Source organism: Streptomyces sp. 378 (assembly GCF_030124145.1).
In the GTDB taxonomy this organism is placed as follows: domain Bacteria; phylum Actinomycetota; class Actinomycetes; order Streptomycetales; family Streptomycetaceae; genus Streptomyces.
The window spans coordinates 1-56652 of record NZ_JASKMS010000027.1; the positions used below are offsets into that span (position 1 = coordinate 1).

A 56652-nucleotide genomic window follows, 5' to 3' on the forward strand; every position below is an offset into this window, starting at 1 on the left:
CCTTACAGCGCCGATGGTACTGCAGGGGGGACCCTGTGGGAGAGTAGGACGCCGCCGAACAATTCTTGTGAAACCCCCGCATCTTCGGATGCGGGGGTTTTCTGCGTTTAGGCTCCATTCATGCGCTATGACCTCGTGATCTTCGACAATGACGGTGTGCTCGTCGACAGCGAGCCCATCTCCAACCGGTTGCTCGCGGCGTACCTCACCGAGCTGGGGCACCCCACCTCGTACGAGGAGTCCATTCGGGACTACATGGGGTCGGCCATGCACCGGATCCATGAGCTGGTGCTTGAGCGGACCGGGCAGCGGCTGCCGGAGAGCTTCGACGACGTCTTCCACGCGCGGGTGTTCGCGGCGTTCGAGCGGGAACTGGTGGCCGTGGCCGGGGCCTCCGATGTCCTGGAGAAGCTGACCGCGGACGGGGTGCCGTACTGTGTCGCCTCCTCCGGAAGCCATGAGCGGATCCGGGTGGGGCATCGGGCGACGGGGCTCGACCGGTGGTTCGACGAGGGCCGGATCTTCAGCTCGCAGGATGTGGGGCGAGGCAAGCCGGCCCCCGACCTGTTCCTGTACGCCGCCGAGCGGATGGGCGTGGCGCCCGGGCGGTGTGTCGTCGTGGAGGACAGTCCGCTGGGGGTGCGGGCGGCCATCGCGGCCGGCATGAACGTGCACGGGTTCACCGCCATGACACCGGCGGAGAAGCTCACCGGGGCCACGCACCTCTTCTCCGACATGGCGGAGTTGACCGACCTGCTCGTCTGAACTCTGTCAAGCGGAGGTCCGGACGATCGTTTCTGCCGACGCGGATCGCGGGGCGGCCGATGATGACCTGCGGCCCGCAAGCGGTTCCTGGTCGAGGACGCGACCGAAGAGGCCCTGGAGGTCGCGCCTGCCCTGGCCGCTTGAGCCCAACGACGGCGTAAGTGAGGGAAATTCATCTTTGGCTGGATCTACCCACGGGTAGGCCGGGGCCCTACGCTCGCCGCCATGACTGATGTGCTGCGGCGCGGCAGGGCCTCGCTGGCGTTCAGCTTCTTGGTGCAGGGAGTCGCCTTCGCTCTGCTCGTGACGAGGATCCCGGCCATCCAGGACCGGTACGGGGTCTCCGACGCGCTGCTGCCCGCGTTTCTGGCCGCGGTGCCGATCCTCGCCGGCATCGGGAGCGTGACCACCGAGCGGCTGGTGAAGCGGGTGCGGCCGAGCCTGCTGCTGCGGTGGTCCCAGCCGGTGGTGCTGCTGGCGCTGCTCGGCGTCGGGGCCGGAGAGCGGATGGTGGAGCTCGGGGTGGCGCTGGCGGCGTTCGGGCTCGCCGTCGGGGTGCTGGACGCGTCGATGAACATGCTCGGCGTGAGCCTGCAGCGGTCGTACGGGCGCAGCATCATGCTCAGCTTCCACGCGGCGTACAGCCTGGGCGGGATCGTCGGGGCGTCGCTGGCGTGGGTGGGGGCGCACTGGCAGCTGGCGTTGTGGGTGTCGTATCTGCCGGTCGTGCTGGTGCTGCTGCCGGCCGTGCTGGTGGGGAGCCGGTGGTATGTCGACGACCGGGACGCGGCGCCCGCGGGGGAGGAGAAGGCCGGGGAGGGGCAGGTGGTCGTCTTCAAGTGGCTGTTGCCGTTGTGTCTGGTGATGACGGTCGCGTACATCGGGGACTCGACGGTCTCCAACTGGAGTGCGAAGTACCTCCAGGACGTGCTGGGCAGCTCCGAGCAGATGGCGACCGTGCCGTACAACGTGTACATGGTCACCACGCTGCTGGGGCGGGCGATCGGGGACCTCGGGGTGCGGCGGTTCGGGGCCGTGGCGGTGGTGCGGGGCGGGGCGCTGGTGGCGGCGGGCGGGTTCGCCGTGGTGGCCGTGGCGCCGGGGGCGTGGTTCGGGATGCTGGGGTTCACGCTGCTGGGCCTGGGATTGTGCGTGCTGGTGCCGCAGACGTTCGCGGCGGCGGGCAGGCTGTTCCCCGGGGCTTCGGATGCGGCTGTCGCGCGACTGAATGTCTTCAACTATGTGGGGTTTTTGATCGGTTCGCCGTTGGTCGGGGTGCTCGGGGATCTGTGGAGCTATCGGGGGGCCATGCTCGTGCCGATGGTGTTGGTGCTGGTGACGCTGGTGTACGCCCGGTCGTTCGCGGCTCAACCGGACCGATACGGTGGCGGGCATGAGCGGCCGCGCACAGCTGATGTGGGACGAGGCAGTAACGGGCTATGACTTCGGTCCGGGTCATCCGATGGACCCGGTCCGGCTCGCCCTGACCCGGGGACTGGTCGGCGCCTTCGGGCTGGACCGTGAGGTGGAGGTCGTCGCCGCGAAGGCGGCCGGGGAGTCGACGCTGCGGCTCGTCCACCGGGAGGACTACATCAGGGCCGTGAAGGCGGCCTCGGCGGACCCGGGGGCCGCGGACCAGTCGTACGGGCTGGGGACGATGGACGACCCGGCCTTCGCCGGGATGCACGAGGTGTCGGCGCTGATCGCCGGGCAGTCGGTGGGGGCGGCGGAGGCCGTGTGGCGGGGTGAGGCGCTGCACGCGGTGAACTTCGCGGGCGGGCTGCACCACGCCATGCCGGGCGGGGCCTCCGGGTTCTGCATCTACAACGACGCCTCGCTGGCCATCGCGCGGCTGCTGGAGCTCGGGGCCGAGCGGGTCGCGTACATCGACGTCGACGTGCATCACGGGGACGGGGTGCAGGCGGCGTTCTGGGAGGACCCGCGGGTGCTGACGATCTCCCTGCACGAACATCCCCGGACGCTGTTTCCGCAGACCGGGTGGCCGGAGGAGACCGGGGCGGACCGCGCGGAGGGTTCGGCGGTGAACGTGGCGCTGCCGGCCGGGACCGGGGACGCGGGGTGGCTGCGGGCGTTCCACGCGGTCGTGCCGGAGCTGATCGCGGACTTCCGGCCGCAGGTGCTGGTGACGCAGCACGGGGCCGACACGCACTTCGAGGACCCGCTGGCGCACCTGGCGGTGTCGCTGGACGCGCAGCGGGCGGTGCAGGTGGCCTGTCACGACCTGGCGCACGAGTACGCCGACGGGCGGTGGGTGGCCCTGGGCGGGGGTGGCTACGCCGTGGTGGACGTCGTGCCGCGGTCGTGGACGCATCTGGTCGCGATCGCGGCCGGCCGGGCCGTGGAGCCCGAGGCGATGATCCCCGAGGGCTGGCGGCAGGAAGTGTTCGCCAGGACGCGGCAGTTGGCCCCGGGCCGGATGACGGACGGGCGCTGGCCCGTCTCCTGGAGCGGCTGGGACGAGGGCTACGACCCGGCGGACCGGTTGGACCAGGCGGTGCTGGCGGCCCGGCGGGCGGTGTTCCCGCTGCGGGGACTGCTGGCCTGAGGTAGCGGGTCCCGCCGTAGGCCGACCGTGCGGTGTTCGCCGGTTCCCGGGACAGGCGCAGCGCCGATCACGCACGCTCTTCCTGTGCTGACCACCGAAGCCCTGCGCGCACATCTGGTGGGCGCACGGCTCGCCGGAACCGTGGCGACCTCTCGCGAGGCCGGCCTGCGCAGTTACCGGCTCTTCGCCGCCCGGGACCCTCGTGTGCTGCTCGGTATCGATCCCGAGAGGTCGTGGGGGGAGCGGGAGTTGATCGAGCTGATGGCGGACCGGTGCGGTGTTTCGGCCAATCCCCGACAGGTTTCCGGCCAGGACGTGATCGATCCGGAGCGTACCCTGGCGGCGCTGGACGCCTTCGCGGAACGCCTCGCCGAGGCCGCCCGGCGCCGTGCCCCCGTGCTCCTCGGCACCGGGCACCCGCATGCCCTGCTCGGTTTCTACGTCGCTCTGGCAGACGCGCTGTCGGCGGCGGGATGTACCGTCCTCACTCTCGCGCAGGGTCGTCGTGTCGACATAACGACCCGGTTCGGCCTACGCACGTACAACCTCGACTACGTACGAGGAGTCGCGCTGGTGCGGACCTCGGGAACGGAACGCCCCGGTTGTGAGCCCGGCGCACATACGCACTCACCTCTCCCGGTTCGTACCGTACTGGCCGCTTGTGCGGAGGCCGGCGGCCCTCTTCCCGAGCTGGTGATCGGGGACCACGGGTGGGTCTGCGGAGCAGGTCAGCTGGGGTTCGAGGCCATCGGGCCGGCCGATACGAACGACCCGGCGCTGTTCGTGGGAGAGGCCGAGGGGTCCGTGTCCGTCGTCGTTCCGCTTGATGACGGCGTGCGGTCTGATTACTACCTGCCGCTTACCCGCTACGTACTCAATCGGGCGTGTCTGTCACAGTAGGCCGCCGATGGGTGCACCTCTTCCCCACTCGCATCACTGGCCCCTACATTGGGGAGTGAGCACGCAGCGACGAAGAGTCACCGGAAGGGGAAGCCGGTGGCCGTCGAGTGCGGAAGGTTCAGGTGTGTCATGGCTGCAGCTGGCGAGAGGCCTCTGAACGAGGTTCAGTTCCTTACCGTGGCGGAAGTCGCCTCGGTGATGCGAGTGTCGAAGATGACCGTGTACCGACTGGTGCACAGCGGTCATCTGCCCGCGATCCGTGTGGGGCGGTCCTTCCGCGTCCCGGAGCAAGCGGTTCACGAGTACCTCCGCGAGAGCTACGTGGGGGTGGAAACCGCCTGACGGCAGGGCCGGGGGGATCCCTCACAGGGCACATCGGGATCCCCCCGGCCTCCTCGATTACGACCTCAGCGCTCGGACGGGTAGGCTGACCCCTCGTAGGTCGTATGGGCCCATGGCGCCCAAACACCGAGTGATGAGAAGTGAGCGAGGGTAGTCGTGGGCTCTGTTATCAAGAAGCGGCGCAAGCGGATGGCGAAGAAGAAGCACCGCAAGCTGCTCAAGCGCACGCGCGTTCAGCGTCGTAACAAGAAGTAGGTTCGCGACGCGGACGCCGCGAGAGCGTTGCTGTGGCCCCCCACCACCGGTGGGGGGCCACACGCATATGCCCTCCCACCTCCGGTCGACTCCGGTCACTTCACGCATCAGGCGGTCATCACAGCGCAACGACGAACCGCTAAGTTGGCCCCACGGGGGAACCCGGCGGAACAAGAGGTTCTGGAAGGAAGGCGCTGATCTTGGGCAAGGTCGTGCTCGTGACCGGAGTGGCGCGCCAGCTGGGGGGCCGGTTCGTCCGGCGGATCCAGCGGGACCCCGAGGTGGACCGGGTCGTCGCCGTGGACGCGGTGTCGCCCGAGCACCATCTGGGCGGTGCGGACTTCATCCAGGCCGACATCCGGCAGCCCACCATCGCGCGCGTGCTCGCCGAGACGGGCGCCGACACGATCGTCCACCTGGACGTGACGGGCACGCCGCTGGGCAGCGGCAACCGGGCGTCCCTGAAGGAGAACAACGTCATCGGCACCATGCAGCTGCTCGGTGCCTGCCAGAAGTCCCCGGCCGTGCAGCGGCTGGTCGTCAAGTCCAGCACCAACGTCTACGGCTCCGCTCCCCGCGACCCGGCCGTCTTCACCGAGACGACCCCGCCCAAGTCCCTGCCCAGCGGCGGCTTCGCCAAGGACACCGTCGAGGTCGAGGGCTATGTCCGCGGCTTCGCGCGCCGCAGGCCCGATGTGGCCGTGTGCGTGCTGCGGTTCGCCAACATCCTGGGTCCGACCGCGGACACACCGCTCGCCTCGTACTTCGCGCTGCCGGTCCTGCCGACCGTGTTCGGCTACGACCCGCGGCTGCAGTTCGTGCACGAGGACGACGTGATCGAGGTGCTGCGGATCGGCTCGCACGAGCCCCGCCGGGGCACGCTCAACAGCGGCACCTTCAACATCGCCGGCGACGGCGTGCTCCTGCTCTCCCAGTGCTCCCGGCGCCTGGGGCGCCCCACCGTGCCCCTGCTGCTCCCGGCCGTCACCTGGGCGGGCTCGCTGGTGCGTACGCTGGGTATGACGGACTTCTCGCCCGAGCAGATCCGGCTGCTCACCCACGGCCGGGTCGTGGCGACGGGCCAGATGCGCGAGACGCTGGGATTCCAGCCCAAGTACACGACCGCGGAGACGTTCGCGGACTTCGCCCGCAGCCAGGGCCCCGGCCTTCTTCCGCCGGAGGCCCTCGCGGGGGCCGTGGACCGGATCGCCGGCCTGCCACTCGCGGGCGGCGGACACTCCCCGACGCAGAGCGCCAACTGAGGAGCGCATCAACGATGGCGGACGCCAAGGTCATTCCGTTCGACGACGACCGGTCCCGAGGGGGTGCCGCGCAGCGCCCCCAGCGGCGCCGGAGCGCCGGGAACCGCCGCCCGGGCACGGAGTCCGTGCCGGTCCGTGAGGTGCAGCCTCTGCACACCAGGGCGGTTCCGCAGGATGATGTTCCTGTGACTTCTGAGGAACAGCCGCCGGAGCCTGCCCGGGACGGCGACGGCGGGCTGGAACGGCGGATCGCGGGCGGCCTGGCCTTCCTGCGCCGCCGCCTCACCGGGGACTACGAGGTCGACGACTTCGGCTACGACCAGGAGCTCACCGACCAGGTCCTGATGTCCCTGCTGCGCCCGCTGTACGAGCAGTACTTCCGGGTCGAGGTGAAGGGCGTCGAGAACATCCCGTCCGAGGGCGGCGCGCTGATCGTCGCCAACCATTCCGGCACGCTGCCGATGGACGGGCTGATGATGCAGGTCGCCGTGCACGACAACCATCCGGCGGGTCGGCATCTGCGGCTGCTCGCCGCGGACCTGGTGTTCATGCTGCCGGTGGTCAACGAGCTGGCCCGCAAGCTCGGTCACACCCTGGCGTGCGCCGAGGACGCGGCACGGCTGCTGGAGCAGGGCGAAGTGGTCGGGGTGATGCCGGAGGGGTTCAAGGGCCTCGGCAAGCCCTTCGCGGACCGCTACAAGCTGCAGCGCTTCGGGCGCGGCGGTTTCGTCTCGACGGCTCTGCGCGCGGGGACGCCGATCGTGCCCTGCTCGATCGTCGGGGCGGAGGAGATCTACCCGATGATCGGCAACGCCAAGACGGTCGCGCGGCTGCTGGGCTTCCCGTACTTCCCGCTCACGCCCACGTTCCCGTGGCTCGGCCCGCTCGGGGCGATTCCGCTGCCGACCAAGTGGACGATCCAGTTCGGCGAGCCGATTCCCACGGACGGCTATCCGCCGGAGGCGGCCGAGGACCCGATGCTGATGTTCAACCTGACCGACCAGGTCAGGGAGCAGATCCAGCACACGCTGTACAAGCTGCTGGTGCAGCGGCGGTCGGTGTTCTTCTGACGCCGGGGTTCGTGGCAGCGCGCCGGTTGTTCGTGGCCGTCCGACGGAGTCGGGCGCGGCTGTCCGAGGCCTGCGAAGCGGTGCGAGGGCGGCGGACAGCAGGGGCCGAGCTGCTGGTGCGGCGGCGGCCGGTGTTCTTCTGACTCTTCCGCGTACGACGTCGGGGGCGCCCCTCGGGCAAGGGGCGCCCCCGGCTCTCGCTGTGCGGCCGTCTAGTCCGCGTCCTCGCCGTCGATGCCCAGACCGGGCAGCAGTCCGGGCAGGAGCGGCGGGAGCGTCACGTCCGGCTCGGGGACCGGCGTGGTGCCCTCCGCGGACGGGGAGGTGCTCGCCTCGCTGTCCTTGTCCTTCGGCGGGTCGAGCAGGCCGCCGGTGTTGCCGCCGAGCAGGCCGTCGCTGTCGCTGCCGGAGCCGGCCGAGCGGCTGGGGCTGCCACTGCCGGTGCGGCCCTCGTCGCTGTGCTTGCCGCCGCTGTCGCTGGGGCGGGTCGAGCGGTCGCTGCCGGAGGAGCCGCTGGGGGCCGCCTCGGACGCGCCCTGCCGCTGGCCGTCGCCGCCGCTCGTGGCCGGGGGCTCGGGCAGGAGGGAACGCAGCGGGGCGACGTCTTCCTCTATGGCTTCGAACACCGAGGAGACCTGCGCGCTGACGTCCCCGAGCTGGACGGGAAGTCGCTCGCGCAGTTCCCCCCAGGCCTCGCGGTGGGAGCGGGAGAACGCGGACAGGGCCTGGATGGGGCCGAGTGAGTCCGGGTCGTGTTCGTACGCCTCGCTCAGCAGCCGGTGGCCCTCCGACGCGTCGTGCCGCATGCCGGACAGGGCGCGGCGGATCTCGCCGAGGGACTCGTGGTCCAGGGGGCCGCTGCGGCCGCGCTCCATCAGGCGCCGGGCTTCGCTGAGGCGGGTGGAGGCGTGGTCGAGGTAGACCCGGCCGCGCTCGTCCGCTCCGTCGGCAAAGCCGAGCTTGACGTCCTCGATGCCGCGCTTGAGGCCGTAGAGCGAATCACCGGGCAGGGCGTCCGAGCTGGCGGCGGAGACTCCGCCGAAGGCGCTCGCGGCCACGCCGACACTGAGTCCGCCCGCGGTGAGGCCCTTGGCGAGCCGGGAACGCGGCCGGAACTTCTTCAGCGAACTCGCGCGGTGAGCGCCACGGGTCCGGGAGCGCTGCTCGGGGACCGCGCGGTCCGTCGCCCCGCCGCCCACGGTGCCCTCCTGCAGCATGGCCTCGAACGCGGCCACCAGCTGGGCCCGCTGGACGACCTTGACCTCCGGGTCGAGCTCCGGCTTGGGCAACGCGGCGAGACCCGAGGCCAGCGCCAGATGGCGGGCCTGTTCGCTCGATGCCGCGACTGCCGGGGCCGGTGCCGATCCTTCGGGCTGCTCGGCCGCCGTGCCCTGCTCGGACTGCTCCTCCAGGGCCTGGGCGAAGGCGTTCGCCCGCCGGTGCGCCGATACGTTCGCGATCACTGGCGGCACCTCCTCTCGTCATCACGGTCGACTCCCCAGGGGGTCCTGAGGGTTGCACACCCTGACCACGACCACACGATCGAGTGATCGGAGTCGGCCAGGGGGTGACCACAGGGAGCCTGCATCCCGCACAACGAGCGGCGTGGCACTTGGGTTACGGACCACGGCTGATCGGATGCCGAAGTCAACGGACTTTCACGAAGCGTGAGTTGGGTGTCGCCGTCTGTGCGGGGCGGTCAGCGGGCGTCTTCCGGGAGGAGCCGGGCGAGGGTGCGGACGGCCCGGTACTGGAGGGTCTTGATGGCGCCCTCGTTCTTGCCCATCACCCGGGCGGTCTCGGCCACGGAGAGGCCCTGGAGGAAGCGGAGCGTCACGCACTCCTGCTGCTGGGGGTTGAGCCGCCGTACGGCGTCGAGCAGGGCGGCGTTGGAGAGGGACTCCAGGACGGAGTCCTCGGGGGAGCGCTCGACCTCGTTGGCGTCGAGCATCTCGCCGGTGGTGACCTCGAGGCGGAAGCGGCTGGACTTGAAGTGGTCCGCGACGAGGTTGCGGGCGATGGTGACGAGCCAGGCGCCGAAGTCACGGCCCTGCCAGGTGAAGGTGCCGATGCGGCGCAGGGCACGCAGAAAGGTCTCGCTGGTGAGGTCCTCGGCGGTCGCCTTTCCTCCGACCCGGTAGTAGATGTACCGGTAGACGGTGTCGCTGTACTGGTCGTAGAGACGGCCGAAGGCGTCGGACTCGCCCGCCTGGGCACGCTCCACGAGATCCATCATCCGGGCGCTGTCGCTGTCAGCGGCAGGCCGGCGTGCGGTGGCCGCGCCGGACGGGCGCCCTCGTCTGCCGACCGCGGCGCTGCCGTCGGCCAGTGCGTAGCAAGGGCCTACGGGCGCGGCGGTGGCGAATGCGGGGACGGCGTACGCGGTGGGGACGAAGCCGCGCAACAGGTCTTGGACCGTTGCACGCAGCGTAGCCAGGCCCGAGGCGTCAACCCCGACGTGTGGGTACACGGGACTCCCAGAGGCAGAGCTTCCATCACGAGCAGTGCGGGACCTTTCACCCGTCGTAGCGACGGAGGGGTACCGGATTGCGTCTGAGGAGAATAACGCTTCGTGTAGGCACTGCTACACCGAGTTGCTCAAATCATCGATTACGTCGCTTCCGTAACCGATTGACGCCGAATCAAGTGCCGGAGTGTGAACGCTTGTTGATTGAAACGGTTCGGATTGCTGCTGAGTCCGGGGCGTGTTGTGGCCGTGTGCAGCCAAGAGGACTGGACACGAGGTTGTGGGGGTACGCCAGTTGGATTTACGGGGTTTGTCATCCCGCACACGATGGTGTCCCGGATTGATCGGATGGTCAGCGGCGGCGGCGGTGCAGGGCGATGGCGGCCGCCGTGCCGCCGGCGACCGCGCCGACGCCCGCCGCGGCCGGGATGCCGACCTTGGCCGCCTTGCGGCCCGTGCGGTAGTCGCGCAGGCGCCACTCCAGCCGGCGGGCGTGCTTGCGCAGCTTGCTGTCCGGGTTGATGGCGTACGGGTGGCCGACCAGCGACAGCATCGGGATGTCGTTGTGCGAGTCGCTGTAGGCGGCGCAGCGGCCGAGGTCCAGGCCCTCGGCGGCGGCCAGGGCGCGGACCGCCTCGGCCTTCGCGGGGCCGTGCAGCGGTTCGCCGACGAGCTTGCCGGTGTAGACGCCGTCGACGGACTCGGCGACCGTGCCGAGGGCGCCGGTCAGGCCGAGGCGGCGGGCGATGACCGTGGCGATCTCGACGGGGGCGGCCGTCACCAGCCACACCTTCTGGCCTGCGTCCAGGTGGGCCTGGGCGAGGGCGCGGGTGCCGGGCCAGATGCGCTCGGCCATGTACTCGTCGTAGATCTCCTCGCCGATCGACTGCAGTTCGGCGACGCGATGGCCCTTGACGATGGACAGGGCCGAGTCGCGGGCCTCCTGCATGTGCTCGGGATCCTCGACCCCGGCGAGGCGGAACCACGCCTGCTGCCAGGCGAACTTCGCGAGGTCGCGCGTCTCGAAGAACTTCCGCTTGTGCAGGCCGCGGCCGAAGTGGAAGAGGGCGGCGCCCTGCATGACGGTGTTGTCCAGGTCGAAGAAGGCGGCGGCCCGGTCGTCGCCGTGGACCGGGAACTGCGGTTCCTCGGTCGAGCCGGCGACCTCTTGTGAGGACTTGCGTGCTGCCTCCGCCGAGGCCTCGCCTGCCAAAACGCTCCGCGCCGTGGCGGAGCGCCTACGGGGAGTGAGCCATCCGAGAGCGGCCATGGCGTGAGCATAGCCATTCTGTTCGGTGGTTCCGGAGCCGAGAGGTTGGGACCGTGTGAACTCTCGGCAAGCGTGTCGTCGAAGATGCCCCGTGCGGCGGATGCGGGTTGGCGCGCCTCCTGGCGCTTTCGCGAGGGTTCCGCTTGGCCGCGGGCGCGGGACAATGGCCGACATGAGTCCCCTCTTCCGTCGCAGGCCCCCTCGGGACCGGCTCGTCACCCTGATCCGCAAGCCCGGCTGTCATCTGTGTGATGACGCACAGGTCGTTGTGGAGAAGGTGTGCGGTGATCTCGGAGTCCCCTGGGAGCAGAAGGACATCACCGAGGATCGGGAACTGCACGACCAGTACTGGGAGCAGATCCCGGTCGTGCTGGTGGACGGCCGCCAGCACACGTTCTGGCGCGTGAACGAGGAGCGCCTGCGCAAGGCGCTGACCGACTGATCCCACCCCGTGAGCGACTGACCGATCAGTCCAAAGAGGCCGCCGGGTCGCTTAGGATCGATGGTGACTTGGTCTCGGGGGCGGGATTCGCTGAGGAGAGTGTGCGGTTTTGCCCCCGAAAGACAAGGAACGGTGGTGCGTATGCGCCGGTTCCCTGCGCGTGCGCCGGGGGCGCGTGACCCCGGTCACGTTGGCCGGGCAAATCGGACACCATCTTTGTGCACGCGTTCACAAAGACATAGCCTGCATTCGACGGGGCGGTCATGTAGGGACGTATGACCGCCTACAGCCCCGCTCTACCCGCAGGAGCACCGTGGCAACTGGCCGAACTCACCGACCGGCGACCCGCAGCCGAGGGATTCCCGAGGCCACCGTCGCCCGGCTTCCGCTGTACCTCCGCGCTCTGACCGCGTTGTCGGAGCGCTCGGTTCCCACGGTCTCCTCCGAGGAGCTCGCGGCCGCCGCGGGGGTCAACTCCGCGAAGCTGCGCAAGGACTTCTCCTACCTCGGGTCGTACGGGACCAGGGGTGTCGGCTACGACGTCGAGTATCTCGTGTACCAGATCTCCCGCGAACTGGGGCTCACCCAGGACTGGCCGGTCGTGATCGTCGGTATCGGTAACCTCGGCGCCGCCCTCGCCAACTACGGCGGTTTCGCCTCCCGCGGGTTTCGGGTCGCCGCGCTGATCGACGCCGATCCGGCCATGGCCGGCAAGCCCGTCGCCGGGATCCCGGTGCAGCACTCCGACGACCTGGAGAAGATCATCCAGGACAACGGCGTGTCGATCGGTGTCATCGCCACTCCCGCCGGTGCCGCCCAGGCGGTCTGCGACCGGCTCGTGGCCGCCGGTGTCACCTCCATCCTGAACTTCGCGCCGACCGTGCTGTCCGTGCCGGACGGCGTCGACGTGCGCAAGGTCGACCTCTCCATCGAACTGCAGATCCTCGCCTTCCACGAGCAGCGCAAGGCCGGCGAGGAGGCCGCGAACGCCGACGGCGCCCTGCCGCCCGCCGCCGCCCGCAGTGACTCCGCCGACCAGGGGCCCGAGGGGGACATGCCCGCCGTGATGCCGGCATGAGTCTCCTCGTCGTCGGACTGAGCCACCGCAGCGCCCCGGTCAGCGTGCTGGAGCGGGCCGCGCTGCCCGCGGACGCGCAGGTCAAGCTGCTCCAGGACACGGTCGCCGCCGAACCGGCCTCCGAGGCCGCGGTGCTCGCCACCTGCAACCGCATCGAGCTCTACGCCGACGTGGACAAGTTCCACGCCGGTGTCGCCGAGCTGTCCACGCTGCTCGCCCAGCACAGCGGGGTCGGCCTGGAGGAGCTCACCCCCTATCTCTACGTGCACTACGAGGACCGGGCCGTCCACCACCTGTTCTCGGTGGCCTGCGGCCTGGAGTCGATGGTCGTCGGCGAGGGGCAGATCCTCGGCCAGATCAAGGACTCCCTGGCCCGGGCGCAGGACCTGCACTCCGCCGGCCGCCTCCTGAACGACCTGTTCCAGCAGGCGCTCAGGGTCGGCAAGCGCGCCCACACCGAGACCGGCATCGACCGCGCCGGCCAGTCCCTGGTCACCTTCGGCCTGGAGCAGCTGGCCCGGGGCGGCGACGTACAGCAGTGGGCCCGGGGCAAGAGGGCCCTGGTCATCGGGGCCGGGTCGATGTCCTCCCTGGCCGCGGCCACGCTCGCGCGGGCCGGTGTCGCCGAGATCGTCGTCGCCAACCGCACCGTGGACCGCGCCGAGCGTCTCGCCCAGATCCTCATGGAGGGCGACGACACGGACGTGGCGGCCCGCGCGATACCGATGGAGTCGGTACCGGCCGAGCTGACACGTGCCGACGTCGCCGTCTCGTGCACCGGCGCGACGGGCCTGGTCCTGACGGCCGAGTCGGTCACGGACGCGGTCGAGGGGCGTACGCCCGCGCCGCGGGCCGTGCCCGGCAAGGACGGACCGGGGGCGCCGGGCGGCGAGTCCGGCTCCGCGGCCGGGCCCGGCGCGCAGCGGGGCGGTGCTCCGGGCACCGGCCTCGGCGGCGAGGACGGCTGTCCGCTGGAGCTGTCCTCGGTGCAGGGCACCGCCGGATTCTCCGTGCTGGGCGAGGCCGCCGTGGCCGGAATGGCCGCCGCCGACCTGGAGCAGCACGCGGCCTGGGTGGACAACGGCACGGTGGGCGGCGACCGGCGTGCGGGCGGCCCGGCCCGGCCGGGAACGGCCGGCACGCTCGACCCGGCCGCGGACACCGACGCCATCGCCGCGCTCGCCGCGACCGTGGCCACCGTCGGGCGCATCCCCGAGCGGCGCCGGCCCGAGCCGGTCGAGGAGCCGCAACGGCCCGAGCCCGTGCTCTTCCTGCTGGACCTGGCGATGCCGCGCGACATCGACGCGGCCGTGCACCGGCTGGGCGGGGTGCGGCTGGTGGACATCGAATCGCTGGCGGAGGCCTCCGCGGGCGCTCCGATGGCTGCCGATGTGGACCAGGTCCGGCGTATCGTCTCCGACGAGGTCGCGGCGTTCGGGGCAGCACTGCGGGCCGCGCACATCACACCGACCGTGGTCGCCCTGCGCACCATGGCCGCCGATGTCGTGGCCGGCGAGATCGCCCGGCTGGACGGGCGGCTTCCCGGTCTCGACGACAAACACCGAGCGGAGATCACTCAGACCGTGCGGCGCGTGGTCGACAAACTGCTCCACGCGCCGACCGTGCGGGTCAAGCAACTCGCGGCCGAACCCGGCGGCGCCGGGTACGCGGACGCGCTGCGGACCCTGTTCGACCTCGACCCCGAGACGGTTGCCGCCGTCTCCCGGGCCGAGGACAGCACCACCGAGAAAGACCGAGGGCCGGCATGAACGACAAGACGCTGAGGCTCGGTACCCGGCGCAGCAGGCTCGCCATGGCCCAGTCCGGGCAGGTGGCCGAGGCCGTGAGCCGGGTGACCGGGCGGCCCGTCGAGCTCGTCGAGATCACCACGTACGGCGATGTCTCGCGTGAGGCGCTCGCCCAGATCGGCGGCACCGGCGTGTTCGTCACCGCCCTGCGCGACGCGCTGCTCAAGGGCGAGGTCGACTTCGCGGTGCACTCGCTGAAGGACCTGCCGACCACACAACCCGACGACCTGGTCGTGGCCGCCGTGCCCGTCCGGGAGGACCCGCGGGACGTGATCGTCGCCCGGGACGCGCTGAAGTTCACCGACCTGCCCTCCGGGGCGCGCATCGGTACGGGCTCGCCGCGCCGCATGGCGCAGCTCAACGCGTACGCCCGCAGCCACGGGCTGGACATAGCGACGGTTCCGATCCGCGGCAACGTCGACACCCGCATCGGGTTCGTGCGCAGCGGAGAGCTCGACGCCGTCGTGCTGGCCGCCGCCGGGCTGAACCGGATCGGCCGCGGTGACGAGGTGACCGACTTCCTGTCGGTCGACACGGTTTTGCCCGCCCCCGGCCAGGGGGCCCTGGCGATCGAGTGCACCGCGGCCAACGCGGACCTCGTCGCCGCGCTCGCCGAACTCGACGACCCGTTCACGCGGATCGCCGTGACGGCCGAGCGATCACTGCTCGCCGCCCTGGAGGCCGGTTGCAGCGCCCCTGTGGGTGCGTTGGCCGACCTTTTGGCCGACGGGCAGATTGTCAAGGAAATGCGCCTGCGCGCCGTCGTCGGCACCACCGACGGCACGCGCATGGTGCAGCTGTCCACCACCGGTCCCGTGCCCGAGACGCACGACGGGGCAATGGCGCTCGGTCGCGAACTCGCGGCCGAGATGCTCGCCCAGGGCGCGGCCGGTCTGATGGGGGAGCGAGCACAGTGAGCCCCACCGCCCTTTCCGCCGGTCCCGACCACGGGCACGTCACCTTCCTGGGTGCCGGACCCGGAGATCCGGGACTGCTGACCTTGCGCGCCGTCGAGGCGCTGGCGCACGCGGACGTCCTCGTCGCCGAGCACGAGGTGCTCGACGTCGTACGTCAGCACGCCAGGCAGGGCGTCTCCGAAGTGCACACGGACACGGATCCTTCCCAGGATCCGGCTCCGGGCACAGGAGCGCCCCAGCTGACGGTAGTTGACGGCACGTCAACCACCGCGCCCGTCCCCGCGGTGCGGGATGCCGCACATCTTGTCATGGAGGCCGCGCGGGGCGGCAGGCGGGTCGTGCGTGCGGTGTCCGGTGACCCGGGCCTCGACACGTACGCCGCCGAGGAGATGCTGGCGTGCGTCGCCGCCGGGGTGCCCTTCGAGGTCGTCCCCGGTATCGCGAGCGCCGTCGGTGTGCCCGCCTACGCCGGTGTGCCGCTACGGGACGCGCAGGGCGCGGACGTGCGGTTCGTGGACGCGCGCACGGCGTCCGACCGGTGCTGGACGGAGGTCGGGGCGTCGGACGGCACGGTCGTCGTGTCCACGACGCTGGACTCCGTCGCCGCGGCGGCCGGCGAGTTGGTCTCCGCCGGACGCAAGCCGGACACCCCGATGACGGTCACCGTCGGCGGTACGACCACCCGGCAGCGCACCTGGACCGCCACGCTCGGTACGATCGCGCAGACGCTGAAGCAGGCCAAGGTGCTGCCCTCGCCCGACGGCGGCCGGCCGGTGATAGCCGTGGTCGGTGAGCGTTCCGCCGCCGCCCAGCGCGACCAGCTCGCGTGGTTCGAGTCCAAGCCGCTGTTCGGCTGGAAGGTGCTCGTGCCGCGGACGAAGGAGCAGGCGGCGTCGCTCTCCGACCAGCTGCGGTCGTACGGGGCCGTGCCGCACGAGGTGCCGACGATCGCCGTCGAGCCGCCGCGCACGCCCCAGCAGATGGAGCGCGCGGTCAAGGGACTCGTCACGGGCCGCTACGAGTGGATCGCCTTCACCTCGGTGAACGCGGTCAAGGCGGTGCGGGAGAAGTTCGAGGAGTACGGGCTCGACGCGCGTGCCTTCGCGGGCATCAAGGTCGCGGCCGTCGGCGAGCAGACGGCGAAGGCGCTGATCGCGTTCGGTGTGAAGCCGGACCTGGTGCCGAGCGGTGAGCAGTCGGCCGCCGGTCTGCTGGAGGACTGGCCGCCCTACGACCCGGTCTTCGACCCGATCGACAGAGTGTTCCTGCCGCGTGCCGACATCGCCACCGAGACGCTGGTGGCCGGGCTGATCGAGCTCGGCTGGGAGGTCGACGACGTCACGGCCTACCGGACCGTGCGGGCCTCGCCGCCGCCGGCGGAGACGCGTGAGGCGATCAAGGGCGGCGGGTTCGACGCCGTTCTCTTCACCTCGTCGTCGACCGTGCGGAACCTGGTCGGCATCGCCGGCAAGCCGCACAACGTCACCGTGATCGCCTGTATCGGCCCGGCCACGGCGAAGACCGCCGAGGAGCACGGGCTGCGGGTGGACGTGATGGCTCCCGAGCCGTCCGTCCACAAGCTGGCCGAAGCCCTGGCCGACTTCGGCGCGAAGCGGAGAGCTGCCGCTGTGGAGGCGGGGGATCCCGTGACGCGGCCGAGTGAGCGGCGGCCGGGGGCCCGGCGGCGGCGTTCGACGACGTAGTCCCGTCCGGTTCTGTCGCTGCGGCTACGCGGGAGTCACCGCGTGGCCGTAGCGCAGCAGGTCGGCGGGGTCGTAGGTGGCCTTGTCGTGGCGCAGGCGTGCGTAGACCTCGGGGGTCCAGGCGCGGGCGCGGTCCTGTTCGTCGCCCGGGGTGCCGTGGATGTTGACCATGGTGCGGCCCGTGCCGTACGGGGCCATGGCGGTGTAGAGGCGGCGCGTCGCCTGTTCGACGGCCTCGGCCACGGGCGGTGCGGGCATGATCCCGACCGACTCCATGAAGTAGCCGGCGTCCCGGGCGCAGACGGCGTCCTCGACGGCCGACGGGCGGGCCAGGGCGCCGCCCATGTGCCGCAGTGAGGCGACCAGCAGCGGGTGTTCCGCGCCGGCCGCCGGGCCGACCTGTTCCAGGAAGGTGCTCAGAGCGCCCGGGGGCAGGTCGCGCAGGAGCAGGCAGCACTCGCGTGCCGGGAGCGGGTCCTGGGGCTCCATGTGGATGCGGTCCAGGGCCGCGTGGTCCATCTCCTCGACCATGTCGACGGCCACGGGGGCGGCTGCGCGCAGCGGCGCGATCAGTGCCTCGCCCTCGGCCGGGTCGCCCGGCCAGGCGATCGCGACCCGGGCCCAGAAGCCGCCGCGCAGCGGCTCGGGGATCTGGGGAATGGGCGGCAGGCGCAATACCGAGAACATGCTGCACATCTCGTCGGGGACGGTGCGGGTCCAGTCCGTCCAGGCCCGCAGCAGGGTCTCGGTGTGTTCGGCGTGGCAGTGGATGCCGCCGCCGTACAGGCGGGGGAGCGGGAGCAGTTCGGTGATCAGTGAGGTCACCACGCCCACGTTGCCCTTGCCGCCGCGCAGTGCCCAGAACAGTTCCGGTTCGTGCCGGGGATCCGCCTCGCGCAGGCGCCCGTCCGCGGTGACGACCTGGAAGGAACGGACCAGTTCGGCGGCGAAGCCGTAGGCGCGGCCGAGGACCGGGAGTCCGCCGCCGAGGGTGTAGCCGATGACGCCCGCGTCGGTGGAGGTGCCGCACAGACCGGCCAGGCCGTGGGGTGCGGCCGCGGCCATGACATGACTCCACTTCGCGCCCGCGGCGACGGTGGCGGTGCGGGTGGTGGGGTCGACGTGGACGTCCGTCATGCGGGACGTGTTGATCAGCAGACCGTGCTCGATCGGGAAGTTCGCGCCGTGGCCGGTGGCCTGGACGGCGACGGGGGTGTGGGTTGCGGCGGCCCAGCGCATCGCGGTGACGATGTCGTCGGGGCCGGTCGCCCCGATGGCCACGTCGGGGGTGTGCAGGGAGGCCAGGTTGAAGCCGGTGACTTCGTCGGCGTAGCCGCGTTCGCCGGGGCGGACGACGGGGCCGTTGATCTCCGAGAGGGCGAAGAGGTCGGGCATGTGGTGGGGGGCGGTCATCGCGTCCTCCGTGGGGCGGGTACGGAGGGACGGCGGCGGCGACGCGGTGGGCCGTCGGGGTCCTTGTGTTCTCAGCATGGACCTGGGGAGTGGTGGGCGCATCGCGGGACGGTGGGTCTGCCCGGCGGGGCGCGAGCACGCCGACATCGCGTCGGCATCCGGGCTTTTCGGGCGGGCGTAGCGTAGAGGCCATGACGACGTACGGATCATTTCCCGGTACTCGGCCGCGGCGGTTGCGGATCAACCCCGTGATGCGTCGGATGGTCGCCGAGACCCGGCTGCACCCCGCTGACCTCATCCTTCCGGCCTTCGTGCGGGAGGGCGTCAGCGAGCCCGTGCCGATCGCCGCGATGCCGGGGGTCGTGCAGCACACCCGGGACAGTCTGAAGAAGGCCGCCGCGGAGGCGGTCGCGGCGGGGATCTCCGGGATCATGCTGTTCGGCGTGCCGGAGGAGTCGAAGAAGGACGCGCTCGGGACACCTGGCACCGACCCGGACGGAATTCTCCAGGTCGCCCTCCGGGACGTGCGGGCCGAGGTCGGCGATGATCTGCTCGTCATGTCCGATCTGTGTCTCGACGAGACCACCGATCACGGGCACTGCGGGGTGCTGGACGCCGAGGGGCGGGTCGACAACGACGCGACCCTGGAGCGGTATGCCGAGATGGCCCAGGTGCAGGCCGACGCCGGCGCCCATGTCGTCGGGCCCAGCGGGATGATGGACGGGCAGATCGGGGTCGTCCGCGACGCCCTCGACCAGATCGGGCGGGAGGACGTCGCCATCCTCGCCTACACGGCGAAGTACGCCTCCGCCTTCTACGGGCCCTTCCGGGAGGCCGTCGGCTCGTCGCTCAAGGGGGACCGGAAGACCTATCAGCAGGATCCCGCGAACGCCCGGGAGTCGCTGCGTGAGCTCGCCCTCGATCTCGAGGAGGGCGCCGACATGGTGATGGTCAAGCCGGCCGGGCCCTACCTGGACATCCTCGCCCGGGTCGCGGACGCCGTGGACGTGCCGGTGGCCGCCTATCAGATCTCCGGCGAGTACTCGATGGTCGAGGCCGCCGCCGAGAAGGGCTGGATCGACCGGGACCGGGCGATCCTGGAGACGCTGACCGGCATCCGCCGGGCCGGTGCGCGCAGCATCCTGACCTACTGGGCCACCGAAGTGGCCCAGAAGCTCAAGGATCAGTAGGTCGGCGCGTCGTCCATGTCGTGCGGCCAGTAGGTGACCGTCAGGGTGCTGTCGTAGGAGACGCCCTTGGCGGGCAGGGCGGGGAGCGCCGAGGGGCCGCCGTCGCTGTGGGGCGTGCGGCCCTGAAAGCCGACCGTGAGCTTGTGGCCCGTGGTGCCCCACTCGCCGCTGCCGTCGGCCGCCGACAGTGAGACGCCCGCGTAGCCGGACTCGCCGGGGGCCAGGGTCGTGACGGCCTGCGGCTTGGAGTCCTTGATCGGCTGCGGGACCCACTGCATCTCGTCGACCAGAGGATCGTCGTCGCTCGCGGGTCGGTCTGCACGGGCACCATCAAATCACTTGAACCGTTAGGTTGTTGACCGCCGTAGTGGTTGCTTATTGAACCACCCACTCTTCAGGGAGACGTCCATGTCCGGTGACGCCCTCAGCCAGGATCCCGCCGAGCTGCAGAGGAGGATCGACAGCAGCAAGGCGCACCCGGCCCGGGTCTACGACGTCTTCCTCGGCGGCAAGGACCACTACCCCGCCGACCGGGACGCGGCCGCCGCCGCGCTGGCCGCCAACCCGCGCGGGTACCTCGACGTGCGCCACAACCGCGACTTCCTGCGGCGTGCGGTGACCACGCTCGTGGAGCGGGACGGCATCCGGCAGTTCCTCGACATCGGGACCGGCCTGCCCACCGCCGAGAACGTGCACCAGATCGCGCAGCGCATCACGCCCGAGTCGCGGGTCGTGTACGTCGACAACGACCCCGTGGTGCTCGCGCACGCACGCGCCCTGCTGAACAGTGGCCCCGAGGGGCGTACGGACTACATCGACGCCGATCTGCGGGACCCGGCCCGCATCCTCGAACAGGCCGCCAAGACCATCGACTTCGACCGGCCGGTCGCGCTGTGCCTGGTGGCGATCCTGCACTTCGTCGCGGACGAGGAGGCATACCCGCTGGTGCGCGGACTGCTCGACGAACTGCCCGTCGGCAGCCGGCTGGTGCTGAGCCACCTCACCGAGGACCTCAACCCCGAGAACATCCGCGCGGTCCAACGGACCTACACCGAACGCGGGTTCACCTTCGTACTGCGGTCCCGGGCCGACGTCGAGCGGTTCTTCACGGAGAACGGTCTGGAGATCGCCGACCCGGGCGTCGTCCCCGCGCACCGCTGGCGGCCCGATCACGCCGCCCCCGTCCCCGAGCAGCCGGAGGAGTCCTTCCTCGCCGGGCTCGACGAGATCGAGAAGGTGCGCTACCGCGACATCAACGACGTCACGGACGCGGACATCAACGTCTACGCGGCCATCGGCGCCAAGGGATGAACCGTGGGGCCCCGGGCCCCCGTCCGTGCACAGCCGGCGTCCGGATCCCGGAAACCTGCTTGTAGGTGGCACGTACTTCTTTAGGCTGCGGGGCACCAGGCGTCACCGCAGCCGAAGGAGCCCTGCCATGACCGTCGCCGAACCCCTGCCCACCCATGCTCCCGTGCCGCCCCTGGCCGCGCGGGCGCGGGCCGTCGGCGGCTCTCCCGTACGGGACATCCTGGCCGTCACCGCCCGCCCCGAGGTGATCAACTTCGCGGGCGGGCTCCCGGCGCCGGAACTGTTCGACGCGAAGGGTGTCGCCGCCGCGTTCGAGGCGGTGCTCGCCGAGGCGCCCGCGCGGGCGTTGCAGTACTCCACGACCGAGGGCGAACCCGCGCTGCGGGACGCGCTCGCCGCCCGCACCACCGCGCGCGGCCTGCCGACCGGCCCCGACGACCTGCTCGTCACCACCGGCTCCCAGCAGGCCCTCTCCCTCCTGGCCACCGCCCTCCTCGAACCCGGGGACACCGTCCTCGTCGAGAACCCCTGCTACCTCGCGGCACTTCAGGCCTTCGGCTTCGCCGGAGCGCGGATCGTGGCCGTGCCCGGTGACGAGCACGGCGTCGATCCCGAGGCCCTGGAGGACCTCGTCGTGCGCGAGCGGCCCCAACTGCTCTACACCGTCCCCACCTTCCAGAACCCGACCGGCCGGACCCTGCCCGCCGAACGGCGCGCCGCCGTGGCAGCGGTCGCCGCCCGGCGCGGACTGTGGATCGTCGAGGACGACCCCTACGGGGAACTGCGCTACGACGGCGCCCGCGTGCCGTGGATCGCCGCCCAGCCGGGCGCCGAGGACCGCACGGTGCTGCTGGGCAGCTTCTCCAAGGTCATGGCCCCCGGGCTGCGGCTGGGCTGGCTGCGGGCACCCGCTGAGCTGCGGCGCGCCTGCGCCGTCGCCAAGCAGGCCGCCGACCTGCACACCCCCACCGTCAACCAGCTCGCCGCGGCCCGCTACCTCGCCGACAACGACCTCGACGCCCATGTCGCCCGCGTCGCCGCCGTGTACCGCGAACGCCGCGACGCGATGCTCGCCGGGCTGGCCGGGGCACTGCCCGAGGGCTCGGTCTGGAACCGGCCCGAGGGCGGCATGTTCCTCTGGGCGCGCCTGCCCGAGCCGTACGACACGACGGCCCTGCTGCCGCAGGTGGTCCGGCAGAACGTGGCCTACGTCCCCGGCGCCCCCTTCCACGCCGGCCCGCCGGACCGGACGACCCTGCGGCTGTGCTTCGTGACGCAGACGCCGCAGGAGATCGAGGAGGGGCTGCGCAGGCTGGGGGAGGGGCTCAGTCCCACCAGAAGTGCCACGTCCGCTGGTTGAGGACCTGGTGCTCGGCGTAGGCCCGGAGGGTGGGGTGCGTGCCCTGGTGGATGTTGTCCGGGCAGAACGCGAAGTGCTCGGCGGCGATGGCTTCCGCGTCGGCCAGGGTGGTGGGCGGGGCGGCGACCGACACCAGCAGGTGATCGAAGCCGAGGGCTATGAGGCGGAGGCCGAAGCGGTCCTCCCAGGAGCGCAGCACCGCGCTGATCCGGGCCGTGTCACCGTCGTGGTCGGCCGGGCCCGTCCAGCCGATCGCCGTCGGGATGTCCGCGCTGCGGCGGGCCGGGACGAGGGCGAGACGGGGGTCCTTGAGGGGGCCGCCGTCGCCGAGCAGGGCGTCCGCGGTGCCGGCGGCCACGGTGTCCGGGGCCTGGGCCCCAGGGGCGGCATCGGCCGGGCCGGGCCAGGCTTCGCCCTGCGCGGCGTGCTCTTCCCAGTACTCCGCCAGGACCTCCTCGGCGTCGTGGTCCCCGGGGTAGGACACCTCGCCCGGCATCAACTCCCAGCGCTCCGGGCCGCCGTGGCCGTCGCCCGTCGCGAGGACGACCGGCAGGAGGCCCGCACGACGGGCCGGCTCCAGCGCCGTCCAGCCGCCCGGGACGGCCCGTTCGCCGGCGCACTACAGCAACGGCTCGTGCCAGGGGCCCTCGTCGGTGGTGTCGAGGAGCGTCCCGGCGGGGAGTCGGAGGCCGAGCGAGCCGCCGCTCGGGTCTGCCGCCAGCTTTGGCAGGAGGTTGGGAAGAGTCGCCATGGTGGTGACTGTAGAGCCGCGCACTGACAATCCGACCCGGCCGACGACCGCCGTAGCGGACAGCAACTGACCTACTTCCTGCCTACGGTTGGGACATGACCACTTCCTCCGAGAAGACGGACCTGCTCGCCGCGTTCGCGGAGCAGCGCGCGCTGCTGCTGATCACCGTGCGCGGACTCACCGACGCGCAGGCCGGGCGGCGTACGACGGTGAGCGAGCTGACGCTCGGCGGCATCGTCAAGCACCTCGCCACGGGAGAGGAGATGTGGACCCGGGTCATGTCCGAGCGCGACGGTGAACTGCCCGACGGCATGCTCGACACGGCGCAGTACCGCATGGCCGAGGGCGACACGCTCCCCGCGCTGCTGGAGCGCTACGCGTCGGCCGCCCGGGCCACCGAGGAGGCGGTGTCTGCGCTGCCGGACCTGGACGTCAGCGTGCCGCTGCCGAAGACGCCCTGGTCCCCGCCGGAGCCCGAGTTCTGGTCCGCGCGCCGGATCCTGCTGCACCTGATCAGGGAGACCGCTCAGCACGCCGGGCACGCGGACCTCGTCCGGGAGACCCTGGACGGCGCGAACACCACGGCTCAGCGCTGACGCCCGAGGGCGGCACCCCCTGGGGGGAGCGCCGCCCTCGGCCTGTTCACTTCCGGGTGCGCTCAGAGCCGCTCGGGCGTCCGGATGCCCAGCAGGGCCATGCCCCGGTGGAGCGTGCGGGCCGTGACGTCGCAGAGGAACAGACGGTTCTCGATCTGCTCGGGCGTCTCGGCCTTCAGCACCGGGCACTTGTCGTAGAACGTCGTGAAGAGCGACGCCAGCTGGTACAGATACGCCGTCAGCTTGTGCGGGGCGTGCTCCGCCGCCGCCTCCGCCACCGTCTCCCCGAACGAGTCGACGTGCAGGCCCAGCGCGCGCTCCGCCGCGTGCAGGTCCAGCTCCGGGTGGGCGGCGGGACGGGCCTCGCCGGCCTTGCGCAGGATCGACCGGATCCGGGCGTAGGCGTACTGGAGGTACACGGAGGTGTCGCCGTTGAGTGAGACCATCTGGTCCAGGTCGAACTTGTAGTCGCGGTTCGCCGACGTCGACAGGTCCGCGTACTTCACCGCGCCGATGCCCACCTGGGTGCCCCGCTCGGCGATCTCCTCCTCGGAGAGGTCCTGGGCCTTCTCCCGGACCACGGCCGAGGCACGGTCGATCGCCTCGTCGAGCAGGTCGACCAGGCGGACCGTCTCGCCCTCACGGGTCTTGAACGGCTTGCCGTCCTTGCCGAGGACCGTGCCGAAGGCGAGCTGGACCGCTTCGACGTCGTCGTTCAGCCAGCCGGCGCGGCGGGCCGTCTCGAAGACCATCTTGAAGTGGAGCGACTGCCGGGCGTCCACGACGTAGAGGAGTGTGTTCGCCTTGATGTCGAAGACCCGGTCGCGGATCGCCGAGAGGTCGGTCGCCGCGTAGCCGTAGCCGCCGTCCGACTTCTGCACGATCAGCGGGACCGGCTTGCCGTCCGGGCCCTTGACGTCGTCGAAGAAGACACAGAGGGCGCCTTCGGAACGGACCGCCACGCCCGACTCCTCCAGGAGGCGGCAGGTCTCGGCGAGCATGTCGTTGTACCCCGACTCGCCGACGATGTCCTCGTCGCGGATCTCCATGTCCAGCTTCTCGAAGACGGAGAAGAAGTAGATCTTCGACTCGTCGACGAACTTCTGCCACATGGCGAGGGTCTGCGGGTCGCCCGCCTGGAGGTCCACCACCCGGCGCCGGGCACGGGTCTTGAACTCCTCGTCGGAGTCGAACAGCTTGCGCGAGGCCTTGTAGAGGCGGTCCAGGTTCGACATCGCCTCCTCGCCGCTCACCTCACCGGACTCGTGGTCCAGCTCGTGCGGGTGCTCCTCCAGGTACTGGATGAGCATGCCGAACTGGGTGCCCCAGTCGCCGATGTGGTGACGCCGGACCACGTGCTCGCCGGTGAACTCCAGCAGCTGCACCACCGAGTCGCCGATCACCGCGGAGCGCAGGTGCCCGACGTGCATCTCCTTCGCCACGTTCGGCTGGGCGTAGTCGATGACCGTGGTGCCCGGCCGCTCCGCGCGCGGCACGCCGAGGCGGCCGGTGTCGTCCGCGTAGCGCGCGGCGAGGTTGCGGGTGATCGCGCGGTCGGTGACGGTGACGTTCAGGAAGCCGGGGCCGGAGACCTCGACGTCCTTGATCAGCTCACCCGACTCCACCCGGGAGACGACCTGCGTGGCCAGCTCGCGCGGGTTGGCCTTCTCCTTCTTCGCGAGGGCCAGGATTCCGTTGGCCTGGAAGTCGGCCCGGTCGCTTCGTCGCAGCAGCGGATCCGCGGAACCGGCCTGCGGCAGGGCTGCCGACAGGGCCGCCGCGAGGCGCTGGTGGACGGAATCGCTGAGGGACGTGACCGAGGCCATAGGTAAGGGTGCCGTTCTCCTCGTGGGGATGGATAGACCCGCCCAGTATCCCATGGGGGTAAAGCCGTTTTTCCGGGCGCGAGCAGGTCTGGGACAATGGTGCGGTCAGCCGTGCGACCGTACCGGCTGCCCGATGCAGAAAGAAGGACGTGCCGATCGTGGCTCAGAGCACCGAGACCACCGACTGGGTCTCCCGTTTCGCGGATGAGGTCATCGAGGAGTCGGAGCGCCGGGCCCCGGGCAAACCCGTCGTCGTCGCGTCCGGCCTCTCGCCGTCCGGCCCCATCCACCTGGGGAACCTGCGGGAGGTCATGACCCCGCACCTCGTCGCCGACGAGATCCGCCGCCGGGGCCACCGGGTGCGGCACCTGATCTCCTGGGACGACTACGACCGGTACCGCAAGGTGCCGGCCGGTGTCCCGGGCGTGGACGAGTCGTGGGCCGAGCACATCGGCAAGCCGCTGACGTCCGTACCGGCGCCCAAGGGCTCCTCGTACGCCAGCTGGGCCGAGCACTTCAAGGCCGCGATGATCGAGTCGCTGGCCGAGCTCGGCGTGGAGTTCGACGGGATCAGCCAGACCGAGCAGTACACCTCGGGTGTGTACCGCGAGCAGATCCTGCACGCCATCAAGCACCGCGGCGACATCGACGCGATCCTCGACCAGTACCGCACGAAGAAGGCCCCGGCCAAGAAGCAGCAGGGGCAGAAGCCGGTCGACGAGGCCGAGCTGGAGGCCGCCGAGGGCTCCGGCGCGGCCGCCGAGGACGACGGCGGCTCCGGCTCCGCCGGGTACTTCCCGTACAAGCCGTACTGCGGCAACTGCGAGAAGGACCTCACCACCGTCACGTCCTACGACGACGACTCCACCGAGCTGACGTACGCCTGCACGGCGTGCGGCTTCTCGGAGACGGTCCGGCTGAGCGAGTTCAACCGCGGCAAGCTGGTCTGGAAGGTCGACTGGCCGATGCGGTGGGCGTACGAGGGCGTCGTGTTCGAGCCCTCCGGTGTCGACCACTCCTCGCCGGGGTCGTCGTTCCAGGTCGGTGGGCAGATCGTCGGGATCTTCGGCGGGAAGCAGCCGATCGGGCCGATGTACGCCTTCGTCGGGATCTCCGGCATGGCGAAGATGTCGTCCTCGAAGGGCGGCGTGCCCACCCCGGCCGACGCCCTGCGGATCATGGAGCCGCAGCTGCTGCGCTGGCTGTACGCGCGCCGCCGGCCGAACCAGTCCTTCAAGGTCGCCTTCGACCAGGAGATCCAGCGGCTCTACGACGAGTGGGACCGGCTGGACGCCAAGGTCGCCGACGGCAGCGCCCTGCCGGCCGACGTGGCCGCGCACGCGCGTGCGGTGGGTACGGCCGCCGGTGCGCTGCCGCGGACGCCCCGGCCGCTGTCGTACCGGACGCTGGCGTCCGTCGCGGACATCACCGCCGGGCACGCGGACCAGGCGCTGCGCATCCTCAGCGAGCTGGACCCGGAGCAGCCGCTGACCTCGCTCGACGAGGCCCGCCCGCGCTACGACAAGGCCGAGGCCTGGATCAACACGCACGTCCCGGCCGACCAGCGGACGATCGTGCGGGACGAGCCGGACGCCGAGCTGCTGAAGTCGCTGGACGAGCAGGGCCGCGAGTCGCTGCGGCTGCTGCTCGACGGGCTGGCCGGCCACTGGTCGCTGGACGGGCTGACGCACCTGGTCTACGGCGTGCCGAAGGTGCAGGCCGGGTTCTCCGCCGACGCCACGCCGAAGGAGCTGCCGCCGGAGATCAAGACCGCCCAGCGGTCCTTCTTCGCCCTGCTGTACCACCTGCTGGTCGGGCGGGACACCGGGCCGCGGCTGCCCACGCTGCTGCTGGCGGTGGGGCAGGACCGGGTGCGGTCGCTGCTGGGGGACTGAGCCACTGAGGGGGCCCTCACAGGAGGGCCCCCCTTTTTTGTGTCAGGCCTTCTGGAAGAGCGGCATCGTCGACGAGCCGAAGGCCTCGGTGTCGGTGTGCGTGCTGATTCCGGCATGGCCCCGGTTATGCGATGTGGTCCTCTTCCAGTTCCGCGTTGTGGCGGTTCGTGAAGCGGTTGACCATCCGCTTGGCATCCTCCGCGGGCAGGCCGATACCGAACTCGGCCTCCACGTTGTCCATCAGCTCGCGCGGCGTCGGGTAACTGCCGTTGATCGACTGCTTGAAGACCTGGTAGTACGACTCCTCGTCCGGCGCGGCGCCGGGCAGCGGGGCGCCGCCGCCGTCCCCCAGTTCACGGGTGCGGCCCGGGCCCACCGGGATGGGGAAGCTGCCGGTGTCCTCCGGGGAGGGCTCCTGCTCGAACTGGGCCTGGTACCGCTCGGGGTCCTGCTCGAACTGGGCCTGGTACCGCTCGGGGTCCTGCTCGAACTGGGCCTGGTACCGCTCGGCCTCCTGCTGCTCCGCGATCCACTGGGCGTACTGCTCCGCCGGGTCGTAGTCGGGGTCGTAGCCGCCCTGGTACTCGACCTCGCGGGGCGTGTTGAACCACGGGCTCTGCTCGGGCTCCGGGACGCTCGCCGGCTGCCCGGCCTCGTGGTTGCCCTCCAGCTGCGGCCGCTGCTCGACGGGCGGTGCCGCCCGCAGCGGGGCGGGCGTCGCAGCGGCGGCGCGACCGCCCGCGGCCATCTCGGTCCGCTGAGGCGCCGGGGGTATCAGCGCCGGCTCTATGCCCGCCGCCGCCAGTCCCGCGGGAGCCGTCTCCGCCAGCGGCACCCCGTACCGCGCCAGCCGCAGCGGCATCAGGGACTCCACCGGTGCCTTACGGCGCCAGGCCCGGCCGAACCGCGACCGCAGCCGGGCCTGGTAGACCAGACGCTCCTGCTCCAGCTTGATGACCTGCTCGTAGGAGCGCAGCTCCCACAGCTTCATGCGGCGCCAGAGGAGGAACGTGGGGAGGGGGGAGAGGAGCCAGCGGGTGAGGCGGACGCCCTCCATGTGCTTGTCGGCCGTGATGTCCGCGATGCGGCCGATCGCGTGCCGGGCCGCCTCGACCGAGACCACGAACAGGATCGGGATCACCCCGTGCATGCCCACACCGAGCGGATCCGGCCACGCCGCGGCGCCGTTGAACGCGATCGTCGCCGCCGTCAGCAGCCAGGCCGTCTGACGCAGCAGGGGGAACGGGATCCTGATCCAGGTGAGGAGCAGATCCAGGGCCAGCAGGACGCAGATGCCCGCGTCGATGCCGATCGGGAAGACGTACGAGAAGTTCCCGAAGCCCTTCTGCAGGGCCAATTCGCGGACCGCCGCGTACGAACCGGCGAAGCCGATACCGGCGATGATCACGGCGCCGGCCACGACCACGCCGATGAGAACGCGGTGCATCCGAGTCAGTTGCAGTGGCGCGGCCACCCGTACTCCCCTCCCCTTGCGTGTTGTTGCGCGCAACAGGGTGGCACATATGTGCGGAGGACGGGTGGCCGGTTCCCGTCGGGACGGTTCAGCTCTTCGACGTCGGTTTCTTGGACGGCGACGTCGAGGCGTCCTGCGAGGCCTCGTCCGAGGCATCCTGGGAAGCCGACCCGGACGGCGACTTCGAGGGGGACTTCGACTCGGTCTTCGAAGGACCGGCGCTCGCCTTGCCGCCGCCGCCGCCGGCGCCGTTCGCGTCGGACACCGCGGCCACGACCTCCTTGGCCGCCTTCTTCGCGTCCTTCAGCAGGTCGTCGCCGCTCGGCGTCTTGTCACCGGCCAGACCGGCGCCGTTGTAGTCGAGCGTGACGACGACGTTCTCGACGCGTGCCACGATCGTCTGCTGCTTGAAGGTGCCTTCCTTCTTCTTCAGGTCGTAGCGCACGGCCGTCGCCTGGTCGCCCGTGCCGGTCACCGGCTCGGTCTTGACGCTCTTCGCGCCCTCGACGGCCTGCGCCTCCTGGACCTGCTTCTCGAAGTACTCCTGGGCCAGCTCGTCGGCCGGGCCGCGGGTGACGTCCGACTCGAAGCGCAGCATCGACACGTTCAGCCAGCGGAACTGCGAGCCCTTCACGCCGTTGTTGTCGAGGCTGTTCCAGGAGCAACTGGCACGCGTCGAGATGTCGTCCGACTTGCCCTCCTTGCCGGACTTGCCCTCCGGTACGAGGTCCTTCAGCGTCTTCTTCGAGAACGCCTTGCACGGCTCCGGAAGCTTGCCGTACGCCGCCGCCCGCACCGTCGGGGACGGGCTCGCGGACGCGGACGCCGCGGCCTTCCCCGCCGTGTCCGTGCTGTCGCCGGAGCCGGAGTCCGAGGAGCAGCCGGCGGCGACCAGCATCACGGGGACGGCGGCCGCGCAGACAAGGACGCGGTTGAGGCGCTTCGCTGGCTGGTCTCGCTGTGCTCGTCGCTGCATGGTTCCTTCACTCATGACGCTCGTGGTTCCCTGCGGTCGGAACGGGTCCGGGTGGTCACGGTACGCGGTGAGGCGACGGTGTGTTCTTCCTTCCCGCGCTTTCCGGGTTCGCGTGAAGGGGCCGTGAAGAGGCCTCAGTCGCTCAGCGAATCCGCCAGCTGGGAGGCCAGTTTCTGCGCCCTGTCCTGCATTTCCTTGCTGTCCGGGACGACGCCGACGGTCGTCGGCTGCTCCGCGTACTCGATGGTCACGATGACGTTGGACGTGCGGAACGCCACAGTCACCGTCCGCTGCTCGGCCGTCGAGCCGGAACTGTTCAGACCGTCGTCGAGGAAGGCCTCGTCGCCGAGGTCCTCCAGCACCCGGGGCTGCAGCTCGGTCGGGGCCGCGGACGGGGACGCCGAGGGCGAGGAGGAGCCGGACGGAGAAGGGGAACCGCTCGGGGACGCGGCCGAACCGCCCGCCGGGGTACCGCCGGTGGGCGCCGTCCCGGTGGCGGTCGGCGCGGGCAGGTGGGCCGAGGCCTCCTGCTCCGCGAAGAGCTGCTCGGCCTGGCTGTCGTCGCTGACGGAGTTGTCGTAGGAGACGACCCGCTCGAAGTCGATCCACAGATGGTCGGTGGCGTCCGGGGAGTCGACCTTCCAGCGGCAGCCGACCTTGCGGTCGGTGTCGAAGGTGCTCGTCGGCTCGCCCTCGTAGGCCCTCTCGCGTTGCTCCTCGTCGCGGATCCGCCGGATGCCGGGGAGGAGTTCGTCGAGCGTGCTCTCGCTGACCACGGCGCAGGGCTCGGGCAGCGTGCGGTAGCGGCCGGGCTCGGCGGCGGGCGACGCCGTGCCGGCGTCACCCGGGTTGGAGTCGTCCGCCGAGCCGCCGTCGGCCGAGCCGCCGGTGCAGCCGGCCAGTACCGCCGCGAGGAGCACGGCGATACCGGGTGCGTACGCCTTCCGTTGCACGTGGTGGCCCCTCTCGAGACGGATATTGGCTTGCCGCCGCAGGGCGGACGATGAACACAATGTGTATCGCACGCACAGCCGTGAACGCCGGTCCGATTTCCCTTTCGTCGACCTTGGCTCCGGTATTTGCTGTTGAAGACTTCTGTTTGCTTACGGGGGATTGAGGGCGTTATGTCGTACGTAGAGATGCCGGGTGCGAAGGTACCGATCCGGATGTGGACCGACCCGGCCTCGGTCGAGGAGTCGGCGCTCCAGCAGCTCCGGAACGTCGCCACCCTGCCGTGGATCAAGGGCCTGGCCGTCATGCCCGACGTGCACTACGGCAAGGGCGCGACGGTCGGCTCGGTCATCGCGATGCAGGGTGCGGTGTGCCCCGCGGCGGTGGGTGTCGACATCGGCTGCGGAATGTCGGCGGTGCGGACGTCCCTGACGGCGAACGACCTGCCTGGCGACCTGTCCCGGCTGCGGTCGCGGATCGAGCAGGTGATTCCGGTGGGGCGGGGGATGCATGACGACCCCGTGGACCCGGGGCGCTTCCACGGGCTGGCCACCGCCGGGTGGGACGACTTCTGGGGGCGGTTCGGCGGGGTGGCGGAGGCGGTCAAGTTCCGTCATGAGCGGGCCAGTAAGCAGATGGGCACGCTCGGATCCGGGAATCACTTTGTCGAAGTGTGCACGGATACAACCGGTTCTGTCTGGCTGATGCTGCACTCCGGTTCCCGGAACATCGGCAAGGAGCTGGCCGAGTACCACATCGGCGTGGCCCGGAAGCTCCCGCACAACCAGGGTCTGGTCGACCGCGACCTCGCGGTCTTCGTCGCGGACACCCCGCAGATGGCGGCCTACCGCAACGACCTGTTCTGGGCCCAGGAGTACGCGAAGCGCAACCGCTCGATCATGATGGCGCTCCTGAAGGACGTGGTCCGCAAGGAGTTCAAGAAGGCCAAGCCCACCTTCGAGCCGGAGATCAGCGCGCACCACAACTACGTGGCCGAGGAGCGCTACGACGGGATGGACCTGCTCGTGACCCGCAAGGGCGCGATCCGGGCCGGCTCCGGCGAGTACGGGATCATCCCCGGCTCCATGGGCACGGGTTCGTACATCGTGAAGGGCCTCGGCAACGCCAAGTCCTTCAACTCGGCCTCGCACGGCGCGGGTCGGCGCATGAGCCGCAACGCGGCCAAGCGCCGGTTCTCGACGAAGGATCTGGAGGAGCAGACCCGGGGCGTGGAGTGCCGCAAGGACTCCGGCGTCGTGGATGAGATTCCGGGCGCCTACAAGCCGATCGAGCAGGTCATCGACCAACAGCGTGACCTCGTTGAGGTCGTGGCGAAGCTGAAGCAGGTCGTCTGCGTGAAGGGCTGACCGGACGGCTCTACGCCTCCCGGTGCACCTTCGTGTTCGACGCCTGGGCGCGGGGGCGCAGGACAAGGAGATCGACGTTGACGTGGGCGGGGCGGGTGACCGCCCACGTGATCGTCTCGGCGACGTCGTCGGCCGTGAGGGGCTCGGCGACGCCCTGGTAGACCTTGGCCGCCTTGTCCTCGTCACCGCCGAAGCGGGTCAGGGCGAACTCGTCCGTCTTGACCATGCCGGGGGCGATCTCGATGACGCGGACCGGCTGTCCGACGATCTCCAGGCGGAGGGTCTCGGCGAGGACGTGAGCGCCGTGCTTGGCGGCTACGTAGCCACCGCCGCCTTCGTAGGTGCCGTGGCCGGCGGTGGAGGAGACGACCACGACCGTGCCGTCGCCGCTCGCGATCAGCTTGGGCAGCAGGGTCTGGGTGAGGTTGAGGGTGCCGATGACGTTCGTCTCGTACATCTGGCGCCAGTCGGCCGGGTCGCCGGTCGCGACGGGGTCGGCGCCGAGTGCGCCGCCCGCGTTGTTGACCAGCACGCCGATCGTCTTGAACGCCGTGGCGAACTCGTCGACGGCGGCGCGGTCGGTGACGTCGAGGGCGTACGCCGTGGCCTGGTGGCCGGCCCTGGTGATCTCCTCGGCCAGGGCCTCGATGCGGTCCTTGCGGCGTGCGGTGAGGACGACGCGGTAGCCCGCCGCGGCGAGCTGCCGGGCCGTGGCGGCGCCGATCCCGCTGCTCGCACCCGTGACGACGGCGATGCGGGAGGCTGCGGGCGGGGCTGCGGTGGCCATGGGTGCTCCTCGGGTCCTCGGGCGTGCGGCGGCCCGGCGTGCGCGTCGGGCCCGCGGCCAGGATAGGCGGGCCCCGCGGTGGGAGAATGGGCCTGGATGGTCCCCTGATTCTCCCGGAGGCGATCATGGGCGAGGCACGTGAGGTCATGGACCGGCTCACGGACGCGGTCACCGCACACACCGATCTGAAGGTCGTCGGCGAGCTCTACGCCGAGGACGCAGTCGCCTTCACGCCCGACGAGGGCGAGTTGCGCGGACGCGACAGCATCGTCGAGTACTGGCGGACGATGACGGAGGCGGTTCCCGGCGCGACGTTCGAGGTGCTGCACTCCTACGAGGCCGGTGACACGGCCATCGACGAGGGGATCTACCGCGGCCGCAACACCGGGCCGCTGGAGCTGCCCAACGGCGAGACGCTGCCGCCGACGCAGAAGGAGGTCCGGATCCGCGGGGTGGACATCGCCACCGTGAAGGACGGACGGATCGTCGACTACCGGCTGTACTTCGACGAGATGGACTTCCTCGGGCAGCTGGGGCTGCTGCCGGACGAGCCGTTCTGAGGCCCCGGGCGTCCGCTCGGGGTCCGGTCAGTTTCCCCGCGGGGCGTACATGATGACGGCCATGCCCGCGAGGCAGACCAGCGCGCCCGTGACGTCCCAGCGGTCCGGGCGGTAGCCGTCGGCGACCACGCCCCACAGGATCGAACCGGCGACGAAGATCCCGCCGTAGGCGGCGAGGACACGGCCGAAGTGCGCGTCGGGCTGGAACGTCGCGACGAAGCCGTAGGCGCCGAGCGCGAGGACGCCGCCGGCCACCCAGAGCCAGCCCCTGTGCTCGCGCACGCCCTGCCAGACGAGCCAGGCGCCGCCGATCTCGAAGAGGGCGGCCAGGACGAAGAGGGCGGCGGAGCGGAGCACGAACATGGCGGCCAGCTTGGCATGCGTGCCCGTTCCCGGGCGCCGAGGAGGCGGCGGCGGAGCCGACCGGCACGGTGCGGGAGCCGCCGCCGACCGCCCGGAAGGCGGGCGTGTCCGGCGAGCCGGCGCGAGCGGCTGCCCGAGCGCCCGCACGACCTGGTGGCCGAGGCGCCGCGCGGCACCGGCAGCCGGTCGTCCGACGGGGATGTGGAGCGGGCCGGGCCGGGGGCGTGGGGCGGCAGGCGGCGAGTGGAGGCGGAGTCGGAGGGTTTCCGTGCCGCCCGGCTCCCGGACGCTGAGGGCCGGGTCGAGGCCGTCGGGGTGTGCCTCGGTGGGCGCCGTGTCGGCGAGCGTCGGTGTTCGGGCGGCTGCTGGTGCGGGCCCCCGCAGGGCCGCGCACCTGGAACAGCCCCGCCGGGGTCGCCGTTCCCCGGGGTATAGTTGAACCGTAAACAACCTGGAGGGTGAGCGACCATGCAGTTCGGGATCTTCAGCGTCGGCGACGTCACGCCCGACCCGACCACCGGCCGGACACCGACCGAGCGCGAGCGGATCAAGGCCATGGTCGCCATCGCGCTGAAGGCCGAGGAGGTGGGGCTCGACGTCTTCGCGACCGGTGAGCACCACAACCCGCCGTTCGTGCCGTCGTCCCCGACCACGATGCTCGGCTTTGTCGCGGCCCGCACCGAGCGGTTGATCCTCTCCACGGCCACGACCCTGATCACCACCAACGACCCGGTGAAGATCGCCGAGGACTTCGCGATGCTCCAGCACCTGGCCGACGGCCGGGTGGACCTGATGCTCGGGCGCGGGAACACCGGCCCGGTCTACCCCTGGTTCGGGCAGGACATCCGGCAGGGCATCCCGCTCGCCGTGGAGAACTACGCCCTGCTGCACCGGCTGTGGCGCGAGGACGTCGTCGACTGGGAGGGGACGTTCCGTACGCCCCTGCAGGGCTTCACGGCCACGCCCCGCCCGCTGGACGGCGTACCGCCGTTCGTCTGGCACGGGTCGATCCGCTCGCCGGAGATCGCCGAGCAGGCCGCCTTCTACGGCGACGGCTTCTTCCACAACAACATCTTCTGGCCGGCCGACCACACCAAGCGCATGGTCGAGCTGTACAGGCAGCGGTACGCGCACTACGGCCACGGCACGCCCGAGCAGGCGATCGTCGGCCTCGGCGGGCAGGTGTTCATGCGGAAGAACGCCCAGGACGCGGTGCGCGAGTTCCGGCCCTACTTCGACGTCGCGCCGGTGTACGGGCACGGGCCGTCGCTGGAGGACTTCACGGACCAGACGCCGCTGACCGTCGGCTCCCCGCAGCAGGTCATCGAGAAGACGCTGGCCTTCCGCGAGTACGCCGGCGACTACCAGCGGCAGCTGTTCCTCGTCGACCACGCCGGGCTGCCGCTGAAGACCGTGCTGGAGCAGATCGACCTGCTCGGCGAGGAGGTCGTGCCGGTGCTGCGCAAGGAGTTCGCCGTGGGCCGCCCGGCGGACGTGCCGGAGGCCCCGACGCACGCGGCCCGGCTCGCCTCCGCCCGGGGGTGAGAGGACGGCAGGGCCCGGCTCCCCGGTTGCGTGGGCCCTGGTGAGAGGGCAGTAAGAAGGACGCTCCGGCGCAGCGCATGCGGCCCCCGGGACCCGGCGGCTTGGCACACTGGACGCGTGCCCCACACCGTGCTGCTCGCCGAAGACGACCGCGCCATCCGCCACGCCCTGGAGCGTGCCCTGACGCTGGAGGGCTACCGGGTCATGGCGGTCGCCGACGGCGTCGAGGCGCTGGCGCAGGCCCACCGCAACCGTCCGGACGTGCTCGTCCTGGACGTGATGATGCCCGGCATCGACGGGCTCCAGGTGTGCCGGGTGCTGCGCGCCGAGGGCGACCGGACGCCGGTGCTCATGCTGACGGCCCTCGTGGAGACCGCCGACCGGATCGCCGGCCTGGACGCGGGCGCCGACGACTACGTGGTGAAGCCCTTCGACGTGGAGGAGGTCTTCGCCCGGCTGCGCGCCCTGCTGCGCCGCACCAGCCCGGTGGGCGTCGGGAGCGCACCGGCGGCCGAGGCGCCCAGGCCGCTCCCGGAGCGGTTCATCGAGGCGGCCGGCGTCCGCATGGACCCGCAGGCGCGCCGGGCCTGGCGGGGGGCGCGCGAGCTGGAGCTGACCCGCACCGAGTTCGAGCTGCTCGAACTGCTGGTCCGCAACGCGGGCATCGTCCTCGACCACTCGACGATCTACGACCGCATCTGGGGCTACGACTTCGGGCCCGGCTCCAAGAACCTCGCCGTCTACGTCGGCTATCTGCGCCGCAAGCTCGACGAGCCGGACGCCCCGCAGCTGATCCACACGGTGCGTGGCGTGGGTTACGTGCTGCGGGCGGACTGAGTGGGCCGCCTGCGCCGACTGCTGAGCGGGCGGCGGCCGAAACTGGTCTCGCTGCGCACCACCTTCGCGGTGTCGTTCGCGGCGGTGACGGCGGCCGTGACGATCCTGGTCGGCATCCTGTCCTACGGCGCCGCCGCCCGGCTGGTGCGGGTGGACCAGCAGACGGTGTTCGAGGAGGTCGTGCAGGACCTGCGCGACGAGGTGCGCCAGAACCACATGACACCCGGCGACTTCTCGTCCGCCGCGCCCGGCCACGACCTGGTGCGTCCGGCCCGCACGGACGTGCAGGTGCTCGGCCCGGACGGGCACGTCGTCGACGCGGGCAGCCCGGGACTGCCGGTCACCGGCGCCGACGTGCGGATCGCCGCCGCGGCCGACTCCGGGCGGGTGGTCGAGCACAAGGACGTCGACGTGGGCGACGACGTCTACCGCGTCGCGACCGTCTCCCTCGGCGACGGCCGGGGCGCGGTGCAGGTGGCGCAGGAGTTCAGCGACGTCGAGGACCTGCTGCGGGCGCTCCAGCAGCGGACCCTGCTGCTGATGGCCGCCGTGGTGGTCGGCGCGGGGCTGTTCGGCTGGTGGCTGGCCCGGCGGATCACCCGCCGCCTGGTCGTGCTGACCGACGCAGCCGAGGACGTCGCCCGCACCCGCCGACTGGGCATCCAGGTACCGGTGGCCGGCCACGACGAGGTGGGCCGCCTCGGCCGCGCCTTCGACCGCATGCTGGGCCGGCTCGCCCAGTCCGAGGAGGACCAGCGCCGCCTGGTGCAGGACGCGGGGCACGAGCTGCGCACGCCGCTCACCTCGCTGCGCACGAACATCTCCCTGCTGCGCCGGATCGACGAACTCCCGCCCGAGACACGCGAGGAACTCGTCGCCGACCTGGGCCAGGAGGCCCGGGAACTGACCGATCTGGTCAACGAGCTGGTGGATCTCGCGGCCGGGCAGTCCGACACCGAGCCGCCGCGCCGACTGGACGTCGCCGACATCGCCGAGGAGGTGGCGGGGGTGGCCCGGCGCCGCAGCGGCCGGCGGATCCTGCTGCGCGCGAGCGGTGACACCACGACCGACGGGCGGGCCGGGATGCTGACCCGGGCGCTGTCCAACCTCGTCGAGAACGCGGTGAAGTTCGACCAGGGAGGCCGGGCCCCCATCGAGATCGTCGTCTCCGGTCCGGCCCGGCCCGGCCGGATCCGGGTCGAGGTCCTCGACCGCGGCCCGGGCATCGCCGACAGCGACCTCACCCGGATCTTCGACCGGTTCTATCGCGCCGCCGACGCCCGCTCCCTGCCGGGTTCCGGACTGGGCCTGTCCATCGTCCGCGAGGTCGCCCTCGTACACGGGGGAGCGCCCTTCGCGTTCCGGCGGGAGGGCGGCGGGACGGTGATCGGGTTCACGGTGGGCGGAGGGCTCGACTGACTCCGCGGGCTCCGAACACCGGGTCCCTGGTCCGCGATCCCGCCCGCGTCGTCTTCGCCCACGTGCTGGAGGCGGCCAGCCGCACGCGACGACCTCGTGCACGGTCGCCCGCACCAGGTACTCGCCCGGCACGGAGTCGCGCTCGCCGTACGGTCGGGACAGGGCCTCGCCCATGGAGCGGGCGCCGATGCGGGTGGGGCGGTGGCGCGGCTTCTCCGGGCCCTGGGTGAGCCGCGCGGTGCAGTGGAGCATCACGTAGCCGTACGGCGGTTCCTGGTCGTCCCCCGCGATCCCCTGGCCCTCCCCGGGGCGGGTGCGTCGGCGCGGTGGGCCGGTCAGTCGCCGAGGGCGTAGAACCGCAGCGGGGAGTTGGGCCGGAACCCGATCCGCGGGTACACGGGCGCTCCGGCGGCGGTCGCGTGCAGCGTCGCCCGGGTCAGCCCGGTGGCCCGGGCCCCTTCGTGGAGCGCCTTGCGGGTCACGGCCTCTCCGTACCCCCGCCGCTCCCAGGCCGGATCGGTGGCGACGAGCGCGACGAAGAGCCGTCCGTCGGCCTCGATCGCGGCGGCGCAGGTCACGGGGACCCCGTCCCGCAGGCCCAGGTACGCGTACACCCGGCTCTTCCACAACGCGGACCCGGCGAGCCCGTCCCGCCCGGCGTCCAGCGGGAATCCGTAGGCCCGCGCGTTGATGTCCGCGTAGGCCCGCAGCAGGTCGTCGTCGGTCACGCGTACGAAGGTCAGTTCGGGATGGACGGGGTCGGGGATCGGCAGCAGGTCTCCCGCCATGCCGGTACCGGCAAAGGCGTAGCGCAGGCCCGCCTGTTCGGCGGCTTCCCCGAGCCCGGCGCGTGCCTGCGGGTCGAGCAGGTCCTCGAAGACCCACAGGAACCCGGCGTGGGTCTTGGACCGCATGATCTCGGCGGTCTCGATCAGCCGTTGCTTCAGCAGCCCGGCGTCCGCGCCGACATCGGTCAGGGTCACGCAGTTCCAGAAGGCGAACCGGCAGTCGGCCCACCGCACGGCGATGCCGGGCAGGTCCCGTACATCGGCCTGCGGGTCCCGGTCGAGCACCATGGTCCGCCAGACGGTGGCGAGCTGCTCCATCGACTCGATCGAGTCCGCGAGATCGCGCACAAGGGCCCCCTCAGATCACGGTCGGCGACGGCCGCCGTACTCGTCCCGTCCGTCGCGGGATGCCTCGGAGCGACCCCACGACGCGTAGATCCTGCCCTTCGGCGGAGGGGCTCTGCGCGTCACATTCCGGCCATCACCCCTCGGGCGGCGGTCGAGGGACGGGGCGATCCGCCGGGGCGGTGCTGTGCGGAGTTGAGGCGCCGGGCTTCTTCGAGCTGGTCTTCGAGCATGATGATCCGGCAGGCGGCCTCGATCGGCGTGCCCTGGTCGACGAGCCGGCGGGCGCGGGCGGCGGCGCGGAGTTGGTGGCGGGAGTAGCGACGGTGGCCGCCCCGGGAGCGCAGGGGTGTGATCAGGGAGGCCTCGTCGAGGGCGCGGAGAAAGCCGGGAGTGGTGTCGAGCAGCGCGGCGGCCCGGCCGGTCGTGTAGGCGGGGTAGTGGTCGTCGTCGAGACGGCTCAGTGTCTCGTCTGCTGTCATCTCACCTCTCTGGTGGAACGCGTAGAGGGGCCCTGGTGCCGTACGGCACCAGGGCCCCGAAGGGACTGCTACACCATCTGCCGGCCCCAATACCTCGCCGGCCTTCTGTTTCCGCCCTGCCGTCCGGTACTGCGACGGGGGTGCGGGGATCGCGGATGCGTGACCGGAGACCACCTGCCTATCGATGTCCTGCGGCACCCGGACTCATGTCTTGTGCCCGGGCGATCCTGATGGCGCTCGAGTCCTCCGTTCTTCCCTCTGAATCGATCACTTGCCAAACGGGAACTGCGTACTGCTGATGGCGGCCCCTCGTCCTGCGGGCCACCCGGTCCGGTCGCCAGCTCCGTCGCCGTCGTGCAACCACCTGGCTTCGGAACTCCGCCACCGCACCGTCATGCGGGTACTGCTGCCCGGCAGTTCGTGTCTGCCGGGCCTCACTGGATCTCGGCTACGAGAGAAACGATAAAGAGTCGAATGAAGAATGTCTACTCTGGCGAGCGCAGATTTTGATCTGCTCGGCGGTGAGGTTCCGGCTCGGCCGATCTCCGCGCGCCGAGGGGCCACCCGCGACGCCCGGGACATCCGGGCTTCCGGCGGCGCCACCGGGCCCGCCCGTTACGTCTCGGAAGTGCCACCGCCCGAAGCGCCCGGGCCGGCCGGTGCATAGAATCCGGTCCCATGCGGAAGCCTGACGAGCTGATCGTTGACATCGCTGCCCTTGTGGAGTCGGGGCACAGCAACCAGATGTCCTTGACCGTGGTCGCCGGTGGTGCTGTCATCACCGGTCGGCTGGCCCCAGAAGCCGTGTGGAGGCAGAGGGTTTCGGAGGTGCTGACCAACTCCGCCCGACTCGGCGAGTTCTCCACCGTCTTCGACACCCCAGTGAAGAAGGACGGCCCGCCCACGCATCTGCACTTCCATGTCGCCCGCATCCTCCAGGGCACGGTGGGGATCCCGGAGACGGGCGGGATGTACCGCGTCGCCATCGAGGACGTCAGCGCCTGGACCGTGGGGGACTTCAGCTACTCCGACCACTGAGCCACCGACCCGGCAGCAGACATCCACGCGGGAGCAGACCGTTCCCGCGTGGATGTCCCCTGGCGCACCCCTCGAGAGGCGGGAGGGCCCGCACCAGGGCAGTCGCCCACCTCACCACCGGGGAATTCGCCAGACGGCCCCGCAGGGCGTGCGGGGCGGTGCGCAGGCGGTCGCCAGGGGATCGTCGCGGACAACCACGACCGCCTGCCGGGCGGGACCGCGGCCTGCGCCCTCCCCACAGGCCGCCGCCGACGGCGGAGCCGACGGGCAGACGCCACTCTGCCCGCCCTTCCGCCAACCGTCACCGCAGGTTCGAGCCGAGGGTCTCGGGCCTGGCCTGCGGAGGCACGGCCCCACCCCCCGCCTCCCCGCGCGGACGCGGCAGCCGTACGCCGAGCCGCCGTGCCGTACGGCGCCCCAGGCGGGGCAGCGAGGTGTAGAAACGGTCAGGCAGGAACACGGCGTCCGCGATGATCATGGCACCTGAGAAGACCGGCAGCCCCAGCAGTACCGCGATGCCGGCGTGCATGCCCAGCAAGAGTGCGAGGACGGGGTACTTGAGCTTGCCGAACAGCACGAACGGGAAGGCGACCTGGGTGAGAACGGTCAGGTAGCTGATGGCCGCGATCGCGAGAGGGTACTGGTCCAAGAGGTGGGAGAGCGCGGGCCAGGGCTGGAAGAGTTCGAGGTGCAGTACGTAGTGGAGTGCCGTGCCGTCGGCCCAGTACGTGCCCTGGACCTTGTACAGGCCGGCCGATCCGTACAGGAGGCAGACCTGCGCCGCGATGACGAACACGCCGCAGTTGTGCACCACGGTGGTCAACGTGACCCGGGAGTCCTGGAGTTGCTGCATGGTCGGGCTCGGACTCCTCGGGGTCGCCGCACCGGTCGCGTGAGCCGCCTTGCGTCGCTCTCGGCGTGCGTCCAGGGACCAGCGCCGGCCGCACGCGGTGAGCACGAGGTACAGGGACATCAGCAGAACCAGGTTGTCACCCCCGTCCGTCATGAAGATCGACCGCGAGTGGAACGACGTCACCACGACGGCGAACGCGATGGACGTGGCCCGGGTCCGCCAGCCGAGCATGAACAGCGCGGATGTCACGAGAGCCGCCCCGTAGCACAGCTCGAAGTAGACGAAGCTGTCCGACAGGAGCAGGAAGCTGTACCAGCCCGTCTGGTCGAAGAGCTGCGCGGCCAGCGCGGGTGTCCACGGGGAGCCCGGACCCCAGATCTCGTGGCGGTGCGGGAACTCGCGGAGCAGGAAGACCAGGTAGAGCAGTCCGTAGCCGATGCGCAGCACCGACGTGGCGTACAGGGATACCGGTCGGCCTGTGACGAGCGCGATCGCCGCGGCGGGGATCTTGCGCATCTGCTCACTTCTCATGAGAGGTCACCTTCCACCAGGGCAGGAGCCGGTTCTCAACAGATTTCGGCGGTCTGTCCGCTGCGTGGGAGCCGGGCGCCGCGACGGGGAGCGTGATGACGCGGAGCTGGATGAAGTCGATGTCGAGGCCGCTGTCGCCGCGGTGCTCGGTGATGCGGTCCGCGGCGATGTTGTTCAGGTATTTCTGGATCATCACGGCTCGTTCCGTGAGTGCCGTGTCGGCCTTCCCGTGGGTCTCGGTGTAGGTGGCCCAGGCACGGCGGAGAAGGTTCTGTGCCGTGTGGCTGGGGAACGCCTGGTGTTCGACGGCCTCGCTGTCCACGGCTGACAGGTCGAACCACGGACTGACCTGCATCGACCCGTGGGGGCCGACGTGCGCGGTTCTCGCCAGGACCTGCCGGTTGACGGAGTCGGGATTGGGCGCGAACAGTCGCCAGTTCTGTTCGAAGAGCGGGTAGACCCATGCGTCGATCTGCTGGCTGTACCGCCTGGAGACGGGGTTGGGCGGTGCCACATGAAAGAAAACGAGAACGACGTGGGCCAGAGTCGCGGCCAGGCAGAGGAACACGGTCGTGTGCAGTGCCGCTTTCAGTACGCGCACGCCTACGAGGCGTGGTCCGGGCGCGCCCGAACCACCGTGGCGTTCCCGCGGCGGATCGGAGTCGGACTGCTCACGTGCTTGCACGTCCGCTGATTCGATTCGGCTGGACACCGCCCACCTTGCCTTCATGTCTGCTGTCCGTGATCGGTATTCATGGGGAGACGCGTCGGCGGCGCGCGGCGGAATCGATGTGATTCCGCCGCGCGCCGTCATCCGGTGAAGGGACTCATCGCAGCCCGATGGACTGCCTAGTTCTTGGCGTCCTCGTGTTCCGCGGTCTTCGGCGCGTCGCCGTAGCCGTAGCTGCCGGGGAACTTGTCAGGCCCCATGCCGTAACCGTGGGCCGGCTTGCCGGGCATTCCCGCATGTCCCTTGCCGGGTTTGCCGCCCTCGTCATGGCCGGCTCCGTGGCCGTCACCGGGCTTGCCGCCAGGACCGTCCCCGTGGCCGGGTCCACCGGGCTTGCCGTCGTGACCGCCGGTGTTCCCGGAGGTGTTGCCCGAGGTGTTTCCGGCGGTGACGTTGTTCCCACCGGTGTTTCCGGCGGTGACGTTGTTCCCACCGGTGTTGCCCGCCGTGTTGCCCGCCGTGTTGCCCGCCGTGTTGCCGGACGTGTTGCCGGACGTGTTCCCGGAGGTGACCCCCACGGTGCCCCCGCCGGTGACGAGCGGCCCGCCCAGGAGGCCGCCGCCGATCAGGCCGGTGGTCGTGCCGGTGGTGGTCCCGACCGTCGTACCGGTGGTGGTCCCGACCGTCGTACCGGTCGTGGTCCCGGTCGTCGTGCCGGTGGTGGTCCCGGACGTGGTTCCGGAGGTCGCGGTCGAGCAGTTGCCCGGGAAGATCCTGTTGTTGTCGAGCGTCACGGCGCCGTTGCGGGCCAGCGCTCGGCCCTCGATGTTCGTCCCCGTGGTCACGCTGATCGAGGTCAGCGCCATGAGCGTGCCGACGAACGTCGAGTCGGTGCCGAGCGTGGCCGAACTTCCGATCTGCCAGTACACGTTGCACGCCGAGGCGCCGTTCGTCAGCAGCACCCGGCTGGAGGAGGCCGTCGTCAGGGCCTCGGGGATCTGGAACACCCAGACGGCGTTCGGGTTCCCGCCGGCGTTCAGGATCAGGTCACCGGTGAGTCCCACACCGGACGAAGCGGTGTAGACACCCGGGAGCAAAGTCTGGCCGGCACCGATTCCCGCCGCGAGGGCGAAGTCGGTGGCCTGGCTCGCGGCGTTGTTGTACGCCGTGACCAGGTCGCTCTTGGCGATGTTCGCCACCTGATCCGCGGCGTGCACGGCACCGAGTACCTGGCCCGGTGGGAACCCGCTGATGGCCGTCCCGGGACTCACTCCGAGATCCTGACTGAGCAGTGAGGGGCCGGTGTTGGTGACCTCGGAACCTGCCAGAACCGAGAAACTGGCAGCCGTACCCAGTGGAACGGGTGTCGCGATCGCCTGCGCCGGCGTCGGCACGACAGCGACCATTACAGCAGCGACCGTCGCGGCGAGGCCCGTGGTCAGCCATCCGGTCAAACCGCGGCATCTGGGTGCCTTGGGGAATTTCAGCTTCATTCGAGAGGCCATTTCCTGTGGAGGGGCCGTGGGCTGCCGGGCCTTGGTTCCTGCCCGGGGAGCCTTAAGAATTGGTGGAATATTACGCGGGAATGCGTACAAGCGGCATTTATTGCAGGCGGGTCGTGTGCAGTTTGGATGTAGGCACTCCAATGCGTGAAAGTATTCTTCAATTCGTATTTACAGTTGAAGGAGGCGGTTGTCCGGGAGTGAGCGCTCCGACGTTTCGCGCTTCGCGCCGCGGTGTGGCCCGCATCGAAGTCGACCGGACGGACGGTCGCCTGTTCGGAGCGAAAGGATGGAAAGGTCCATAATGTGACAGGGGGTCGTCTGGGCCTCGTGGGAGGTGTATCCCGATGACTGAGAGCACCGGCGTGAGGCGCGGTGGAGCGGCCGGCTTTCGCGGCCGGAGGACCCTTGCCGATGTAGACGAAAATCGCCGGCATGGCGGCCCGTGAGGTGTCCGGCGTCCATGCCCTGGGCAGTGGGCCGGCCCGTGCGATGGGGGCATGCGGGAACGGGTGCCTGGTGCCGTGCCGTGCCGTCCTGTTCTAGGACAGCCGCAATGGAATCTGCCCGCGGCAATGTGCCGCACAGGCGGAGATGCCGACCGCAGGTTGCGGTGACGCCCTCGCCGAAGCCGAAGCGAAGGCCGAGTAGGCGGATCCGACGGCGCCCTGCCCACCACCCAGGCCCCACATCGGCACCCCCCGGCAAAGCCGATGTGCCCTCAATGTGCCCTGGCCGCCTGACAACCCTCCCCGGCACGAAAAAGGGCGAGACCCGAAGATCCCGCCCCGACCCCGTCGAAATCCAGGCTCAGGGCCACACCAAGCAATACGGCTGATGCCCCGCCTCATGCAGCCGGTGGCTGAAGTCCTGCCACTCGTGCAGCAGTTGGTAGACGTTGAACGCGTCGCGGGGGCCGCCGCGGTCCGGGACCGTCGACCAGATGAAGGCCGCCGCGCCGACCGCTTCCTCGCCGATGCCGCGCAGGGGGTCGACGACCGTCATGGGCAACTTGACCACCGCGTAGTCGGGGTGCAGGACGACCAGTTCCAGGGGCGGGACCTTGTGCAGGGGGACGCCCTCGATGCCCGTGAGGACCATCGCCGCCATGGTCTCCGGCTTGATCTTCGTGAACATGCCGTTCATACCGAGCTCGTCGCCGCCGAGTTCCTCGGGACGCATCGAGATCGGGACGCGGGCCGCGGTCGCACCGTCGGGGGCGCCGAAGTACTTGTACGTCACCCCCACCCGACCACCATTCCCGCTGCTCCCGGCCCGAAGATCGTCCACCCGCCGTTCAGTACGTCCGGCGGCCCGCTCCGGTTCACTCGGTGGACCCTGGGTCTGACGCGGCTCCTGAGCGTCCTCCGCCTCGCGCCGGTGCCTTCCCCGCCGGGCACGCCGAGGACCGAGGTCGTCAGTCCCCTCACCCAGTCCGCCACCGCGATGCATATCTCCACCCGACTGCTTTTCTAGGACGCGTCGCCCCTGCCGCGCAACCCGATCATCGTGTCAGTGACCTCCCCCACGGCCGCCCGCCGAAACGTGCGCTGAAACATCTGACCGCGGGAGCTTCGCAGCCTCCGACCACCCCTGGCCGCTTGAGCTGTGTGTATCGGGTACCAGTCTCGCAGACGACGGGCGCCGGGGGGCCGGTTGTCCCACGCCCCGTCCGCCCACCCCCCTGGCCTACCCTGAACAAGTCATTGGCACCCGGAGCCCGACTACGTCGGAGAAGGTCGGAGAAGTCGCAGGTCATGAGCGAACTGGCATATCCGTATGAAGCACCGGCCTCGCAGGCTCTTTTCGACCGTGCGGAGGCCGTCACGCCCGGCGGCGTGAACTCACCGGTGCGGGCCTTCCGAGCCGTCGGCGGCACACCGCGGTTCATGGTGTCCGGCACCGGCCCGTATCTGACCGACGCGGACGGACGGGAGTACGTCGACCTCGTCTGCTCCTGGGGGCCCATGATCCTCGGGCACGCGCACCCCGAGGTCATCGCCGCCGTGCAGGACGCCGTCGCCCGCGGCACGTCCTTCGGGACGCCCGGCGAGGGGGAGGTCGCGCTCGCCGAGGAGATGGTCTCCCGCGTCGCGCCGCTGGAGCAGGTGCGGCTCGTGTCCAGCGGGACCGAGGCGACCATGTCCGCGATCCGGCTCGCGCGCGGGTTCACGCAGCGAGCCAAGGTGATCAAGTTCGCCGGGTGTTACCACGGGCACGTCGACTCGCTGCTCGCCGCGGCCGGCAGCGGGGTGGCGACCTTCGCGCTGCCCGACACCCCGGGCGTCACCGGCGCCCAGGCCGGGGACACCATCGTCCTGCCGTACAACGACCTCGACGCCGTCCGCGAGGCCTTCCGGGCCCACCCGGGCGAGATCGCCTGCGTGATCACCGAGGCCTCCCCGGGCAACATGGGCGTCGTACCGCCCGCGGACGGCTTCAACCAGGGCCTGAAGGACATCTGCTCCGAGAACGGCGCCCTCTACATCTCCGACGAGGTCATGACCGGTTTCCGGACCAGCCGGGCCGGGTGGTTCGGCGTCGACGGGGTGGTCCCCGACCTGATGACCTTCGGCAAGGTCATGGGCGGCGGCTTCCCCGCGGCGGCCTTCGGTGGACGCGCGGACGTCATGGCCCACCTCGCCCCGGCCGGGCCCGTCTACCAGGCCGGCACCCTCTCCGGTAACCCCGTCGCCACCGCGGCCGGGCTCGCCCAGCTGCGGCTCCTCGACGACGCCGCGTACGCCAAGGTCGACGCCGTGTCGAAGGAGATCCAGGGGCTCGTCACCGGGGCCCTGACCAAGGAGGGCGTCGCGCACCGGCTGCAGACCGCGTCCAACATGTTCTCCGTGTTCTTCACCGACCGGCCCGTGCGCGACTACGAGGACGCCAAGGCGCAGGAGTCCTTCCGCTACACCGCCTTCTTCCACTCGCTGCTCGCGAACGGCGTCTACCTGCCGCCGTCCTCCTTCGAGTCCTGGTTCGTGTCCGCCGCGCACGACGAGCGGGCCGTGCAGCGGATCGCCGACGCCGTCCCGGCGGCTGCCCGCGCGGCGGCGGAGGCGACGGCATGAGCGACGGGAAGAACAACAGCGCCGAGGACATCACCGTCGTCCACCTCATGCGGCACGGCGAGGTCGCCAACCCGGACGGCATCCTCTACGGCCGGCTGCCCGGCTACCACCTCTCCGACCTGGGCCGCCGCATGGCAGACCGGGTCGCCGAGCACCTGTCCGGCCGCGATGTGACGCATGTCGTCGCCTCGCCGCTGGAGCGTGCGCAGGAGACGGCCGAGCCGATCGCCAAGGCGCACGGGCTGGACCTCGCCACCGACGAGCGGCTGATCGAGGCCGAGAACATCTTCCAGGGCAAGACGTTCGGGGTCGGGGACGGGGCGCTGCGCAAGCCCGGCAACTGGAAGCACCTGGCCAACCCGTTCCGGCCGTCCTGGGGCGAGCCGTACGTCGACCAGGTCGTCCGCATGATGAGCGCGCTGGGCGCGGCGAAGGACAGGGCCCGCGGGCACGAGGCGGTCGTGGTCAGCCACCAGCTGCCCATCTGGATCGTCCGGTCGTACGTGGAACGCCGCCGCCTCTGGCACGACCCGCGCAAGCGCCAGTGCACGCTCGCCTCCCTGACGACGTTCACGTACCGGGGCGACCGCATCGTCTCCGTCGGCTACTCCGAACCGGCCCGTGACCTGGTCCCCGCACACCTCCTCGCGGGCGCGAAGCCGACCAAGGGCCAGGGCAAGGCCTTCGGCGCGTAGCGGGCAGCGCGTAGCTCGCGCGTGGCCCGCGGGTGGCCGGCGGAGCGGCCGACTCGCGGGCCGTCCACGGCCGACGGCCGACGGTCGTCAGCCGTGCGGTCCGGCACCGGGGTTGGACACCCTCAGCTCCGGTCTCGGACGCGCACCGGCGGCCGGGGCGGCCGCAGAAGCGCATGACCTCGCGGCCTGGCGGCCTGGCGGGTCCTGCCGGGCCTGGGCTGGACACCCCCAGCCCCGGCTACGGAGAACGCGCACCGGCGGCGGCCGGGGTGGCGGCGGAAACGCATGACATGGCGGCCTCGACGCCCGGCGGGCCCTGCCCGGGCCATCCGCGCAGCTCCAGGCCCGGCTTCCTGCGCGCGACCCGGGCACCCCGCGCCCGCTGCCGGGAGCGGCGGCCGGTGGGTGTTCGGAAGCGGGCCGGGTGCCCGGCTGTCGTCGCGCATCGCGGACGCGTACGTGCGTCCGGGTAGGCGAGGGGAGGCGCGTGAGGCGTCGTCGCGCGGACGCGTACCTGCGTCCGGGGAGGTGGCGGGAGGCGCGTGTGGCGGTCGTCGCGCGGACGCGTATCTGTGTCCGGGCAGGCGGCGGAAGCGCGTAAGCTCGCGGGCTCGTCGCCCGAGTGGTCGGCGCGGGCGGGGCGCCCCGCGCGGGGCGTTGGAGAGGCGTGAAAGCGCCTGCCGTTCGGCACCTTCTGATCGTTTACGACTCTTTCGTTACGGAATCTGCGCATATCAGCGGAACCTCCTCGTTCTTCACGACCTCTCTCTGGGTGACCAGCACGACGTGACGAATCGGGGATGCCATGCGCGCTCTCTCCCGCAGGGGAATGCTCGGAATCGGCGCGGGAGCCGCCGCCGCTGTCTCGCTCGCCGGCTGCGGCGGTCTCACGGGCTCGGACGATTCCGGCCACGCCGACGGTTCCGGCGGCGACTCCGCCCGGGACGGATCGAAGCCGAAGCCCAAGCCCGCAGCCCGCCCCATCGGCGACGGCTCCACCGCCCACACCGGCAAGCAGCCGCACCAGCCCGCGAAGCCGGAGCCGCTGGAGCCGGGCCAGACCCCGCCGCAGTTCGTCGTGTTCTCCTGGGACGGCGCCGGGGAGGTCGGCAACGGTCTCTTCCCGCGCTTCCTGGACCTCGCCAAGGAGCACGGCGCGAGCATGACCTTCTTCCTGTCCGGGCTGTATCTGCTGCCCGAGTCGAAGAAGCGCCTCTACGACCCGCCGAACAACCCGCGCGGCGCCTCCGACATCGGCTACCTCACCGACGCGCACATCAAGGACACGCTGAAGAACGTCCGCCGCGCCTGGCTGGAGGGCCACGAGATCGGCACCCACTTCAACGGGCACTTCTGCGGTGAGTCCCACGGCTCGGTCAAGAACTGGACGCCCCAGCAGTGGCGCAGCGAGATCGACCAGGCGAAGTCCTTCGTGAAGGAATGGCGCACCAACACCGGCTGGACCGACCTGCCGTCTCTGCCGTTCGACTACGACAAGGAACTCGTCGGCGGCCGTACGCCCTGTCTGCTCGGCCAGGACAATCTGCTGCCCACCGCCCGCGAGCTCGGCTGGCGCTACGACGCCTCCTCGCCCGGCGGCCTCCAGGTCTGGCCGCGCAAGCGGCAGGGCATATGGGACCTGCCCCTCCAGCAGATACCTTTCCCCGGGCGCGGCTTCGAGGTCCTGTCGATGGACTACAACATGCTGGCCAACCAGTCCCTCAACTCCACCAAGGCCCCGGCCCACAACTACCCGGGCTGGCGGAAGCAGTCGGCCCAGGCGTACATCCAGGGCTTCAAGCGGGCATACGAGACAAACCGGGCACCGCTCTTCATCGGCAACCACTTCGAGCAGTGGAACGGCGGCCTCTACATGGACGCCGTCGAAGAGGCCTTCAAGCACATGGCGCGGGAGAAGGAGAAAGGCGCGGATGTGCGTCTCGTCTCCTTCCGGCAGTTCACCGACTGGCTGGACGTGCAGAAGCCCGAGGTGCTCGAAAAGTTCCGCACGCTCGGCGTGGGACAGCAGCCGGCCGGTGGCTGGCGGGAGTTCACCGGCCGGACCGCCACGCCGAGCGGAGACGCCTCGAGGAACGCCGCCTGAAATGCGGTTTTCCGCCCGCAAGGGGGGTGGGCGAGAACCCCAGAACGGGCATGCGAAACTTTTCACATGAGTGCCGCCAGCCGTGCCCCCCTGCGCTCCGACCGCTCGCCGCGTGCCACCGGGCGCACCCGCCGTGTCCGCCGTGACGCCGCCCTGATCGCCGGGCTCGCCGCCACCGCGCTGCTCGTCTCCGCGTGCGGCTCCGGCGGCACCTCGGGCGGGGGCGGCAACACCAACTTCGTCACCGGCACCGACGGCATCGCCACGGCCGCCGAGGGCGAGCGCACCCCGGCGCCCGACCTGTCCGGCAAGACCATCGCCGGCAAGATGCTCGACGTCGCCGACTACAAGGGCAAGGTCGTCGTCCTCAACGTGTGGGGTTCCTGGTGCAACCCCTGCCGCGCCGAGGCCAAGTACTTCGCGAAGGTCTCCAAGGACTACGCCGACAAGGGCGTGCAGTTCATCGGCATCAACACCCGGGACACCTCCACCGGCGCGGCCCTCGCCTTCGAGAAGGACTGGGGCATCACCTACCCCAGCCTCTACGACCCCACCGGCAAGCTGCTGCTGCGCTTCAAGAAGGGCACGCTCAACCCGCAGGCGATCCCCTCCACGCTCATCCTCGACCGGGACGGCAAGATCGCGGCCCGTTCACTGTCCGCGCTCAGCGAGGAACGGCTGCTGAAGATGCTCAAGCCGGTCGTCGCGGAGAAGTGAGCGGAGTGGCAGTGGGCGGAGTGGCAGTGAGCGGAGTCGCAGTGGCAGTGAGCGGAGCAGTGACGTGAGCGCGGTCACCACGCTCGCCGCGGTCACGGACCCCAACGGCACGGTGCTCAACGGCGCCCTCCTGGTGGCCCTGCCGATCGCCCTGCTGGGCGGACTCGTCTCCTTCTTCTCGCCCTGTGTGCTGCCCTTGGTCCCCGGTTACCTCTCCTACGTCACCGGAGTCAGCGGCACCGACCTGGCCGAGGCCCGGCGCGGCCGGATGGTCGCCGGAGCCTCGCTGTTCGTGCTGGGCTTCACGGCCGTGTTCGTCTCCGGCGGGGCCCTCTTCGGGTACTTCGGCCAGACGCTCCAGGAACAGCGGGGCGTGCTGTCCAAGGTGCTGGGCGTCTTCATGATCCTCATGGGCGTCTTCTTCATGGGCCTGATGCCCTGGCTCACGCAGCGCGAGTTCCGCTTCCACCGCAAGCCGGCCGCCGGACTGGCCGGTGCCCCCGTGCTCGGTGCCCTGTTCGGCATCGGCTGGACCCCCTGCATCGGCCCGACCCTGGCCGCCGTCCAGACCCTCGCCCTGAGCCAGGGCAGCGCCGGACGCGGAGCCGTGCTGACCGTCGCGTACTGTCTGGGCCTGGGCGTGCCCTTCGTGCTCGCCGCGGTCGCCTTCCGCAAGGCCCTGGGAGCCTTCGGCTGGATCAAGCGCCACTACGTCTGGGTGATGCGGGTCGGCGGCATCATGATGATCGTGACCGGTCTGCTGCTGCTGACCGGCGCGTGGGACCGCATCGTGCAGGAGATGCAGGTCTGGTCCGACGGCTTCACTGTGGGGATCTGATCGATGAGCAAGACCACCGCCTCCGACCCGGCCCCGTCCGCCGCCGAGGACCGGGAGCTGGGTGACGCCGGCTCCCAGCTGTCCACCGCCCCCAAGGAGGACGCGCCCCACCTCCCGGCCCTGGGCGTCATCGGCTGGGCCCGCTGGTTCTGGCGGCAGCTGACCTCCATGCGGGTCGCCCTGCTGCTGCTCCTGCTGCTCTCCCTCGGCGCGATCCCCGGCTCGCTCATCCCGCAGTCCGGCCAGGACGAGACGAAGGTCGCCGCCTTCCGCAAGGCCCACCCGACCCTCGGGGACGTCTACGACAAGATCGGCATGTTCCACGTCTACAGCTCGGTGTGGTTCTCCGCGATCTACATCCTGCTGTTCGTCTCCCTCATCGGCTGCATCGTGCCCCGCACCTGGCAGTTCGTGGGCCAGTTGCGCGGTCTGCCGCCCGGCGCGCCCCGGCGGCTGAACCGGCTGCCCGCCCACACCACCTGGCGCACCACGGCCGAACCCGAGCAGGTCCATCAGGCCGCCCTGACCCTGCTGAAGAAGCGCCGCTTCCGCACCCACCTCACCGGGGACGCCGTCGCCGCCGAGAAGGGCTACCTGCGCGAGACGGGCAACCTCGTCTTCCACATCGCCCTGATCGTGATGCTGGTCGCCTTCGCCTGGGGCCAGCTGTACAAGGCGGAGGGCAACAAGCTGGTCGTCGAGGGCGACGGGTTCTCCAACACGCTGACCCAGTACGACGACTTCAGGTCCGGCAACCTCTTCACGTCCGACGACCTGGTGCCGTTCAGCTTCAACCTGAAGAAGTTCACCGGCAGCTACGAGCGCACCGGCCCCAACAAGGGCACCCCGCGCGTCTTCCAGGCCGACATCACCTACAGCGCGGGCGCCTACGGCAAGGACGAGAAGGACACCGTCGAGGTGAACCACCCGCTGGAGATCGGCGACTCCAAGGTGTACCTCGTCAGCCACGGCTACGCGCCCGTGATCACCGTCCGGGACGGCAAGGGCAAGGTCGTCTTCGACGACGCCGTACCGCTGCTGCCGCTGGACGCCAACGTCACCTCCTCCGGTGTCGTCAAGGTCCTCGACGGCTACCGCGACCAGCAGGGCAAGAAGGAGCAGCTCGGCTTCAACGCGTTCTTCGTGCCGACCTTCGGCGGCTCCGCCAGCGGCACGATGCTGTCGCAGTTCCCCGCGCTGGACAATCCGGTGCTCGCGCTGTCCGCCTACCACGGCGACCTGGGGGCCGACTCGGGCATCCCGCAGAGCGTGTACCAGATGGACCGCAGCAACATGAAGGAGTTCAAGGACTCCCAGGGCAAGCTGTTCAAGAAGCTGCTGAAGCCCGGCGAGACCATGACGCTCCCGAACGGCGCCGGTTCGGTCACCATCGGCAAGGACATCAAGGAGTGGGCCGGCTTCCAGGTCGTCCAGCAGCCCGGCAGCGGCTGGGCCCTCGCCGGTGCCCTCGCCGCGATCGGCGGCCTCGCCGCCTCCCTGTTCATCCAGCGCCGCCGCGTGTGGGTGCGCGCGGTCAAGGGCGCCGACGGCGTCACCGTCGTCGAGATGGCCGGCCTCGGCCGCAGCGAGTCCGCCAAGGTCCCCGAGGAGCTCGGCGACCTCGCCGGAGTCCTGTACGACCAGGCGCCGGGCGCGCCCGGCGCCGACGACCCCGCAGATTCCCCCGACACCGCTCAGGAGCCGGGTACCACAACCCCCGTACCTGCCGAAGGGGCTGAGAAGTGACTCTCGCCGCCGCCACCAACGAAAACCTCGCGAGCATCAGCAATGTGCTGATCTACTCCGCGATGGCCGTCTACACCCTGGCCTTCTTCGCGTACATCGCCGAATGGCTCTTCGGCAGCCGCAGCAAGGTCGCCCGGACCGCTGCCGCGCTCACCACCAAGGCGGACGCCGAGCGGGCACCGGCCGTCACCGTGAACCGGGCCGGCGGCACCGCCGTGCTGGAGCGGCCGAAGGTCACCGTGCGGGCCGCCGCCGGTCGGCGCGACGTGCCGGACGGCCCCGGGGCGCACGGCGGGGACGAGCAGGGCGACCTGTACGGCCGGATCGCCATCTCCCTCACGGTGCTCGCCTTCGTGATCGAGTTCGGCGGTGTCCTGACCCGCGCCCTGTCGGTGGAGCGCGCGCCGTGGGGCAACATGTACGAGTTCAACATCACGTTCTCCACGGTCGCGGTCGGCGTGTACCTCGGGCTGCTGGCCCTGAAGAAGAACGTGCGCTGGCTCGGCCTGTTCCTGATCACCTCGGTCCTGCTCGACCTGGGTCTGGCGGTCACGGTCCTCTACACCGCCAGCGACCAGCTGGTCCCGGCCCTGCACTCGTACTGGCTGTACATCCACGTCTCGACGGCGATCTTCTGCGGCGCGGTCTTCTACGTGGGCGCGGTCGGCACGATCCTGTACCTCTTCAAGGACTCCTACGAGAGCAAGCTCGCGAGCGGCGGCACGCCCGGCACCTTCGCGACCTCCGTCCTGGAGCGGCTGCCCTCCTCCGCCTCCCTCGACAAGTTCTCCTACCGCGTCAACGCGGCCGTCTTCCCGCTGTGGACGTTCACGATCATCGCGGGCGCGATCTGGGCCGGTGACGCCTGGGGCCGTTACTGGGGCTGGGACCCGAAGGAGACCTGGTCCTTCATCACCTGGGTCGCCTACGCCGGCTACCTGCACGCCCGCGCGACCGCCGGCTGGAAGGGCCGCAAGGCCGCCTACCTGGCCCTGATCGCCTTCGGCTGCTGGCTGTTCAACTACTACGGCGTGAACATCTTCGTTTCGGGCAAGCACTCCTACGCCGGTGTGTAGCACTCCGGGTGCGAGGGCAGGACAGCAATGGGCTCCTGCTGTCCGGCGGCCCTGAGTGCCCGGCAAGCCGGCTGCCGCCGGTATCAGCCCTGCCGCGCGACGCTGGTGATCACCTCCCGCAGCCGGGTCGCGTACAGGGACAGGTTCTTGTGCGCGATGTCGGTGTCCGGATAGCGGCATGCGAACCACAGGCCCTCATGGAGTCTGTTCACCCAGACGCAGACCCGGTCGCCGTACGACACCCTGACCAGTCCGTAGGTCTTCAGCTCGGCCCACCGCTCCGAGCCGGGGATGTCGCGGGCGTCGAGGAAGGACACCAGGGAGTACAGGTCGGGAGAGGTGGGGCGGAAGTCCGTTCCGAGCAGTCGCAGTACCCGCTCGAGGGGTGTGCGGGCCAGCCGCCGGTTGGCGCGCAGCGCGGTGCGCGCGTTCTCCAGAGCTCCGTGGAAGCCAGGGACCTCCGCCACCTGGATCTCGACCGGTGCCCCGCCGACATACCAGCCCACGGAGTCCGACCACCGGGACGTCGCCCGGGTGTGGAACGGTACGACGGTGCGGAAGACGGGTTCCCCGCCGATCTCATGGACGATGAGCGCGGTGGCCGCCAGCACGCCGACCAGACTGCCGCCGTAGGGCCGGCAGTGCGCCTCGAACGCGGCGGCGTCGTCGGCGTCCACAAGCGGTCCGCACAGCACCTTCTGCGGGGGCAGTCCCCCGTCGGGGTCCAGGCCGAGATCGACGGGGAAGTTCGGCAGCTGCCCGTCGCAGTTCTTGATGAACTCCCGCCAGCGGGCCACCGTGTCATGGCCGTCGTCGACGTTGTCCGCGTCCGCACGCTCGGTTTCGCAGAAGTCGACGTAGCTGGCGACGGGTTGCTGCGTCGGGCAGCGGCCCGCCGCGGCCGCCGCACAGAGTTCGTGGAGGGTGGCGGGGATGTTCTGGAGCGAGTAGGCGTCGACGTTGCTGTGATCGAAGGCCATGTACACGCTGGTGCTGTCGTCGCGGATGACCGCCGCGTAGATGAAGTTGGGCCACCGGAGTGCGTCCGCCACGATGTCGAACCGGTTCTGGAGATGCACGGCCAGCGCCGTCTCGTCCGTGAAGTCGCCGATCTCCTCCCGGTGCAGGCGCACGTCCTCGCTGTCGAGCGTGAACCGGACCATCTCGTCGTCGGGCGGCCCGGACCAGGTGAAGCCGCTGCGCAGTGTCTCGTGCCGCAGTGTCCAGGCGTGCAAGGCGTCCTGGAGGACGTCCGGTTCCGTCCGGCCCGGGAGATCGAAACCTACGCCGATCCAGGTCGGTACGAACAATCCGTCCTCACGCACGGACCGGGAGGCCCTGATGTGCGACTCCTGGATATAGGCCGGGGGCCGGGAGTCCTCCCGCAGGCCCTTCACCGTCGCGGCGGCCGCCGGATCGAGCGTCCACTCCACGAGTCGTCCGGGCCGGACCTCACAGTGCTGGATGTCTGTCATGCGCACGGGGTATCTCCGCTCGCCGATGGGATGTACAGACCATCAGTTGACGTGCGGGCGGAGGCCCCACACCGGAAGGCGCGACTTTTCAGTGGAACGGATGGCATCCCACAGGGCGAGCACTCCGGAAGGCGGTCGGGGGCATCCGTCTCAGCCGCCGATGTCCTCGCTCCACAGTTCCGGATGCTCGATGACGAAGGCGCGCATCAGCTCGATGCTCTCGGGGTCATCCAGCAGGACGATCTCCACGCCGTGGCGAGCCAGCCAGTCCTGCCCGCCCCGGAAAGTGGTCGCCTCACCGATCACCACCCGGGAGATGCCGAACTGCCGGACCAGTCCGCAGCAGTACCAGCACGGCGACAAGGTGGTCACCATCGTCGTGCCCCGGTACGACCGCTGCCGTCCCGCCGCCCGGAAGGCCGCTGTCTCCGCGTGCATCGCGGGGTCGTCGTCCTGGACGCGCCGGTTGTGGCCGCGGCCGAGGAGGATCCCGCCGGGGCCGTACAGCGCGGCGCCGATGGGGACACCGCCCTCGGCGAGGCCGGTGCGGGCCTCCTCCAGGGCGGTGGTGAGCCACGCGCGGGCCTGTGCCTGGTCCATGGCCTCATCCATGACCTGCCTGAGCCGCTCCGTAACCTGGTCCGGTCATCGCCGCGCGTGCGGCGGACGAGTCGCCGGTCGCCCTTCTGCCGTGGCCGACCGGATCACCGGCGGCACCGAGCCGACCGCCGGCCGCGCCGGCCGTCATCACCTGGCTGATGGTCCCGGCCCATCCGCTGTCTGTCCTGTCGCCGTCCCGGCCGCGGTGCACCGGTCGAGGTAGGCGTGCAGGGCGCCCGCGCCCTCGATCATGGTCCTGGTGCGGGCCGTCAGCGCCTGGCCGCGGGCCGCGACGGCCGCCCGCAGCGCCGCACTGCCGCCCTCCCGCCGCAGCCCCTCCAGCACCGGCCTGATCTGGTCGAAGAGGTAGTGGCTGCGGCGCAGGGTGTGCACGAGCCGGGCGTCGCGCACGTCGGCGGGCTGATACACCCGGTAGCCCGTGCCGCGTTCGCGCCCCGGCGAGAGCAGCCCGGCCCCCTCCCACACGCGCAGCGCCGACGTCCGTACGCCCAGCAGCACGGCCACCTCGCCGATGCGCAGGCCGCCCGAGCGCGGCAGGGGGGCGGGCGGCTCCGCCGCCAGCAGCTCCAGTGCCTCGCTCGCCGCCCGCAGCGACACCCGTTCCTCGTGCAGGGCGGCATGCGCGGCGTCG

Annotated in this window: 52 protein-coding genes and 1 pseudogene (1 of these 53 only partly in view); 31 read left to right on the top strand and 22 right to left on the bottom strand. The window is 70.9% G+C overall.

The genetic code is table 11. The features are described from left to right. Nucleotides 1–120: 120 nt before the first annotated feature. The 8 genes from QNO09_RS29330 (at nucleotide 121) to QNO09_RS29365 (ending at nucleotide 7160) form a co-directional block, all read left to right on the top strand. Nucleotides 121–765: an HAD family hydrolase gene (locus tag QNO09_RS29330; protein ID WP_283973273.1), complete on the top strand. Its 645-nt coding sequence runs from the start codon at nucleotides 121–123 to the stop codon at nucleotides 763–765. A 225-nt stretch (nucleotides 766–990) separates the two neighbouring features. Further along, nucleotides 991–2208: an MFS transporter gene (locus tag QNO09_RS29335; RefSeq protein WP_283973274.1), complete on the top strand. Its 1218-nt coding sequence runs from the start codon at nucleotides 991–993 to the stop codon at nucleotides 2206–2208. Then, nucleotides 2159–3331 (top strand): acetoin utilization protein AcuC, encoded by a 1173-nt coding sequence (locus QNO09_RS29340; protein ID WP_283973275.1) that lies wholly within the window; start codon nucleotides 2159–2161, stop codon nucleotides 3329–3331. Before QNO09_RS29335 ends, QNO09_RS29340 begins: the two co-directional genes overlap by 50 nt. An 84-nt stretch (nucleotides 3332–3415) precedes the next feature. Continuing rightward, nucleotides 3416–4231, top strand: coding sequence for a phosphatase (locus tag QNO09_RS29345; RefSeq protein ID WP_283973276.1), 816 nt, complete (start codon nucleotides 3416–3418; stop codon nucleotides 4229–4231). 129 nt (nucleotides 4232–4360) lie between these two features. After that, a complete protein-coding gene (locus QNO09_RS29350) occupies nucleotides 4361–4573 on the top strand; it encodes a helix-turn-helix domain-containing protein (RefSeq protein ID WP_004984898.1) in 213 nt (70 codons plus the stop codon). A gap of 156 nt (nucleotides 4574–4729) precedes the next feature. Beyond that, nucleotides 4730–4828: a 30S ribosomal protein bS22 gene (locus QNO09_RS29355; RefSeq protein ID WP_003948845.1), complete on the top strand. Its 99-nt coding sequence runs from the start codon at nucleotides 4730–4732 to the stop codon at nucleotides 4826–4828. 200 nt (nucleotides 4829–5028) lie between these two features. Beyond that, complete coding sequence (locus tag QNO09_RS29360) at nucleotides 5029–6090, top strand: NAD-dependent epimerase/dehydratase family protein (protein WP_283973277.1); 1062 nt, start codon at nucleotides 5029–5031, stop codon at nucleotides 6088–6090. 14 nt (nucleotides 6091–6104) lie between these two features. Beyond that, entirely contained in the window at nucleotides 6105–7160 is a 1056-nt protein-coding gene (locus tag QNO09_RS29365; RefSeq protein WP_283973278.1) for a lysophospholipid acyltransferase family protein, read from the top strand. Between the two features lie 212 nt (nucleotides 7161–7372). Here the strand turns inward: QNO09_RS29365 and QNO09_RS29370 are convergent, their stop codons facing one another. From QNO09_RS29370 to QNO09_RS29380, 3 genes are all read right to left on the bottom strand, one after another. Further along, nucleotides 7373–8623 carry a DUF5667 domain-containing protein gene (locus tag QNO09_RS29370; RefSeq protein ID WP_283973279.1) on the bottom strand — a complete coding sequence of 417 codons (1251 nt, stop codon included), beginning with the start codon at nucleotides 8621–8623 and terminating at the stop codon, nucleotides 7373–7375. Between the two features lie 236 nt (nucleotides 8624–8859). Further along, nucleotides 8860–9630 carry an ECF subfamily RNA polymerase sigma factor, BldN family gene (locus QNO09_RS29375; protein WP_030840376.1) on the bottom strand — a complete coding sequence of 257 codons (771 nt, stop codon included), beginning with the start codon at nucleotides 9628–9630 and terminating at the stop codon, nucleotides 8860–8862. A gap of 349 nt (nucleotides 9631–9979) precedes the next feature. Continuing rightward, the gene (locus tag QNO09_RS29380) at nucleotides 9980–10897 is read right to left on the bottom strand and encodes an HAD family hydrolase (RefSeq protein WP_283973280.1); all 918 of its coding nucleotides are present in this window, start codon (nucleotides 10895–10897) and stop codon (nucleotides 9980–9982) included. Nucleotides 10898–11069: 172 nt separating this feature from the next. Here QNO09_RS29380 and QNO09_RS29385 point away from each other — a divergent pair, with 172 nt between their 5' ends. The 5 genes from QNO09_RS29385 to QNO09_RS29405 all read left to right on the top strand — a co-directional run bounded on the left by QNO09_RS29385 (nucleotide 11070) and on the right by QNO09_RS29405 (nucleotide 16845). Next, nucleotides 11070–11339: a glutaredoxin family protein gene (locus QNO09_RS29385; RefSeq protein ID WP_283973281.1), complete on the top strand. Its 270-nt coding sequence runs from the start codon at nucleotides 11070–11072 to the stop codon at nucleotides 11337–11339. Nucleotides 11340–11652: 313 nt separating this feature from the next. After that, on the top strand, nucleotides 11653–12417 hold the full coding sequence (locus QNO09_RS29390) for a redox-sensing transcriptional repressor Rex (protein WP_283973282.1): 765 nt from the start codon (nucleotides 11653–11655) through the stop codon (nucleotides 12415–12417). Next, a complete protein-coding gene (locus QNO09_RS29395) occupies nucleotides 12414–14186 on the top strand; it encodes a glutamyl-tRNA reductase (protein ID WP_283973283.1) in 1773 nt (590 codons plus the stop codon). The genes QNO09_RS29390 and QNO09_RS29395 overlap by 4 nt, the downstream gene beginning before the upstream one ends. Next, nucleotides 14183–15142 carry a hydroxymethylbilane synthase gene (gene hemC / locus QNO09_RS29400; RefSeq protein WP_283973284.1) on the top strand — a complete coding sequence of 320 codons (960 nt, stop codon included), beginning with the start codon at nucleotides 14183–14185 and terminating at the stop codon, nucleotides 15140–15142. Before QNO09_RS29395 ends, hemC begins: the two co-directional genes overlap by 4 nt. Then, complete coding sequence (locus QNO09_RS29405) at nucleotides 15139–16845, top strand: bifunctional uroporphyrinogen-III C-methyltransferase/uroporphyrinogen-III synthase (RefSeq protein ID WP_283973285.1); 1707 nt, start codon at nucleotides 15139–15141, stop codon at nucleotides 16843–16845. The genes hemC and QNO09_RS29405 overlap by 4 nt, the downstream gene beginning before the upstream one ends. Nucleotides 16846–16869: 24 nt before the next feature. Here QNO09_RS29405 and QNO09_RS29410 read toward each other — a convergent pair whose 3' ends face one another. Then, nucleotides 16870–18258 (bottom strand): FAD-binding oxidoreductase, encoded by a 1389-nt coding sequence (locus QNO09_RS29410; protein ID WP_283973286.1) that lies wholly within the window; start codon nucleotides 18256–18258, stop codon nucleotides 16870–16872. 191 nt (nucleotides 18259–18449) lie between these two features. Between QNO09_RS29410 and hemB the strand changes: the two genes are divergently transcribed. Continuing rightward, nucleotides 18450–19448 (top strand): porphobilinogen synthase, encoded by a 999-nt coding sequence (gene hemB, locus QNO09_RS29415; RefSeq protein ID WP_283973287.1) that lies wholly within the window; start codon nucleotides 18450–18452, stop codon nucleotides 19446–19448. Here the strand turns inward: hemB and QNO09_RS29420 are convergent. After that, nucleotides 19442–19732 (bottom strand): annotated as a pseudogene (locus tag QNO09_RS29420) (DUF4232 domain-containing protein); the annotation flags it as partial. The gene hemB and the pseudogene QNO09_RS29420 overlap by 7 nt on opposite strands. A gap of 124 nt (nucleotides 19733–19856) precedes the next feature. On the opposite strand from QNO09_RS29420, the gene QNO09_RS29425 reads away from it, so the two are divergent. Continuing rightward, complete coding sequence (locus QNO09_RS29425) at nucleotides 19857–20759, top strand: SAM-dependent methyltransferase (protein WP_283973288.1); 903 nt, start codon at nucleotides 19857–19859, stop codon at nucleotides 20757–20759. 127 nt (nucleotides 20760–20886) lie between these two features. Beyond that, nucleotides 20887–22119, top strand: coding sequence for an aminotransferase-like domain-containing protein (locus QNO09_RS29430; RefSeq protein ID WP_283973289.1), 1233 nt, complete (start codon nucleotides 20887–20889; stop codon nucleotides 22117–22119). Here the strand turns inward: QNO09_RS29430 and QNO09_RS29435 are convergent. Together QNO09_RS29435 and QNO09_RS29440 are read right to left on the bottom strand one after the other, a co-directional pair. Beyond that, entirely contained in the window at nucleotides 22085–22699 is a 615-nt protein-coding gene (locus QNO09_RS29435; protein WP_283973380.1) for a DUF4253 domain-containing protein, read from the bottom strand. The genes QNO09_RS29430 and QNO09_RS29435 overlap by 35 nt on opposite strands. 39 nt (nucleotides 22700–22738) lie before the next feature. Then, a complete protein-coding gene (locus QNO09_RS29440; RefSeq protein ID WP_283973290.1) occupies nucleotides 22739–22870 on the bottom strand; it encodes a hypothetical protein in 132 nt (43 codons plus the stop codon). A gap of 95 nt (nucleotides 22871–22965) precedes the next feature. Between QNO09_RS29440 and QNO09_RS29445 the strand changes: the two genes are divergently transcribed. Next, nucleotides 22966–23466, top strand: coding sequence for a DinB family protein (locus QNO09_RS29445; RefSeq protein ID WP_283973291.1), 501 nt, complete (start codon nucleotides 22966–22968; stop codon nucleotides 23464–23466). Nucleotides 23467–23528: 62 nt separating this feature from the next. On the opposite strand, the gene argS is transcribed toward QNO09_RS29445, so the two are convergent. Next, nucleotides 23529–25292: an arginine--tRNA ligase gene (argS, locus tag QNO09_RS29450; protein ID WP_283973292.1), complete on the bottom strand. Its 1764-nt coding sequence runs from the start codon at nucleotides 25290–25292 to the stop codon at nucleotides 23529–23531. A gap of 149 nt (nucleotides 25293–25441) precedes the next feature. Here argS and lysS point away from each other — a divergent pair, with 149 nt between their 5' ends. Then, nucleotides 25442–27187: a lysine--tRNA ligase gene (lysS, locus tag QNO09_RS29455; protein ID WP_283973293.1), complete on the top strand. Its 1746-nt coding sequence runs from the start codon at nucleotides 25442–25444 to the stop codon at nucleotides 27185–27187. A 124-nt stretch (nucleotides 27188–27311) separates the two neighbouring features. Here the strand turns inward: lysS and QNO09_RS29460 are convergent, their stop codons facing one another. The 3 genes from QNO09_RS29460 to QNO09_RS29470 form a co-directional block, all read right to left on the bottom strand. Continuing rightward, nucleotides 27312–28634 carry a DUF2637 domain-containing protein gene (locus QNO09_RS29460; protein ID WP_283973294.1) on the bottom strand — a complete coding sequence of 441 codons (1323 nt, stop codon included), beginning with the start codon at nucleotides 28632–28634 and terminating at the stop codon, nucleotides 27312–27314. Between the two features lie 115 nt (nucleotides 28635–28749). Continuing rightward, the gene (locus tag QNO09_RS29465) at nucleotides 28750–29652 is read right to left on the bottom strand and encodes a DUF3558 family protein (RefSeq protein ID WP_283973295.1); all 903 of its coding nucleotides are present in this window, start codon (nucleotides 29650–29652) and stop codon (nucleotides 28750–28752) included. Nucleotides 29653–29771: 119 nt separating this feature from the next. Further along, nucleotides 29772–30590: a DUF3558 domain-containing protein gene (locus tag QNO09_RS29470; RefSeq protein ID WP_283973296.1), complete on the bottom strand. Its 819-nt coding sequence runs from the start codon at nucleotides 30588–30590 to the stop codon at nucleotides 29772–29774. A gap of 171 nt (nucleotides 30591–30761) precedes the next feature. On the opposite strand from QNO09_RS29470, the gene QNO09_RS29475 reads away from it, so the two are divergent. Continuing rightward, the gene (locus tag QNO09_RS29475) at nucleotides 30762–31955 is read left to right on the top strand and encodes an RtcB family protein (protein ID WP_283973297.1); all 1194 of its coding nucleotides are present in this window, start codon (nucleotides 30762–30764) and stop codon (nucleotides 31953–31955) included. 10 nt (nucleotides 31956–31965) lie between these two features. Here the strand turns inward: QNO09_RS29475 and QNO09_RS29480 are convergent, their stop codons facing one another. Beyond that, nucleotides 31966–32742, bottom strand: a complete 777-nt coding sequence (locus QNO09_RS29480) for an SDR family NAD(P)-dependent oxidoreductase (protein ID WP_283973298.1) — start codon at nucleotides 32740–32742, stop codon at nucleotides 31966–31968. Between the two features lie 125 nt (nucleotides 32743–32867). Here QNO09_RS29480 and QNO09_RS29485 point away from each other — a divergent pair, with 125 nt between their 5' ends. After that, on the top strand, nucleotides 32868–33302 hold the full coding sequence (locus tag QNO09_RS29485) for an ester cyclase (RefSeq protein ID WP_062931568.1): 435 nt from the start codon (nucleotides 32868–32870) through the stop codon (nucleotides 33300–33302). A gap of 27 nt (nucleotides 33303–33329) precedes the next feature. Here the strand turns inward: QNO09_RS29485 and QNO09_RS29490 are convergent, their stop codons facing one another. After that, complete coding sequence (locus QNO09_RS29490) at nucleotides 33330–33665, bottom strand: YnfA family protein (RefSeq protein WP_283973299.1); 336 nt, start codon at nucleotides 33663–33665, stop codon at nucleotides 33330–33332. 468 nt (nucleotides 33666–34133) lie between these two features. On the opposite strand from QNO09_RS29490, the gene QNO09_RS29495 reads away from it, so the two are divergent. From QNO09_RS29495 to QNO09_RS29505, 3 genes are all read left to right on the top strand, one after another. Beyond that, nucleotides 34134–35210 carry an LLM class flavin-dependent oxidoreductase gene (locus QNO09_RS29495; RefSeq protein ID WP_283973300.1) on the top strand — a complete coding sequence of 359 codons (1077 nt, stop codon included), beginning with the start codon at nucleotides 34134–34136 and terminating at the stop codon, nucleotides 35208–35210. A 117-nt stretch (nucleotides 35211–35327) separates the two neighbouring features. Beyond that, the gene (locus QNO09_RS29500) at nucleotides 35328–36047 is read left to right on the top strand and encodes a response regulator transcription factor (protein ID WP_283973301.1); all 720 of its coding nucleotides are present in this window, start codon (nucleotides 35328–35330) and stop codon (nucleotides 36045–36047) included. After that, nucleotides 36048–37466: a sensor histidine kinase gene (locus QNO09_RS29505; protein ID WP_283973302.1), complete on the top strand. Its 1419-nt coding sequence runs from the start codon at nucleotides 36048–36050 to the stop codon at nucleotides 37464–37466. It begins immediately after the preceding gene. Nucleotides 37467–37801: 335 nt separating this feature from the next. Here the strand turns inward: QNO09_RS29505 and QNO09_RS29510 are convergent, their stop codons facing one another. Beyond that, entirely contained in the window at nucleotides 37802–38602 is an 801-nt protein-coding gene (locus QNO09_RS29510; protein ID WP_283973303.1) for a GNAT family N-acetyltransferase, read from the bottom strand. 119 nt (nucleotides 38603–38721) lie between these two features. Then, the gene (locus QNO09_RS29515; RefSeq protein ID WP_283973304.1) at nucleotides 38722–39081 is read right to left on the bottom strand and encodes a MerR family transcriptional regulator; all 360 of its coding nucleotides are present in this window, start codon (nucleotides 39079–39081) and stop codon (nucleotides 38722–38724) included. A 678-nt stretch (nucleotides 39082–39759) separates the two neighbouring features. Here QNO09_RS29515 and QNO09_RS29520 point away from each other — a divergent pair. Beyond that, the gene (locus QNO09_RS29520) at nucleotides 39760–40119 is read left to right on the top strand and encodes a hypothetical protein (RefSeq protein ID WP_283973305.1); all 360 of its coding nucleotides are present in this window, start codon (nucleotides 39760–39762) and stop codon (nucleotides 40117–40119) included. Between the two features lie 301 nt (nucleotides 40120–40420). On the opposite strand, the gene QNO09_RS29525 is transcribed toward QNO09_RS29520, so the two are convergent. The 4 genes from QNO09_RS29525 to QNO09_RS29545 all read right to left on the bottom strand — a co-directional run bounded on the left by QNO09_RS29525 (nucleotide 40421) and on the right by QNO09_RS29545 (nucleotide 44923). Continuing rightward, nucleotides 40421–41503, bottom strand: a complete 1083-nt coding sequence (locus tag QNO09_RS29525; protein ID WP_283973306.1) for an HTTM domain-containing protein — start codon at nucleotides 41501–41503, stop codon at nucleotides 40421–40423. Continuing rightward, a complete protein-coding gene (locus tag QNO09_RS29530; protein WP_283973307.1) occupies nucleotides 41493–42317 on the bottom strand; it encodes a DUF5819 family protein in 825 nt (274 codons plus the stop codon). The genes QNO09_RS29525 and QNO09_RS29530 overlap by 11 nt, the downstream gene beginning before the upstream one ends. A 35-nt stretch (nucleotides 42318–42352) precedes the next feature. Then, a complete protein-coding gene (locus tag QNO09_RS29535; protein ID WP_283973308.1) occupies nucleotides 42353–43666 on the bottom strand; it encodes an ice-binding family protein in 1314 nt (437 codons plus the stop codon). 819 nt (nucleotides 43667–44485) lie between these two features. Continuing rightward, entirely contained in the window at nucleotides 44486–44923 is a 438-nt protein-coding gene (locus QNO09_RS29545; protein ID WP_003974483.1) for a hypothetical protein, read from the bottom strand. Nucleotides 44924–45432: 509 nt separating this feature from the next. On the opposite strand from QNO09_RS29545, the gene hemL reads away from it, so the two are divergent. The 7 genes from hemL (at nucleotide 45433) to ccsB (ending at nucleotide 53925) form a co-directional block, all read left to right on the top strand. Next, nucleotides 45433–46749 (top strand): glutamate-1-semialdehyde 2,1-aminomutase, encoded by a 1317-nt coding sequence (gene hemL, locus QNO09_RS29550; protein ID WP_283973309.1) that lies wholly within the window; start codon nucleotides 45433–45435, stop codon nucleotides 46747–46749. Further along, nucleotides 46746–47444, top strand: a complete 699-nt coding sequence (locus QNO09_RS29555; protein ID WP_283973310.1) for a histidine phosphatase family protein — start codon at nucleotides 46746–46748, stop codon at nucleotides 47442–47444. The genes hemL and QNO09_RS29555 overlap by 4 nt, the downstream gene beginning before the upstream one ends. An 805-nt stretch (nucleotides 47445–48249) precedes the next feature. Continuing rightward, complete coding sequence (locus QNO09_RS29560) at nucleotides 48250–49548, top strand: polysaccharide deacetylase family protein (protein WP_283973311.1); 1299 nt, start codon at nucleotides 48250–48252, stop codon at nucleotides 49546–49548. Nucleotides 49549–49614: 66 nt separating this feature from the next. Next, nucleotides 49615–50265, top strand: a complete 651-nt coding sequence (locus QNO09_RS29565; protein WP_283973312.1) for a TlpA family protein disulfide reductase — start codon at nucleotides 49615–49617, stop codon at nucleotides 50263–50265. A 64-nt stretch (nucleotides 50266–50329) separates the two neighbouring features. Further along, on the top strand, nucleotides 50330–51103 hold the full coding sequence (locus QNO09_RS29570; protein ID WP_283973313.1) for a cytochrome c biogenesis CcdA family protein: 774 nt from the start codon (nucleotides 50330–50332) through the stop codon (nucleotides 51101–51103). Between the two features lie 3 nt (nucleotides 51104–51106). After that, entirely contained in the window at nucleotides 51107–52849 is a 1743-nt protein-coding gene (gene resB / locus QNO09_RS29575; RefSeq protein WP_283973314.1) for a cytochrome c biogenesis protein ResB, read from the top strand. Continuing rightward, a complete protein-coding gene (ccsB, locus tag QNO09_RS29580; protein WP_283973315.1) occupies nucleotides 52846–53925 on the top strand; it encodes a c-type cytochrome biogenesis protein CcsB in 1080 nt (359 codons plus the stop codon). Before resB ends, ccsB begins: the two co-directional genes overlap by 4 nt. 83 nt (nucleotides 53926–54008) lie before the next feature. Here the strand turns inward: ccsB and QNO09_RS29585 are convergent, their stop codons facing one another. From QNO09_RS29585 to QNO09_RS29595, 3 genes are all read right to left on the bottom strand, one after another. Then, nucleotides 54009–55406, bottom strand: coding sequence for a condensation domain-containing protein (locus tag QNO09_RS29585; RefSeq protein WP_283973316.1), 1398 nt, complete (start codon nucleotides 55404–55406; stop codon nucleotides 54009–54011). 144 nt (nucleotides 55407–55550) lie between these two features. After that, nucleotides 55551–56000 carry a nucleoside deaminase gene (locus QNO09_RS29590; protein ID WP_283973317.1) on the bottom strand — a complete coding sequence of 150 codons (450 nt, stop codon included), beginning with the start codon at nucleotides 55998–56000 and terminating at the stop codon, nucleotides 55551–55553. 147 nt (nucleotides 56001–56147) lie between these two features. Beyond that, a protein-coding gene (locus QNO09_RS29595; RefSeq protein ID WP_283973318.1) for a MerR family transcriptional regulator crosses the window boundary here: on the bottom strand, nucleotides 56148–56652 show its 3' portion. Its footprint extends 260 nt past the window's final position; only the last 505 of its 765 coding nucleotides appear in the window; its start codon lies beyond the right edge, outside the window — the gene reads right to left on this strand; the stop codon is at nucleotides 56148–56150.

Coding starts and splice junctions, on each gene's coding strand:
- QNO09_RS29425 (WP_283973288.1), top strand. CDS start 19,857: ATGTCCGGTGACGCCCTCAGCCAGGATCCCGCCGAGCTGCAGAGGAGG.
- QNO09_RS29410 (WP_283973286.1), bottom strand. CDS start 18,258: ATGACCGCCCCCCACCACATGCCCGACCTCTTCGCCCTCTCGGAGATC.
- QNO09_RS29440 (WP_283973290.1), bottom strand. CDS start 22,870: ATGGCGACTCTTCCCAACCTCCTGCCAAAGCTGGCGGCAGACCCGAGC.
- QNO09_RS29385 (WP_283973281.1), top strand. CDS start 11,070: ATGAGTCCCCTCTTCCGTCGCAGGCCCCCTCGGGACCGGCTCGTCACC.
- QNO09_RS29485 (WP_062931568.1), top strand. CDS start 32,868: ATGGGCGAGGCACGTGAGGTCATGGACCGGCTCACGGACGCGGTCACC.
- QNO09_RS29460 (WP_283973294.1), bottom strand. CDS start 28,634: ATGCACCGCGTTCTCATCGGCGTGGTCGTGGCCGGCGCCGTGATCATC.
- hemC (WP_283973284.1), top strand. CDS start 14,183: ATGAACGACAAGACGCTGAGGCTCGGTACCCGGCGCAGCAGGCTCGCC.
- QNO09_RS29560 (WP_283973311.1), top strand. CDS start 48,250: ATGCGCGCTCTCTCCCGCAGGGGAATGCTCGGAATCGGCGCGGGAGCC.
- QNO09_RS29330 (WP_283973273.1), top strand. CDS start 121: ATGCGCTATGACCTCGTGATCTTCGACAATGACGGTGTGCTCGTCGAC.
- resB (WP_283973314.1), top strand. CDS start 51,107: ATGAGCAAGACCACCGCCTCCGACCCGGCCCCGTCCGCCGCCGAGGAC.
- argS (WP_283973292.1), bottom strand. CDS start 25,292: ATGGCCTCGGTCACGTCCCTCAGCGATTCCGTCCACCAGCGCCTCGCG.
- QNO09_RS29475 (WP_283973297.1), top strand. CDS start 30,762: ATGTCGTACGTAGAGATGCCGGGTGCGAAGGTACCGATCCGGATGTGG.
- QNO09_RS29535 (WP_283973308.1), bottom strand. CDS start 43,666: ATGAAGCTGAAATTCCCCAAGGCACCCAGATGCCGCGGTTTGACCGGA.
- QNO09_RS29380 (WP_283973280.1), bottom strand. CDS start 10,897: ATGGCCGCTCTCGGATGGCTCACTCCCCGTAGGCGCTCCGCCACGGCG.
- hemB (WP_283973287.1), top strand. CDS start 18,450: ATGACGACGTACGGATCATTTCCCGGTACTCGGCCGCGGCGGTTGCGG.
- QNO09_RS29590 (WP_283973317.1), bottom strand. CDS start 56,000: ATGGACCAGGCACAGGCCCGCGCGTGGCTCACCACCGCCCTGGAGGAG.
- QNO09_RS29495 (WP_283973300.1), top strand. CDS start 34,134: ATGCAGTTCGGGATCTTCAGCGTCGGCGACGTCACGCCCGACCCGACC.
- QNO09_RS29335 (WP_283973274.1), top strand. CDS start 991: ATGACTGATGTGCTGCGGCGCGGCAGGGCCTCGCTGGCGTTCAGCTTC.
- QNO09_RS29445 (WP_283973291.1), top strand. CDS start 22,966: ATGACCACTTCCTCCGAGAAGACGGACCTGCTCGCCGCGTTCGCGGAG.
- QNO09_RS29515 (WP_283973304.1), bottom strand. CDS start 39,081: ATGACAGCAGACGAGACACTGAGCCGTCTCGACGACGACCACTACCCC.
- QNO09_RS29480 (WP_283973298.1), bottom strand. CDS start 32,742: ATGGCCACCGCAGCCCCGCCCGCAGCCTCCCGCATCGCCGTCGTCACG.
- QNO09_RS29555 (WP_283973310.1), top strand. CDS start 46,746: ATGAGCGACGGGAAGAACAACAGCGCCGAGGACATCACCGTCGTCCAC.
- QNO09_RS29340 (WP_283973275.1), top strand. CDS start 2,159: ATGAGCGGCCGCGCACAGCTGATGTGGGACGAGGCAGTAACGGGCTAT.
- QNO09_RS29465 (WP_283973295.1), bottom strand. CDS start 29,652: ATGAGTGAAGGAACCATGCAGCGACGAGCACAGCGAGACCAGCCAGCG.
- QNO09_RS29395 (WP_283973283.1), top strand. CDS start 12,414: ATGAGTCTCCTCGTCGTCGGACTGAGCCACCGCAGCGCCCCGGTCAGC.
- QNO09_RS29365 (WP_283973278.1), top strand. CDS start 6,105: ATGGCGGACGCCAAGGTCATTCCGTTCGACGACGACCGGTCCCGAGGG.
- QNO09_RS29520 (WP_283973305.1), top strand. CDS start 39,760: ATGCGGAAGCCTGACGAGCTGATCGTTGACATCGCTGCCCTTGTGGAG.
- hemL (WP_283973309.1), top strand. CDS start 45,433: ATGAGCGAACTGGCATATCCGTATGAAGCACCGGCCTCGCAGGCTCTT.
- QNO09_RS29490 (WP_283973299.1), bottom strand. CDS start 33,665: ATGTTCGTGCTCCGCTCCGCCGCCCTCTTCGTCCTGGCCGCCCTCTTC.
- QNO09_RS29530 (WP_283973307.1), bottom strand. CDS start 42,317: ATGACGGCGCGCGGCGGAATCACATCGATTCCGCCGCGCGCCGCCGAC.
- QNO09_RS29565 (WP_283973312.1), top strand. CDS start 49,615: ATGAGTGCCGCCAGCCGTGCCCCCCTGCGCTCCGACCGCTCGCCGCGT.
- QNO09_RS29525 (WP_283973306.1), bottom strand. CDS start 41,503: ATGAGAAGTGAGCAGATGCGCAAGATCCCCGCCGCGGCGATCGCGCTC.
- QNO09_RS29430 (WP_283973289.1), top strand. CDS start 20,887: ATGACCGTCGCCGAACCCCTGCCCACCCATGCTCCCGTGCCGCCCCTG.
- QNO09_RS29350 (WP_004984898.1), top strand. CDS start 4,361: ATGGCTGCAGCTGGCGAGAGGCCTCTGAACGAGGTTCAGTTCCTTACC.